This window comes from Synechococcus sp. 'PEA 65AY6A-5F PE A', assembly GCF_047462575.1.
In the GTDB taxonomy this organism is placed as follows: Bacteria; Cyanobacteriota; Cyanobacteriia; order Thermostichales; family Thermostichaceae; genus Thermostichus.
Genome location: NZ_JAOALE010000024.1, coordinates 1 through 46,134 on the forward strand (window position 1 = coordinate 1; position 46,134 = coordinate 46,134).

At 60.9% G+C, this 46,134-nt stretch carries 40 protein-coding genes, 1 other RNA gene, 1 pseudogene and 1 CRISPR repeat array; of the genes and pseudogenes, 25 read left to right on the forward strand and 17 right to left on the reverse strand.

Annotation, left to right across the window (positions count from 1 at the left end):
* Window positions 1-77 precede the first annotated feature (77 nt).
* Window positions 78-515, reverse strand: coding sequence for a response regulator (locus GG26_RS09050; RefSeq protein ID WP_414390127.1), 438 nt, complete (start codon window positions 513-515; stop codon window positions 78-80).
* A gap of 77 nt (window positions 516-592) precedes the next feature.
* Window positions 593-2,221 carry a TM0106 family RecB-like putative nuclease gene (locus tag GG26_RS09055; protein ID WP_240527826.1) on the reverse strand — a complete coding sequence of 543 codons (1,629 nt, stop codon included), beginning with the start codon at window positions 2,219-2,221 and terminating at the stop codon, window positions 593-595.
* A gap of 517 nt (window positions 2,222-2,738) precedes the next feature.
* Between GG26_RS09055 and GG26_RS09060 the strand changes: the two genes are divergently transcribed.
* Complete coding sequence (locus GG26_RS09060) at window positions 2,739-3,617, forward strand: ABC transporter ATP-binding protein (RefSeq protein WP_099812878.1); 879 nt, start codon at window positions 2,739-2,741, stop codon at window positions 3,615-3,617.
* Between the two features lie 42 nt (window positions 3,618-3,659).
* Here the strand turns inward: GG26_RS09060 and GG26_RS09065 are convergent, their stop codons facing one another.
* On the reverse strand, window positions 3,660-4,379 hold the full coding sequence (locus tag GG26_RS09065) for a response regulator transcription factor (protein ID WP_414390131.1): 720 nt from the start codon (window positions 4,377-4,379) through the stop codon (window positions 3,660-3,662).
* 387 nt (window positions 4,380-4,766) lie between these two features.
* Between GG26_RS09065 and GG26_RS09070 the strand changes: the two genes are divergently transcribed.
* From GG26_RS09070 to rpiA, 8 genes are all read left to right on the forward strand, one after another.
* The gene (locus GG26_RS09070; RefSeq protein ID WP_099812877.1) at window positions 4,767-5,135 is read left to right on the forward strand and encodes a hypothetical protein; all 369 of its coding nucleotides are present in this window, start codon (window positions 4,767-4,769) and stop codon (window positions 5,133-5,135) included.
* Window positions 5,136-5,302: 167 nt separating this feature from the next.
* Complete coding sequence (locus GG26_RS09075; RefSeq protein ID WP_011431119.1) at window positions 5,303-6,109, forward strand: SH3 domain-containing protein; 807 nt, start codon at window positions 5,303-5,305, stop codon at window positions 6,107-6,109.
* Window positions 6,110-6,237: 128 nt separating this feature from the next.
* Entirely contained in the window at window positions 6,238-7,158 is a 921-nt protein-coding gene (locus GG26_RS09080; protein WP_414390135.1) for a hypothetical protein, read from the forward strand.
* A 57-nt stretch (window positions 7,159-7,215) separates the two neighbouring features.
* Window positions 7,216-7,755, forward strand: coding sequence for a hypothetical protein (locus tag GG26_RS09085; RefSeq protein ID WP_011431121.1), 540 nt, complete (start codon window positions 7,216-7,218; stop codon window positions 7,753-7,755).
* Between the two features lie 2 nt (window positions 7,756-7,757).
* Complete coding sequence (cbiM, locus tag GG26_RS09090) at window positions 7,758-8,402, forward strand: cobalt transporter CbiM (RefSeq protein WP_099812876.1); 645 nt, start codon at window positions 7,758-7,760, stop codon at window positions 8,400-8,402.
* 49 nt (window positions 8,403-8,451) lie between these two features.
* Entirely contained in the window at window positions 8,452-9,243 is a 792-nt protein-coding gene (gene cbiQ / locus GG26_RS09095) for a cobalt ECF transporter T component CbiQ (RefSeq protein WP_099812875.1), read from the forward strand.
* A gap of 135 nt (window positions 9,244-9,378) precedes the next feature.
* Window positions 9,379-10,761, forward strand: a complete 1,383-nt coding sequence (gene rimO / locus GG26_RS09100; RefSeq protein ID WP_414390139.1) for a 30S ribosomal protein S12 methylthiotransferase RimO — start codon at window positions 9,379-9,381, stop codon at window positions 10,759-10,761.
* 30 nt (window positions 10,762-10,791) lie between these two features.
* Window positions 10,792-11,484, forward strand: a complete 693-nt coding sequence (rpiA, locus tag GG26_RS09105) for a ribose-5-phosphate isomerase RpiA (RefSeq protein WP_011431125.1) — start codon at window positions 10,792-10,794, stop codon at window positions 11,482-11,484.
* On the opposite strand, the gene pdxA is transcribed toward rpiA, so the two are convergent.
* Window positions 11,441-12,490, reverse strand: coding sequence for a 4-hydroxythreonine-4-phosphate dehydrogenase PdxA (gene pdxA, locus GG26_RS09110; RefSeq protein WP_414390143.1), 1,050 nt, complete (start codon window positions 12,488-12,490; stop codon window positions 11,441-11,443). The genes rpiA and pdxA overlap by 44 nt on opposite strands.
* Before the next feature lie 10 nt (window positions 12,491-12,500).
* Window positions 12,501-13,884: direct repeats of the CRISPR family, unit length 36 nt; unit sequence GTTTCCAATTTCTAGGGATCCCCCCGAAGGGGGAAC.
* A 342-nt stretch (window positions 13,885-14,226) separates the two neighbouring features.
* Between pdxA and GG26_RS09115 the strand changes: the two genes are divergently transcribed.
* Entirely contained in the window at window positions 14,227-15,204 is a 978-nt protein-coding gene (locus tag GG26_RS09115; RefSeq protein WP_011431127.1) for an alpha-ketoacid dehydrogenase subunit beta, read from the forward strand.
* 252 nt (window positions 15,205-15,456) lie between these two features.
* Here GG26_RS09115 and GG26_RS09120 read toward each other — a convergent pair whose 3' ends face one another.
* Entirely contained in the window at window positions 15,457-16,071 is a 615-nt protein-coding gene (locus GG26_RS09120) for a mechanosensitive ion channel domain-containing protein (RefSeq protein ID WP_049749784.1), read from the reverse strand.
* 253 nt (window positions 16,072-16,324) lie between these two features.
* Here GG26_RS09120 and GG26_RS09125 point away from each other — a divergent pair, with 253 nt between their 5' ends.
* Window positions 16,325-17,524 carry an NAD(P)/FAD-dependent oxidoreductase gene (locus tag GG26_RS09125; protein ID WP_414390147.1) on the forward strand — a complete coding sequence of 400 codons (1,200 nt, stop codon included), beginning with the start codon at window positions 16,325-16,327 and terminating at the stop codon, window positions 17,522-17,524.
* A 14-nt stretch (window positions 17,525-17,538) separates the two neighbouring features.
* Here the strand turns inward: GG26_RS09125 and dnaG are convergent, their stop codons facing one another.
* Entirely contained in the window at window positions 17,539-19,434 is a 1,896-nt protein-coding gene (dnaG, locus tag GG26_RS09130) for a DNA primase (RefSeq protein WP_414390149.1), read from the reverse strand.
* Between the two features lie 145 nt (window positions 19,435-19,579).
* Between dnaG and GG26_RS09135 the strand changes: the two genes are divergently transcribed.
* The 4 genes from GG26_RS09135 (at window position 19,580) to GG26_RS09150 (ending at window position 22,537) form a co-directional block, all read left to right on the forward strand.
* The gene (locus tag GG26_RS09135) at window positions 19,580-19,927 is read left to right on the forward strand and encodes a c-type cytochrome (protein WP_011431130.1); all 348 of its coding nucleotides are present in this window, start codon (window positions 19,580-19,582) and stop codon (window positions 19,925-19,927) included.
* Window positions 19,927-20,274 carry a hypothetical protein gene (locus tag GG26_RS09140; protein ID WP_099812870.1) on the forward strand — a complete coding sequence of 116 codons (348 nt, stop codon included), beginning with the start codon at window positions 19,927-19,929 and terminating at the stop codon, window positions 20,272-20,274. Before GG26_RS09135 ends, GG26_RS09140 begins: the two co-directional genes overlap by 1 nt.
* Window positions 20,275-20,336: 62 nt before the next feature.
* Entirely contained in the window at window positions 20,337-20,924 is a 588-nt protein-coding gene (locus GG26_RS09145; protein WP_099812869.1) for a YcnI family protein, read from the forward strand.
* A 17-nt stretch (window positions 20,925-20,941) separates the two neighbouring features.
* Complete coding sequence (locus GG26_RS09150; RefSeq protein WP_414390153.1) at window positions 20,942-22,537, forward strand: copper resistance CopC/CopD family protein; 1,596 nt, start codon at window positions 20,942-20,944, stop codon at window positions 22,535-22,537.
* Here GG26_RS09150 and GG26_RS09155 read toward each other — a convergent pair.
* Together GG26_RS09155 and GG26_RS09160 are read right to left on the reverse strand one after the other, a co-directional pair.
* Window positions 22,534-25,389, reverse strand: a complete 2,856-nt coding sequence (locus GG26_RS09155) for a tetratricopeptide repeat protein (RefSeq protein ID WP_414390156.1) — start codon at window positions 25,387-25,389, stop codon at window positions 22,534-22,536. The two genes, GG26_RS09150 and GG26_RS09155, sit on opposite strands and share 4 nt — an antisense overlap.
* 84 nt (window positions 25,390-25,473) lie before the next feature.
* On the reverse strand, window positions 25,474-25,872 hold the full coding sequence (locus tag GG26_RS09160; protein ID WP_099812866.1) for a DUF4346 domain-containing protein: 399 nt from the start codon (window positions 25,870-25,872) through the stop codon (window positions 25,474-25,476).
* 238 nt (window positions 25,873-26,110) lie between these two features.
* Here GG26_RS09160 and GG26_RS09165 point away from each other — a divergent pair, with 238 nt between their 5' ends.
* The 6 genes from GG26_RS09165 to GG26_RS09190 all read left to right on the forward strand — a co-directional run bounded on the left by GG26_RS09165 (window position 26,111) and on the right by GG26_RS09190 (window position 33,828).
* The gene (locus GG26_RS09165) at window positions 26,111-27,145 is read left to right on the forward strand and encodes an HD-GYP domain-containing protein (protein ID WP_099812865.1); all 1,035 of its coding nucleotides are present in this window, start codon (window positions 26,111-26,113) and stop codon (window positions 27,143-27,145) included.
* Between the two features lie 38 nt (window positions 27,146-27,183).
* Window positions 27,184-27,501 (forward strand): YlxR family protein, encoded by a 318-nt coding sequence (locus GG26_RS09170; RefSeq protein WP_099812864.1) that lies wholly within the window; start codon window positions 27,184-27,186, stop codon window positions 27,499-27,501.
* A gap of 388 nt (window positions 27,502-27,889) precedes the next feature.
* Window positions 27,890-30,985 (forward strand): translation initiation factor IF-2, encoded by a 3,096-nt coding sequence (infB, locus tag GG26_RS09175; RefSeq protein WP_414390161.1) that lies wholly within the window; start codon window positions 27,890-27,892, stop codon window positions 30,983-30,985.
* Between the two features lie 102 nt (window positions 30,986-31,087).
* A complete protein-coding gene (locus GG26_RS09180) occupies window positions 31,088-32,917 on the forward strand; it encodes a proline--tRNA ligase (protein WP_099812862.1) in 1,830 nt (609 codons plus the stop codon).
* Window positions 32,918-32,938: 21 nt separating this feature from the next.
* A complete protein-coding gene (locus tag GG26_RS09185) occupies window positions 32,939-33,556 on the forward strand; it encodes a hypothetical protein (protein WP_099812861.1) in 618 nt (205 codons plus the stop codon).
* On the forward strand, window positions 33,553-33,828 hold the full coding sequence (locus GG26_RS09190) for a hypothetical protein (RefSeq protein ID WP_011431141.1): 276 nt from the start codon (window positions 33,553-33,555) through the stop codon (window positions 33,826-33,828). Before GG26_RS09185 ends, GG26_RS09190 begins: the two co-directional genes overlap by 4 nt.
* Window positions 33,829-33,924: 96 nt before the next feature.
* On the opposite strand, the gene GG26_RS09195 is transcribed toward GG26_RS09190, so the two are convergent.
* From GG26_RS09195 to GG26_RS09205, 3 genes and pseudogenes are all read right to left on the reverse strand, one after another.
* Window positions 33,925-34,971, reverse strand: coding sequence for a hypothetical protein (locus GG26_RS09195; RefSeq protein ID WP_228375300.1), 1,047 nt, complete (start codon window positions 34,969-34,971; stop codon window positions 33,925-33,927).
* A gap of 217 nt (window positions 34,972-35,188) precedes the next feature.
* A pseudogene (locus GG26_RS09200) lies at window positions 35,189-35,560 on the reverse strand (zinc ribbon domain-containing protein); the annotation flags it as partial.
* 117 nt (window positions 35,561-35,677) lie between these two features.
* On the reverse strand, window positions 35,678-36,103 hold the full coding sequence (locus tag GG26_RS09205) for a hypothetical protein (protein ID WP_187147158.1): 426 nt from the start codon (window positions 36,101-36,103) through the stop codon (window positions 35,678-35,680).
* 242 nt (window positions 36,104-36,345) lie between these two features.
* Between GG26_RS09205 and GG26_RS09210 the strand changes: the two genes are divergently transcribed.
* Window positions 36,346-36,480 carry a hypothetical protein gene (locus tag GG26_RS09210; RefSeq protein ID WP_255322487.1) on the forward strand — a complete coding sequence of 45 codons (135 nt, stop codon included), beginning with the start codon at window positions 36,346-36,348 and terminating at the stop codon, window positions 36,478-36,480.
* 366 nt (window positions 36,481-36,846) lie between these two features.
* Here GG26_RS09210 and tkt read toward each other — a convergent pair whose 3' ends face one another.
* Window positions 36,847-38,847, reverse strand: coding sequence for a transketolase (gene tkt, locus GG26_RS09215; protein ID WP_011431146.1), 2,001 nt, complete (start codon window positions 38,845-38,847; stop codon window positions 36,847-36,849).
* A gap of 411 nt (window positions 38,848-39,258) precedes the next feature.
* On the opposite strand from tkt, the gene lipA reads away from it, so the two are divergent.
* Both lipA and rnpB read left to right on the forward strand, forming a co-directional pair.
* Window positions 39,259-40,149: a lipoyl synthase gene (gene lipA / locus GG26_RS09220; RefSeq protein ID WP_011431147.1), complete on the forward strand. Its 891-nt coding sequence runs from the start codon at window positions 39,259-39,261 to the stop codon at window positions 40,147-40,149.
* Between the two features lie 132 nt (window positions 40,150-40,281).
* An RNA gene (gene rnpB / locus GG26_RS09225) (RNase P RNA component class A) lies at window positions 40,282-40,733 on the forward strand.
* A gap of 49 nt (window positions 40,734-40,782) precedes the next feature.
* Here rnpB and GG26_RS09230 read toward each other — a convergent pair.
* Window positions 40,783-41,451, reverse strand: coding sequence for a TetR/AcrR family transcriptional regulator (locus GG26_RS09230; protein ID WP_099812859.1), 669 nt, complete (start codon window positions 41,449-41,451; stop codon window positions 40,783-40,785).
* Window positions 41,452-41,770: 319 nt separating this feature from the next.
* On the opposite strand from GG26_RS09230, the gene GG26_RS09235 reads away from it, so the two are divergent.
* Window positions 41,771-42,664 carry an acyl-CoA desaturase gene (locus tag GG26_RS09235; RefSeq protein ID WP_011431149.1) on the forward strand — a complete coding sequence of 298 codons (894 nt, stop codon included), beginning with the start codon at window positions 41,771-41,773 and terminating at the stop codon, window positions 42,662-42,664.
* A 331-nt stretch (window positions 42,665-42,995) separates the two neighbouring features.
* Here the strand turns inward: GG26_RS09235 and GG26_RS09240 are convergent, their stop codons facing one another.
* The 4 genes from GG26_RS09240 to GG26_RS09255 all read right to left on the reverse strand — a co-directional run bounded on the left by GG26_RS09240 (window position 42,996) and on the right by GG26_RS09255 (window position 45,942).
* The gene (locus GG26_RS09240; protein WP_071813563.1) at window positions 42,996-43,211 is read right to left on the reverse strand and encodes a hypothetical protein; all 216 of its coding nucleotides are present in this window, start codon (window positions 43,209-43,211) and stop codon (window positions 42,996-42,998) included.
* Window positions 43,212-43,423: 212 nt separating this feature from the next.
* A complete protein-coding gene (locus tag GG26_RS09245) occupies window positions 43,424-43,687 on the reverse strand; it encodes a helix-turn-helix domain-containing protein (RefSeq protein ID WP_011431151.1) in 264 nt (87 codons plus the stop codon).
* A gap of 150 nt (window positions 43,688-43,837) precedes the next feature.
* On the reverse strand, window positions 43,838-45,097 hold the full coding sequence (locus GG26_RS09250) for a sensor histidine kinase (protein ID WP_414390169.1): 1,260 nt from the start codon (window positions 45,095-45,097) through the stop codon (window positions 43,838-43,840).
* 80 nt (window positions 45,098-45,177) lie between these two features.
* Window positions 45,178-45,942, reverse strand: a complete 765-nt coding sequence (locus GG26_RS09255; RefSeq protein WP_011431153.1) for an SDR family oxidoreductase — start codon at window positions 45,940-45,942, stop codon at window positions 45,178-45,180.
* Window positions 45,943-46,134 lie beyond the last annotated feature (192 nt).

A 46,134-nucleotide genomic window follows, 5' to 3' on the forward strand; every position in this document is an offset into this window, starting at 1 on the left:
CTAGCTCGGTGCCAGGCTCATCTCTCCACACCAACCCCCCAATACAAGGGGGGTTAATTTTCATCTGGGGGTAAAACTTACGGGAAGTTTCTCCCTTGAGCTCGCCGTAAGAGTTCTGTGCGTTCCAGATGGTTGAAGATGTGCGTGATCAGCTCTGGACCGACGATGGGTTTACCAACGAAGTCATCCTCTCCCGCTTGAAAGACTTGTTCGAGTGTGTGAGGGTCTGGGTGGGCGATTAGGAAGAGTATCGGGATCTTGCTCCAATCTCGGTCGTTTAATTCCGACATTATTTGATTAAGCTGCTCCCAAAAGTCTTTTGGGATCGAGAGGGAGTACAGGTCAAGTCTCCAGGGATCCAGTGGTTCTCTCGGCGCAAGGACGAATGACTTGTTGTCATCCACAACTAAAATCCTTTTTCTCTCGAGGTTTGAGGCTTCATTTTTGGCATAATCTAGTTGCTCGTTGAGAATCTTAAAGATAGCATCTGGGTCAATAGGCTTTTGCAAGAGCATGCGCTTGAGATCAGCATCTTTCGTTAGCAAAATGAGGAGAGGCAGATTTCGATTCCACCGAGATGGTGCTGGTTCGATCAATGTCCGGCCCAAGTATCTGGGCTTGGGCCGTCGACGGGGGCAAGAACCGAACCTTGGCTTAGCCAGTTTTTAAGGCAATAGGTAGCCCGGCAGTCGTCCTCGTTGTAGATGAGCGACTGCTCCAAATAGCGGCGATCTCGTGTTTCCAGCCACTGGCTGTACCAGTAGATGGAGTGGGCTCCACTGCCCTCGGGTAGTCGCCACTTAAACCCCAGCCAGCGAGCGATGTTTTTCAGGGAGTAGCTCTCGATGGGTAGCACTACCGAGCGCTGAACCCAGCTGTGCAAATCTACAAAGCGCTTCAGCAGTTGCCGCACCTCTCGGGGATCCGTTTGGTGCTGCTCCCCCAGTCGCCGACAAGTCTGTACTTCAAAGCTGTGAAAATGATAGATGGGGGCCTCAGGGTAGCGTTGAACTAGCTGTAGGAATTGTTGCCAGGCTTGCCCTTCCTCTCGCGGCTCAGCAGCTAGGCAACTGTAGTAGTTGACAACCTTGTTCTCCTCTGCTTGTTCTACCACGAGCAAGCCCAGTAGGTAAGCGACGTTGTGGCGGGGATCCGCCTCGATATCGAAGTACAGCTCCACGGGCGCTGTCGGCAGAGCCTGAGGCGGGGATTGCAGCCAGAGGGGCTTGCGGCTGAGGGTGGCACGGGCTTGAAGCTGCAGTTGCAGGGCCACGCCGGCTCCCAGCTTGGGGATAGCCTGGAGCATCTCCAGGCGAGCGTTAGCTAAAGCCTCAATCGAATGGATCCCTGCCTCCTGCAAAAGGGGATAGCGGGATCCGGTTACGCCCGGCAGCAGGCTGAGGGGCTGGGCGACGGCATTCAACTGCCGACAGTGCTCCCGCCAGTGACAAAGATGACAGCGGCTGCGGGCCATAAACACCTGCGGCGGCTCCGCCTGCTCAAGGGAGTGCAGATAATCTTGCAGCAAGCGACGCACCTGGGTGCGGCGTCGGCTGAGGTGAACAAGGTGCCACTTCCCGTCTTTTAAGATCAAGAAGCCGCATTTGGGTACCTGACCCTGCAGGGATCCAAGCAACTCGGCCTGCAACGCCAACAACAACTCGTACTCCGGCTTGGGGCGCTTGCCAATGCGAATGTGAACCGGTAGGTAGGAGAGCTGGCCCTTGCCGATACTGGAGGGATCCCGAATCAAGAGATCCAGTGAGCTGCTTACCCAAACGGAACGAAACTCTGGAATAGCCTCAGGCGGCAGCGCAAGGCTGGAGGATGTCTTGTCGGTGGAGTTGTCTTCGGTGAGCTCCACCTCTGTCTCAAGGGAGGGGGCGAGGGCAACTTCAGAGTCGGTAGGCTCCGCCTCTGCCGCTCCCTCCGGATCCACTTCCCAAAACAGCTTTGCGACGACTTGGCCGCCGTAGATCCGCTCCGCCCCTGCTGCCATAGCTGCTAAGAGAGCTTCATTGCCCGGCGCCACCTCTTCTCCCGGAAATCGCTCCAGCACAGCAGCTTGCAGGGCTTGACGATCCCGACGCCATTGCTCCAGCAGGCTTTCCGGCGGCAGCTTGGCTTCTTGAGGCCCAAAGCGATCTAGGTAGGGCAGGCGCCGACAGCGAAAAAAGGCCAGCAACTCTTCTGCGTCAACAGAACCCTGCTGGAACTCCAACGGCGGACAACCTCAGCTCTGCTGCCATTTTGGCACGCCTTTTGGGGATCCCTTACGACCTGGGATCTTGAGCTGACAAAAGGTGAGGGATATTGACGGCTTCAGCCAAAGTCAGTACCGCCCCTACCAGGCGATCGAGGCGGAAATCAATTTGGTCAAATCGGTCTCTGTTTTGCATCTGGCTATTGCTGCGTTTTGTTGGCTGGGGAAAAGCTGGGGCTTGACCCCACCTTGCCTCTTCATTGTTGCTCAGCAGCTAGGCCAATGCCTGAGCTGTTCTGCGCAATTTGCTGGGCTAGGTGTGGTTTTGTCAATACTGGGTCTCGTTCACCATTTTCAATGCTGACGGGAAAACGATGATGAGCGAGATCACAGCCCTAGAGAAGTTGAAAAAGCAAAAGGAGACCGCCCAAGGGCTCCCCGCCAGAAACCTGTTTTGGGGGGCTGCCCTGGCGTATGCTAAAGGAGAAAGATTTCTTTACACCCGCAGATGGAGCCGACTGTAAGCGCTCTTTCGATGGCCCCGGCCCTGTCCCAGACCCAGCCGGCGGCAGTGGAAATGCAGGGGGTGTGGAAGCGTTTTGGGCAGCAGGTGGCGGTTCAGGACTTGAGCCTGCGGATCCCCCAGGGGGAGGTGTTTGCCCTGCTAGGGCCCAACGGCGCCGGCAAATCCACCACCATCCGCATGCTCACCAGCCTGACCCGCCCCAGCCAGGGATCCATCCGCGTAGGGGGGTATGATGTGGTGCGGGATCCCTTGGCGGTGCGGCGGCAGATCGGCGTGGTGTTGCAGCCCATCACCCTGGAAGCAGAGCTGACGGTTTGGGAAAACCTGGAGTTCCATGGGCGCATGCACCACATCCCCAACCCGGAGCGGCAGCAGCGCATCGACGAGTGGCTGGAGTACGTGAAGCTGGCCGACCGGCGGCACGACAAAGTGAAGACCCTCTCCGGCGGCATGAAGCGGCGCCTCCAGGTGGCCAGGGCGCTGTTGCACCGGCCTCAAATTTTGTTTTTGGACGAGCCAACCGTTGGGTTGGATCCCCAGGCGCGGCGGCTGCTGTGGGAGATCCTGCGGGATCTGAACCGGCAGGGGATGACCTTGCTGATTACCACCCACTACATGGAAGAGGCCGAGGAGCTGTGTGACCGCATCGGCATCATGGACGGCGGGAAGCTAATCGAGCTGGGCAGCACCGACCAGTTGCGGGCCAAGTACGGAGAAGCCCTGCTGGTGCGCTCCCGCCCTGGCCAGGAGGTGAGCTACACCTTTTTCCCCAGCTTGGCGGAGGCCCAGCGGCAGTTGGAAGCGGAACCCGACAAAACCGGCCTGATGGTGCGCCCTGCCAACTTAGAAGATATTTTTGTACGCTTGACGGGCCGTCGCCTGGATTAGCGCGCCCTCAGCCTCAACCTCTCTCCTTCGGAAAGAGGGAGGTTACGGTTTTTCCTCTCCCCATCCCTCCTTTGGAGTGGGGGGCTCGAACTTGTAGCCAACTCCGCGCACGGTGCGGATCAGCTCCGGTTGGCTGGTATCGGTTTCCAGCTTCTTGCGAATTTGGCCGATGTGGACATCGACCACCCGTTCATCTCCCTCGTGGTTAAAATCCCACACCTCTTGAATCAGCTCAGACCGTCGCCACACCCGTCCTGGGTGTCGAGCCATGGCGTAGAGCAAATCAAACTCTAGAGCGGTCAGGTTAATCGGGCGACGGTCACGGATAACTTCTCGGGTGGTCGGGTCGATCACCAAGGAGGGAAAAGTCAAAACCGGCGCGCTGCCTGTTTCCGTTCTCGTCCGCCCTCGGCGCAGGATAGCCTGTACCCGCGCCTGTAACTCCGGCAGGCTGAAGGGTTTGGTCAGGTAGTCATCTGCGCCTAGCTGAAATCCTTGCAGCTTGTCGGCAGGATTCACTCGGCTGGTTAACATCAACACATACACGCCGGTCTCTTTTTGCATCTGCCGGCAGAGGCTGTAGCCGCTGACATCTGGCAAGTTCAAATCCAAAATCACCAAGTCCGGCTGAAAAGTACGTAACTGCTGCAGGCCCTCGGCCCCCGTCGTCGCTACCTCGACTGAGTACCCCTGCCGCTGCAAATACCGCTTGAGCAGCGCGCAAATGCTGGGATCGTCATCGATGATGAGGATGCGTAACATGGCAGCTTGACGCTCTCACAGTCAGCACGAGGCAGAGTTGTAGAAAAGCCCTGCCCGCAGGGCAAACGCATTTTGCGCCTGGGCAGGAGAGGGCAGCCCATCCAGACTACAACAGATAGCTTCAGGTTTTTACATTACCCATTGGATTGCACCAGGAGCTTGGCCTTTCTGGAACCCTCTTTCTCTGGGTAAATCAAGGGAGGCTAACCCAAGAATCTCAGGCATTATTCATTCTACTGGGTTGTCCGGAGGAAAGGGAAAGGGTAAGGTAAAAGGGATTCGCGCAGCAGCTTCTTGCCCGCAGAGAGAAGCCCATTCAAAAACCTCGCCACTTCTGTACTTGCAGGCCAAACCTTAAAGTTGCACGCCGGTTTATCCCAGAAGCCTATGTACAATCCCAACGAAGTCTTTCGCAAAGATATCCAGTTGGCCCTCTTCACCTGGGGGATCCTGGAGCTGGCCTGTTTTGTCATCATGCCGTTTACCCGGGCCTACGAGTATGCGCAGGTAGCGGATTGGCTGTGGCCTTCGCTGGTTTTGGGACCGGTGGGGGCGGTGGTGGTGGCCTTTTGCTCAAAGCTCACAGTAGCTGCTAATTACATCCCCGACCCGAAAAAGAAAAGGGCCCAGCGACAAATTGCCCAGGTCATCAGTTTCTTCGGCTTCCTGGGCTTGGCCTTGCCCTTGCTCCTGGCCGGGTGGACATTTGGCCACGAGGTTCTCACCACCGACTGGGAGAATATGTTCACTAAGTAGAAACTAAACTTGCTACTGATTTGCTCCAGACAGCGTTGCCCCTGGGTAGGTGGCTTCCCAAGGCAGTACACAGAGGCGAAACTAGAAGTACCAGAGATGCTCTGGTACTTGCAAGCGTTGGCAAAGCCCTTTGCTTTCGTCTCCGGCTTTTGGGAGCTGAGTTTTGGATGGCTAACTACCCAATGCGAGGCCGTTCTTCTCCTGCTGCCAGCGGTTTTCCCTTCGGCACCTTAATGGCACTGAGCCTCTCGGTTGGGGTCTTGGCTGCTCTGGGTTGGCAGGCGTGGCGGTTCATTGCCCCCCTGCTGGCTCCTCCTGCGGCGCCTCAGTTTCCTCGCGCGGTGCGTGTGGATCCCTTACCCAGCCCGACAAGTTTGCCTTCCTCCCCCTCTGTTCGCGTCAGTGGGACGGAGTCCTTGCCGGCGGCGGGCACCATCGACCCTGAGGCCTTTCCCCCCGGCAGCCGCGGGCGGGTAATCGAGCCCATAGGTCTAGCCATTCGCAGCCAGCCTTCTGCTGACGGAGCCTACCAAGGGGGAATTGTGGCGGGGGAAACGGTGACGGTGCTGGAGTACAGCGCTGATGGCCGCTGGCAGCGGGTGCGGCGGGAGCTAAACGGCCAGGAAGGCTGGGTGCGGGCCGGCAATTTGGGCCCCGTGGAGGGTGGGGCAGCGGTTGCTTCAGCCACAACTGCTGCAACGCCTGCGGTCGAATCCACACCAGAGTCCACTCCTTTGCCAACTCGGCCCCCCGCAGCAACAAGCATTGCCCCAGGTGCGCAGGGGCGGGTGATCGAGCCGATTGGCCTGGCGCTACGGGCCACTCCCGACCGGGAAGGGGCTTACATTGGTGGCCTGCCCATGAATGAGGTGGTGACGGTGTTGGAGTACAGCGCCGATGGCCGCTGGCAGCGCATCCGGCGCCAGAACGGGCAGGAAGGTTGGGTGCGGGCCGGCAACCTGGCGCAAGAGTAGCAAGATGCCCCGGTGGGGGATTGTAGGTTGGCGAGAGCTTGTGGTTAGCTGGGACAGTACCGCCAGCCGCTGTCGGGAGGGGCAGGCGCGCTAGCGGGAGGGAGTTCTTACACTGGTGGCAGCACCTGGTGTCTTGGTTTCAGTGGTCATTGCTGCGACCCCTGGCCAAAGGGATGGTTCTGGTGGCCCTGGGTCTGGGAGCCGGCATGACGGCTTGTCGCCCGCCTGTCGAGCCGGGGCCAGCCAGGGATGGGCAGGCGATCTCTGCCTTGGCTACGGGCACGCTGGAGCTGTGGGCCAACGGCGAAGCGTTCCTGCGGGAGGGGCTGGTCTCCAAAGAGGGCTGGGCGTTGCAGTTTGAGCATGTGTACGTGACGCTGGCGGACATTACGGCCTACCAGACGGATCCCCCTTTTGATCCGCAAGGGGAAGGCGAGCTCCAGGCCAAGGCCTTGGTCAGCCTGACAGGGCCTCTTACGGTGGATTTGGTGCCGGAGCGAGCCCTGCTGGGATCCCTGGAAGCCCCCCCTGGGCACTACAACGCCCTGGCCTGGCGCCTAGTGCCGGCAGCGGAGGGGCCAGCAAAGGGCTACTCCCTCTGGATCGAGGGCAGAGCTCGACCGGCAGAAGGGGAGGGAGAGGCGATCCCCTTTGTGCTCAAGTTCAGCCCCGAGCTGGCTTTTGTCTGCGGCGAGTACGTGGGGGAGACGCGCAAGGGCTTTGTCCGGGCAGGCCAGGTGGCGGATCTGGAGGCGACTTTCCACTTCGACCACCTGTTTGGGAATGGCAGCCTGCCTCCCAAGGACGACCTCAACTCAGCGGCGCTGGGGTTTGCCTCCCTTGTGAAGTTGGACCCAGTCGACCCAGTCTCCCTCGAGCAAGGGCTAAAGGCGGGATCCCAGCCGCTGGAGGTGGACTGGGGCAGCCTGCAGGAGGGATCCCCTAGGGCCCAGGCCGTCTTGCAGAGCCTGCAGAGCTTGGGGCACGTGGGAGAGGGCCACTGCCGCGCCTCCTCTGGCGGCCTCGGCGGGACGGGATCCTTGCCTTAGGTTTTAGGCCTGGGTGGCTTTTGAGATCGAAGGGTGTCCTCTGTCTTTTGCTGACCGATGAACTCAGTCTGGCCAAAGCGCATCCCTTTTTCCCCTTCCTGGCAACTGAGCTGGTTGGCCTTGGGCCTGCTCCTATCTCCGCCGGCTTGGGGCCATGGGGTGGAGGCCTCTTGGCGGGCTGTTCCCACCTTTGAGATCCAGGCCCGCTACGATTCCGGCGAGCCGATGCGTTTTGCCCGAGTTACGGTGTTTGCGCCCACCAATCCCACTCTCCCCTGGCAGGAGGGAGAGACAGACGGAGAGGGCCGGTTTTGGCTGCAGCCGGATCCTGAGCTTAAGGGACTGTGGCAGGTGCGCATTCGCCAGGCCGGCCACGGCGGGGTGGTGAACGTGCCGGTGGGCGAGGAGGGTATGCAGGCAGAAGGGATCCCCAGCCCCTCCTCCCCTGGCTTTGGCCCCCTACAGCGGGGGGTTATGGCTGCCTGTGTTATCTGGGGCTGTTTGGGCACGGCCCTGTTTTTTTCCCGGCCCCGCCCCTTCCAAGGCCCAGAACTCCCCGACTCCCCAGTGGATGCTGCCGCTTTGAGCCAAGACTAGCCATGCACATCAGCGAGGGCCTTTTGCCAGCACCGCTTTGGCTGGGGGGTTATGGCATCACTGCCCTGCTTACGGGTTGGAGCCTACACCTCCTCCAGCGGTTGGAAAAGGATCCCCGCCGCCAGCTCCCCAAGGCAGCGCTGCTCACGGCGGCCTTTTTTGTCGCCTCCTCCCTTCACCTGCCTTTTCCCCCGGCCAGCCTGCACCTGCTGCTCAATGGGCTGATGGGCGTGATGCTGGGGGCCTTGGCCTACCCGGCAATTGTGGTGGGCCTGTTTTTTCAGGCGGTGGCTTTTGGGCATGGGGGGTTGACCACCCTGGGGATCAACGCCGCCATTATGGGGATCCCGGCGCTTCTGGCAGGAGGGATCTTCCGGGCAAGCCGGCGCTGGTTGGGCACGGGCTGGGCCGCTTTTTGGGCGGGAGCGGTGGGGGTGGTGCTGGCGGCGCTGCTGTTTTACGGCGTGGTGCTGGCGGCGCTGCGCAGGGAGGGGATCCCTTCCACCTCGGCAGAGCACCTGGCTCTGACCAGTTTGGTAGCTGCCCACCTGCCGCTGGCGGTGGTGGAGGGGCTGTTTACCCGTTGGGTGGTGGGGTTTTTGCAGCGGGTGCAGCCGGAGCTGCTGGGAGAAGATGCCCAAAGATAGGGCTGAGGCTGTTCATCCCTGTCGTCGGGCCATGCCGGTTAGGGAGAGGATGCTTTCTTCACAAGCTCCCCTGCCGCCGCCCCCTTCTTGGCTGCACCGCTGGCGGCCCCTGCCCAAGCTGGTTGGCCTGCTGGCACTGATGGCGGCCTTTGCCCAGGTGCAGCGCCTGGCCTTGCTACCCCTGGTCTGGGCGGTGGTGGCTTTTCTCTGGGGGCTCTCCGGATTGCCTCTGCGCCGAGGGCTCAGACGCCTGGCCGCTCCCGGCGTTCTGTTGATAGCCTTTGTCCTCTTCCTGCCCTTTGCCGTTGGGGACACCCTCCTCTGGCGCTGGGGATCCCTGGCTTTGCGCTGGGAGGGGCTGGAGAGGGCCCTCTGCCTTGGCGGGCGCAGCCTGGCGCTTTTAGCGCTGGCGACGCTGCTGTTGGAGACCACTCCCCTACCGGCCCTGTTGGCAGCTTTGCGGGCGCTGGGGATCCCCGACCTCCTCCTGGAACTGGCCTGGCTAACCCAGCGCTATTTGCAGGAAGTGGGCAGCCAGTGGCAGCGGATGCAGCGGGCCGCGCGGCTGAGGGGCTGGCGACCGCGGGGATCCCTGTGGCAGCCTGGGCCAACTTGGCGGCAAGACCTGCCCTTTCTGGCTGCTGCCGTGGGCACTTTGTTGGTTCGCAGCTACGAACGTTCGCAGCGAGTTTACCAGGCGCTGCGCCTGCGGGGCTACGGGCGGGCGCCCTTGGTGCCGCCAGCGGCTGGCGGGGATCCCTGCAGTTGGGCGGCCACCGGGCTGGCGCTGGCAGTGGCTGTTGGCTTGGTTTTGGTTAACTTTGGGGGCTATCCCGATTGAGCGGGTTGGCAGCGAGTTAGACAAGATAGACGGTTCTCTTCCCCGCCTTTAAAAGCAAAACCCAACTAGAACTAGAATAAGAAGGCTTTAATCTTCTCAGCTCTTGTCGCCATTTGCGCGTCCTCTCCTGGGGCTATGAACTGGTTAGAAACCGCTTTGTCTACCTCTTCCCTCAAGGAAGCGCCGGCTGTTGCCGTTTTGCACCTGGGCTGTGAGAAAAACCGGGTGGACACCGAGCACATGCTGGGCCTGCTGGCCCAGGCAGGCTACCGGGTGGAGGGCGACGAAGACAGCGCCGACTACGTCATCGTCAACACCTGCAGCTTCATCGAAGCGGCGCGGCGGGAGTCGGTCAGCACCCTGATGGAGCTGGCGGTGCAGGGCAAGAAGATCATCATCGCTGGTTGCCTGGCGCAGCACTTCCAAGAGGAGCTGCTGCGGGAGATCCCCGAGGCGGTGGCCATCGTCGGCACCGGCGACTACCACCAGATTGTCCAGGTTATCCAGCGGGCAGAGCGGGGAGAGCGGGTTAACGCCGTTACCTCGAGCTTAGATTACATTGCCGACGAGACCGTCCCCCGCTATCGCACCACCCATGCCCCGGTGGCCTACCTGCGGGTGGCGGAAGGGTGTGATTACCGCTGCTCCTTCTGCATCATCCCCCACCTGCGGGGAAAGCAACGCTCCCGCCCCATCGAGTCCATTCTGCGGGAAGCAGAACAACTGGCTGCAGAAGGGGTGCAGGAGCTAATCCTCATTTCCCAGATCACCACCAACTACGGGCTCGACCTCTACGGGGAGCCGCGGCTGGCCGAGCTTATCCGCGCTCTGGGCCAGATCCCCATCCCCTGGATCCGCATGCTCTATGCCTACCCCACGGGCATTACGCCGGCGGTGGTGGAGGCCATTCAGGAGACGCCCAATTTCTTGCTCTATCTGGATCTGCCGCTGCAGCACAGCCACCCAGCGATCCTCAAGGCCATGAACCGCCCCTGGCAGAGCCAGGTTAACGACCGGCTCATCGAACGGCTGCGCCAGGCCCTGCCCAAGGCTGTCCTGCGCACCAGCTTTATCGTCGGCTTTCCCGGCGAGACGGAGGAGCACTTCCAGCATCTTTTGGAGTTTGTCCAGCGCCACCAATTTGACCATGTGGGGGTGTTCACCTTTTCCCCGGAAGAGGGCACGCCCGCCTACCATCTGCCCCAGCAGGTGCCGGAGCCCCTCAAGGAAGAGCGCCGCGCCCGCCTAATGCAACTGCAGCAAGGGATCGCCTTCCGCCGCAACCGCGAGCAGGTGGGGCAGGTGGTGCCTGTGCTTTTGGAGCAGGAAAACCCCCGCACCGGCGAGTGGATTGGCCGTTCCCCCCGCTTTGCCCCTGAGGTGGACGGGGTGGTGTATGTGCGCGGGCCGGGATCCCTGGGATCCCTGGTGCCGGTGCAGATTACGCGGGCCGAGCCCTACGATCTCTTTGGCCAGGTGGTGGAGGCGCCAGCAGGCTTTAGCTGGAGCGGACGGTAGAATAATTCGGTTGAACTTCGGAAAGGCGAGATGGCCAGTGCAGATGAGCTGAAACAGGCGGCAGCCCAAGCGGCGGCCCAAAAGGTGCAGTCGGGCATGGTGGTGGGGCTGGGCACGGGATCCACAGCCGCCTTTGCTGTGGGCGCCCTAGCCCAGCGAATGCAAAAGGAGGGGCTGCAGTTCATTGGGGTGCCCACTTCCGAGCGCACGGCAGAACAGGCCCGCTCTCTAGGGATCCCGCTGGCCACGCTGGAGGAGCAGCCGCGCCTAGATCTTGCCATCGATGGAGCCGACGAAATCGAAGTGGGATCCCTCAACCTCATCAAGGGGGCAGGGGGAGCTCTGCTGCGGGAGAAACTGGTGGAGGCCAGCGCTGCTGAGCTCATCATCATCGCCGATGCCTCCAAAAAGGTGGCCCACCTGGGCACCCGCTTCCCGGTGCCGGTGGAGGTGGTGCGCTTTGGCTGGAAAACCACCTTGGCGCGGGTGGAGGCCCTGGGCTGTCAGGCGGTGCTGCGGCGCACTGCCGAGGGGGATCCCTACCTCACCGACGAGCAGCACTACATCCTCGACTGCCAGTTTGGCCCCATCGCCAATCCGGCCAAGCTGGCCGAGCAGCTCAAGGGAACGGTGGGGGTGGTGGAGCACGGCCTGTTTATCGGCATGGCCACGGAGGCCATTATCGCTGGGCCTGAAGGGATCGAGACGCTGCGGCAGAGCTGAGGGCCAGCTCGGCTGCTAGCAGGATGGCCTGCTTGAGGCTCTCGGCGCGGGCTACCCCCTGCCCGGCTAGGTCAAAGGCAGTGCCGTGGTCGGGGGAGGTGCGAATAAAGGGCAGCCCCAGGGTTAGGTTGACGGCCCGGTCAAACGCCAGCAGCTTCACGGGGATCAGGCCTTGGTCGTGGTAGAGAGCCAGGTAGGCATCGGCCACAGCAGGAGCTCCTTGACCATACCAGGCCTGGGCGGGCGCTAGCCACATGGTATCGGGGGGAAGCGGCCCCCAGATTCTGGCGTGGGGATAGGTTCTTAGCAGCTCCGCCAGCCACGTTTTCTCTTCCTGCCCAAGCTGCCCCTGCTCGCCAGCATGGGGGTTAAGGCCAGCCACAGCAATCACCGGATTGACAATCCCAAAGAGCTTACGCAGGGATCCAACCAGCAAGTCCAACTTCGCGCGCACCAGCTCCGGGGTAAGGGTGAGGGGCACCTGGCTCAGGGGGATGTGGGTGGTGGCCAGCAAAACCCGGATCTGCCAGCCGCTGTGGGGAGAACGGGCCACAAACAGCATGCCGTAGCGCTCGCTCCCGCTGAGCTGGGCCAGAACTTCTGTTTGGCCAGGGAAGGGGTAGCCCGCCTGGTGCCAGAGGTATTTGGCAATGGGAGCGGTCACGATCCCCTGGAACTGGCCCCGCAGCGCTTCTTCAATAGCTGTTTTCAGGTAGGCAAAGCTGGCCGCCCCGCTTGCGACATCCCCCCGGCCCACGCGCGACGGCTCTAGGTAGAAGCCGCTGCCGCCCTCCAGCACCGGGATCCCTGCCGGGTCGGCCAGGTCGGTTGCCCCTCGCTGGCGCAGAAGGCAGTAGGTAGCTTCCAAAACCTGCCGCTCGCCCACCACCGTTATCTGGGCGCAGGCCTGCACCTGGGGATCCGCCAGCGCCTTGAGCACAATCTCTGGCCCAATCCCCGCCGGATCTCCCAATGTCAGGGCTAGCTTCGGCAGCAGCAAGCTCATTTTCTATTTCTAGTCCAATTTCTAGGGATCCCCCCGAAGGGGGAACACTCATTATCCGTAACGTATTATCCGTAACGTAGGCGGAAGAGCCTACTACTGGAAGTTTCCAATTTCTAGGGATCCCCCCGAAGGGGGAACCTGAGAGGGTGGTTGGTTGCCGCACCAAGTTGGCTAGTTTCCAATTTCTAGGGATCCCCCCGAAGGGGGAACAGTCGTTAGATAATTTCACCAACCTGAGCTTAGAAAAGTTTTCAATTTCTAGGGATCCCCCCGAAGGGGGAACTCGAGATCCCCATTATCAACTGTCCCCATGGCCTCGAGTTTCCAATTTCTAGGGATCCCCCCGAAGGGGGAACGTGATACGGCGCAAGTCTGCCGGGTAAGCCGGCCGAAGTTTCCAATTTCTAGGGATCCCCCCGAAGGGGGAACATCATCTATTCGAGCAAGCGCAGGTATCTGCGCGAGTGTGTTTCCAATTTCTAGGGATCCCCCCGAAGGGGGAACTCGCAAGAGCAGGAATGGGGGGCTAGCTGCTCTCTGTTGTTTCCAATTTCTAGGGATCCCCCCGAAGGGGGAACAATTGTTTTTGGACCTAATACTGAGATGTACGATAGAGGTTTCCAATTTCTAGGGATCCCCCCGAAGGGGGAACCCGAACAAGTTATCAAAGATGCATGGACAAAAGTCCGTGTTTCCAATTTCTAGGGATCCCCCCGAAGGGGGAACTATTGGAATTTCCAACAACAGCGCTGGGTAAGATTCACCAAGTTTCCAATTTCTAGGGATCCCCCCGAAGGGTGAACCCAGTGGCACGCCAAAGATGAGAAAGATCCCTGGCCGTTTCCAATTTCTAGGGATCCCCCCGAAGGGGGAACTACACTACTCTAGATCGCAGGTGAGGTAGAAGGTTACAAGTTTCCAATTTCTAGGGATCCCCCCGAAGGGGGAACACAGGATTTATGAAGAATTTTTTCCTTCTTTTCGTGAAGTTTCCAATTTCTAGGGATCCCCCCGAAGGGGGAACTAGCCGAGTATCGCTACCATAACGAGAGGGATCTTCGTGTTTCCAATTTCTAGGGATCCCCCCGAAGGGGGAACATTATGGTCGCATTCATATGCGACCAACATATAATAGTTTCCAATTTCTAGGGATCCCCCCGAAGGGGGAACGTTAGCTTCCCAAATTTACCACGCAGGGTACTTTGTGCGTTTCCAATTTCTAGGGATCCCCCCGAAGGGGGAACGTGACCTGGTACACCGAGCTCGGGAGGTCCCGCATAAGCAAGTTTCCAATTTCTAGGGATCCCCCCGAAGGGGGAACCCGCAAGCTGTTCGTCACAAGACGAGTTCTGATGAATGTTTCCAATTTCTAGGGATCCCCCCGAAGGGGGAACTCTACCCTTATTAAACCCAAGCGGGGCAAGGAATGCAAGGCCTATTTGCGAGGGGGTCGGTCGAAAACGGCAAAAAAGGGCCCCGAAGAGGGGGGGTGAGAGGCCTGAAAGCCTTGTGGCGCAAGGCATCGAGCGGGTCAACGAAAGAATCGGCCTTTGCGGGTTTTGGCGAGGCGCTCGCAGAGCTGCTGATACCGTTTTGGTGTGCTTTTGGCAACATGACCGGGGTTGGGATCCCTAGGGGCGAGGTGCCCTGCCCAGCGGGTTGTCTGCCAGCGGATCCCTGCCGGCAAAATGGTTTAATGGAAACTTAGCAACATTTTTGAGCAGCGGTTGCCCTCTATGGCCGAGACCTTCCTTTACAATGCCTTGCGTGCCGCCCTCGACGAAGAGATGGCCAGGGATCCCAATGTGTTTGTTCTGGGAGAGGATGTGGGCCACTACGGCGGCTCCTACAAAGTCACCAAAGACCTATATCGCAAATACGGGGAGATGCGCCTCCTGGATACCCCCATTTGCGAAAACAGCTTCACCGGCTTGGCCATCGGGGCAGCCATGACCGGCTTGCGGCCTGTGGTGGAAGGGATGAACATGGGCTTTTTGCTCCTGGCCTTTAACCAAATTGCCAACAATGCCGGCATGCTGCGCTACACGTCCGGCGGCAACTTCAAGATCCCGCTGGTGATCCGCGGGCCAGGCGGGGTGGGACGCCAATTGGGAGCCGAGCACTCGCAGCGGCTGGAGGCTTACTTTCAGGCAGTGCCGGGTCTGAAGATCGTCGCCTGTTCCACCCCTTACAACGCCAAGGGTCTGCTCAAGTCGGCCATCCGCGACGACAACCCCGTTCTCTTTTTCGAGCATGTGCTCCTCTACAACCTCAAAGAAGACCTGCCGGAGGAGGAGTACCTCTTGCCCCTGGACAAGGCGGAAGTTGTCCGCACGGGATCTGACGTTACCATCCTCACCTACTCGCGCATGCGCCACCACGTGCTTAAGGCCGTGGACACCCTGCTGGAGCAGGAGATCGATCCGGAAGTGATCGACTTGATCTCCCTCAAGCCCCTCGATATGGAGACGATTGCTGCTTCGGTGCGCAAAACCCACCGGGTGGTCATCGTGGAAGAAGACATGAAAACGGGCGGCATTGGGGCAGAGCTGACGGCCCGCATCATGGAAGAACTCTTCGACGAGCTGGACGCGCCCGTAGTGCGCCTGGCCTCCCAAGACATTCCCACCCCCTACAACGGCACGCTAGAAGCGGCCACCATTGTGCAGCCGGCAGATATTGTGGCAGCGGTGGAGCGGCTCCTCTACGGATGAGACTCTTGCCTGCTGGCAGGCAGTAGCCGGAGGGCGGGGAGTGCCTGCGCCCTTTTGCAAGATACCTATCCCAACCCCAAGGCGGTGTTGCTGGGGGAGAGCCGGTTCCAAATGCTGCCGGCCCGCTATCCCTAGGCGGCTCTGGAAGTGGGGAGGTGATCCTGAAAATCCTGCTGGTCGAACAGGTACACCGTGCGAATCGGGTAGGGAATGACCAATCCGGCCCGGTCACAGGCCTGCTTGAGGGCGATATCACCTGAGTGCGGACGCGGCGCACCTCCGCCTTGCGAGGCCGAGTCCAGTAGCGCACCACAAAATCGATGGAGCTGTCGCCAAAGCCGACGATGTCCAGCTCAAAGGGGGCTCCGCCAGCACTCCCTCCACGCCTTGCATCGCCTCCAGCAGCACCTCCAAGGCTTTGGGCAGGGGTGTGTTGTAGTCGAGGCCAATCTCCAGATCGGTGCGGCGAAAGGGGCGATCGGTTAAGACCGTGATCGGGCTGGTGGGGATCACCACCCGTTCTCCTTGGTAGGTGCGAATCTGGGTGGAGCGAATGCTGATTTCCTCAACTGTACCTTCAAAATCCCCGACGACAATCTGGTCATTGAGTTGAAAAGGCTCGTTCAAAAGCAGCAGCACGCCCGCCAGGAAGTTCTTGAAAATATCTTGAAAAGCAAAACCGATGGCCACCGACCCTAACCCCAACAGCCCGATCAGATCTCCCAGGCGCAGATCTGGGAAAGCCACCACGCTGGCTGCCAGGATCCCTGCCACCCAAGCACCCACTTGGCTGACTTGCACCAGCAGCATTTGTAGGGAAGGGCTGGGGATCCACCGGTTGGCTGCGGATCCCGCCAGGCGCCGCACGGCCCGAACGCCATCTCTAGAAGACTGCGGTTGATGGTTTGCAGTAGTTCGTTCATATCTTCACCCTTGCTACGCTATCGATCACGATGAACGCCAGAGAACGCCATTCGACTTCGGCGGGAACACTCGATCAGGACTCAGGGAGGCTCTCTGTGGGTTCCGCCTCAGCTGGTATCCGCCACGGCTTAGGTTCTGCTGTGCTTGCTACCCTGAAAGAGCCACTCTGCCGCAAGATAGGTTTCAGGGCCGCAGCATGGCCAACTACGACTGGATCGTCGTCGGCGGCGGGATCACGGGGGCAGCCTTGAGCTACGAGCTGGCCCGCCAGGGGGGATCCGTTCTCCTCGTTGAGAAGGAAGCGCTGCCGTCCAGTGCCACTCGCTACAGCTACGGTGGCCTGGCCCATTGGGCCGGGAAAACCCCCCTGCTCAAAGCCCTGGGGGAAGAAGGGATCCAGCGCTACCGCACCCTGTCAGAGGAGCTGGAGGCGGATCTTCAATTTCGCGAGCTGGATCTGCTCATGCCCGTTGCCCCTGGCTACAGGATGGAGGCAGTGGAAGCCGATCTGGCCGACTGTCGCATCCCACCGCAGCGAATTTCTGTAGAGGCGGCCTGTGAGCTAGAGCCGCTTTTAAACCCTGCCGCCCTCGAGGGTGTACTCTGGGCGCGGCATGGCCACATCCACCCCTGGTTGACGACGCTGGCTTTTCAGAAGGCTTTCCAACGCCTAGGGGGATCCCTGCTCTTGCAAACCGTAAGGGCCTTGCGGCGCCAGGGCCGGCGCATTACGGGCGTGGAGACGGATACCGACTTCTGCGGAGCGGCTCAGGTGGTGGTGTGCGCCGGCGGCTGGACACGGGCTTTGTTGCGCCAGGCCGGGATCTGGGCTCCTATCTACTTCACCCACGCCGAATCCCTGGAGCTGGATCCTGCGGAGGTGCGGTTGAGAGCCATCGTCATGGGCGCGCCCGTGCAGCGTTTGGAGCTGGAGCGGCAAGCTGGCCGCCCCGACCGGGATCCCCTCTGGGACCAGCCGGGACAGGAGCTCTGCCCGCCCATCCTGGATGTCGGGATCGTGCAGTTTCTCGACGGCAGCCTTCGCCTGGGGCAGATTAGTCGGGTGCTGACGGATCCCATGGCCGAGGTAGATGCCGCTGCCAGCGAAGCCCAGATCCGGGAACAGGCCGGTCGCTACCTGCCTCAGGTGGCCCGCCTGCCTGGGCGGTGGTATCACTGCTTGGTGGCCTTCAGCGCCGATCACCAGCCTTTGGTGGGATCCCTGCCCGGCTGGGAAGGGCTGCAGCTCTTCTCCGGCTTCAGCAGCCCTTTGGCCATCCTGCCGGCCTTAGCCCGCCGCTTTGCCCAGCAGGCGTATGGCCAGGCGGATGAGTGGCTCCCCAGCCTCTCGCCAGCGCGCTTTGCTGGGCCCTCACCCCCTGCCCCGCTCCCTTAGGGAGAAGAGCCCCCCTAGTCTTCAGCCAGCGGTGCCTCCAGCAGGTCTTCCAGGTTGAGTTGCACCTGGCGCTGCAAGGCCTGAATAGCCTGATATTCCTGTTGAATGCTGGCCTGGTACTGGGCAGCCAGAGCGGTGTTGCCCTCGGAAAAGGCCTGATCCCAGAGCTGCGTCCAGTAGCGGTAGCGCTTCTGGCGAATTTCCAACTCCATGTTGGCCAAGGCAGCCCGCACCACCAGGCGCGGACGCATCAGGGCCACGCGGGTATTTTCGTCCAGCCAGAGCAGGTGGCTGAGGCGCTCGTTGAGGTCCTCGTCTTGGGCGCAGAGGGTGCGCAGGGCGGTCAGGAGACCCTCTCCCTGGTCTTCCAGCTCCGGCTGGGCCGAGAGCAGCTCCAAGATCCGCTGCCACAGCTCCCGGTGGGGACGGAAGCTAAACTGCAGCTCCCGCTCCATCAAGGTTTGGCGGATCTCGCGGCGGTACTCGGCAAAGTGCAAAAAGATCTGCAGAAGGTGGGACTCCGATTGCAAAAGTTTGCATCCCTTGGGGGCAGCAAGTTGCCGGGGTTTGGACCAGCGGTACTGGCGCACGGCCCGGCGCAGGTCCTCTTCCAGATTGCGGCTGAGGCGAGCGTTGCCCCGGCTGAGCAATTCCGCCACTTTGTGGATGTACAGAGAGCGCCATTGCCCGCCCAAACCAGCCAGCAGTTGTACCAGCGCCTGATAGGCCTGTTGGAAATCGGCACCTTGAGCGAGATCCCGACCGGCCAGCACCTGGTCAATTTGCCAATCTAGCCACAGGGGAGCCTGAGCCAGCAGGGCCTCAAATGCGGAGACCGAGTGCTGCCGCAGGAACTCGTCGGCATCTTTCCCGGCAGGAAGGGTGAGGATGCGCAGCTCGATTTCCCCCCGCCGCGCCTGCTCTTCAATGGCCTCGATGGCCCGCTTGGCGGCATTCAACCCAGCGCGGTCGGCATCGAAGTTGAGAATCAGCCGCTTGGACTGGGTATAGCGCAGCAGAGTCTTGACCTGGTGCGGCGTCAAGGCTGTGCCCATCGCGGCTACGGCATAGGCGATGCCGGCTTGGTGCAGGGCGATGACATCGAAATAGCCTTCCACCACCAAGACTTGGTCGGCTTTGGCAATGGCCTCGCGGGCAAAGTTGAGACCATAGACCACCTGGCCCTTGTTGAAAAGTTCCGTTTCCGGGGAGTTGAGGTACTTGGGCTGCTCCTCTCCCAGGGCTCTGCCGGCAAAGCCAATAACCCGCCCCTGCAAATCGAAAATGGGCAGCATGATGCGGTTGCGGAAGCGGTCGTAATGGCCGGATCCCTGCTGGCGCGGCACCAGCAAGCCGGCTTCTTCTAGAAGTTTGACCGGCTGGCGCTTTTGGTTGACCAGGTACTCGTAGAGCGAGTGCCAGCCGGGGGGAGCAAAGCCGATTTGAAATTTTTGCAAGGTCTCTTCGCTCAGGCGGCGGCTGTGCAGGTACTGGCGGGCGGCGGATCCTATCTGGGAGCGGAGAGCATGCCGATAGAAATCGGCAGCCAGGGCCAAAATCTCCAGCAGCTTTTCCCGGTGGGAGAGTTGGCGCTCGTAGTCCTGGGAGAGGGATCCCTTGGGCTCCGGCACATGGTAGCGGCGGGCCAGGTGGCGCACCGCCTCGGCAAAGGAAAGGCCCTCTATCTGGCTGACAAAGCGGATGACATCTCCCCCCGCCCCGCAGGCAAAGCACTTGTAGATCTGCTTGCTGGGGCTGACCTGAAAGCTGGGCTTGTGGTCGTTGTGGAAAGGGCAGAGGCCGACGAAATTCTTGCCCTGCTTGCGCAACACCACCTTTTCGGCCACCACCTCGACGATGTCGGCCTTCTGGCGCACCAACTGGATGAACTCCGGCGGCAGACTGCTCATGGCCCTGGGGATCCTGCACCCTATGGTACCTGCAGGGGAGTTGACAGGCTGTCTTTTGACCTAACCTGACCTAGTGGAGATAATGGTCTAGCTTCAAAAGCTGGATTTTTCCATGAGCGGTTTTTTGCAGATTGTTGAGAGGAAAATGCGGATCATCAAGTTTTTCTTGCTCCTTTTGCTGGTCGGCGCCGCCGTCTTCTGGGGCCCGCAGGTGGCTTCTGCGGAACCGGATTTGGCTTTGGGTGCCAAGGTCTTTCAGGCCAAGTGTGTGGGCTGTCACTTGAACGGTCGCAACACTCTGGTGGCGGCGAAAAACCTTTCCCTGGCTGCCCTGCACGAGTACCACGTGGATACCCCTGAGCTGATCCAAGCCCAGGTGCGCAACGGCAAAGGGGCCATGCCCGCTTTTGGCAAGCTCCTCAAACCAGAAGAAATCGAAGCCGTGGCCGCCTATGTTCTCGACCGGGCTGAGCACAACTGGAGCAAAGGCTGATGGCTCAGGAGAGGACTCAAGATCTGACCTTGGCTCCGAAAAATTCTGTCGCCCCGGTGCCGCAGGAGCAGGGCTGTGGAGCACAGGGATCCCGCCGCAAAATCTTGTCGGTTGGTGTGGGGGCGCATGGTTTGGTGGCCGTCGGCATCTCCGCCCACGGGGTGGTGGCCATAGGCGTGGTGACCCACGGCATTCTCTCCATTGGCCTGGTGGCGATGGGCGCCCTCTCTTTTGGGCTGGTGTCCATGGGCTTGGCCAGCGCCGGCCTGGTGTCCATGGGCCTCTCCAGTTGGGGTCAGCACAGCATGAGCGTAACCGAATCCCACGGATCCCATCACCATCCATAGGTTTTGCCAGCCAGACCCTGCCTGGTTCTCTTTCCACCTAGCGTTGTTAAGGAGCGTTTGCAATGTTCAGTTTGCAAAGTTACTTGGCCTTGGCCAAGAAATCTCTGCTTGCGCTGGGGATGAGCGTTTTGCCCCTTGCTTCTGCTTGGGCCCATGTAACCGTCCATCCCAAAGAGGCCCCGGCGGGCAGCGTTGCCAAGCTCACCTTCCGCGTGCCCCATGGCTGCGATGGATCCCCCACCATTCGCCTGCGGGTGCAGATCCCGGAAGGGGCGACCTCGGTGAAGCCGATGGTGCATCCCCTGTGGAAAATTGAGACGGTGAAAAAGCCGCTGGACAAACCTTACGAGTCCCACGGGAAGATGATCACCGAAACGGTGGCCGAGGTGATCTGGAGCGGCGGCTCGCTGCCGGATGAGTTTATGGATGAGTTCAGTATCCTTCTCAGGTTGCCGGATCGCCCCGGCGAGACCCTCCCCATCCCGGTTATCCAGGAATGTGAGCAAGGCATGTACCGCTGGATCCAGGTGGCGCAGCCGGGGGAGGATCCCCATAGCTTGCCGGAGCCAGCACCCCTGCTGAAGCTGACGGGCAAAGGAGAGACCCACGGCCACGGGCATGGACACAGCCACGGGCATGGCGCTCGCTAGCCGGGTTTGCCGTTGGGATGATGTCTATCCTCTTCTGGATTCGGATGGGTCTCTTGTGCGCCCTGCTGTGGGTGGGCGGGATCCGACCCGTTTTTGCCCACGCCAGCTTGCTCTCCACCTTTCCCGAAGATGGGGCGATGCTGCAGGAAGCCCCGGCGCAGGTGCGGCTGGTCTTCAATGAACCCGTGCAGCTCACGCAGCTCCAGGTGCTGGACAGCAACGGCCAGGTGCTGCCCCTGGAAAACTTGGTTAGCAGCGGCAACGCGCCCCAGGGAGATTTGCCTGCGGAGATGCCGGAGGGGGTTTACATCGTCAGTTGGCGGGCCATCTCTGCCGACTCTCATCCGGTAGGGGGCTCGTTTGTCTTCCTGGTGGGGGCGGCGGATCCGGAGCTGTTGCGAGCGGCGAGGGCAGCCCAAGCGGGGGATCCCTTCTATTGGCCGCTGGTGGGGGTGCGCTGGGGGATCTACCTGGGCAGCCTGTTTGTTGTCGGCGTGCTGGGCTGGTGGCGGCTGGTGCGGGGGCGGTCGGGCACTGCCGATGAAATAGAGCTCTCTGCTGAGGCCTGGGCTTTTGCTGCCGCCTGGCTCACCCTCAGCCTGACGCTGGTGGCTTTGGGTTTGCATTTGGCCCAGCTCTACCCCCACTTTGCCGGGCCAGAGCTGCTGAGCGTGCTCATCTCTCCCTACGGATGGGGCACAGGGCTGCGGCTGGTGGGGCTGGGGATCCTGATCTGGGCCTGCGAGGGCGGGCCCCGCTGGGCCAACGGCCTGGGGTCGGTGGCGGTGATAGGGTCGTTTTTGCCCATCGGCCATGCCCTCACCAGCGAGTATCCAGCAGGGACGATGGCCCTCTTGGGGCTGCACCTGGCCGGCTCGGCTTTTTGGTTGGGGGGGCTGTGGGGGGTGGAGCGCCTGTTGAGCCGATTGCGCCAGCGGGACGGAGTCCTTGAATGGACTTCCCAATCGGCAGGTGTCATCCAACGATTTTCCGATGTGGCCACCTGGGCTGTGCCGGGGCTGGTGCTGGCGGGAGTGGGGATGGGCGGGATCCACCGCGGCTGGGACTGGGAGCACCCCTACGGGCAGTACCTCTGGGCGAAGCTGTTGCTGGTGCTGATGATCGTGGGTTTGGGCGCCCACAACAAGTTGCGGCTGCTGCCGGCGTTGCGAGAGGGGGTTTGGTCGGCGGGCCGATCCCTGCGCCAAATTGTCCGCCTGGAGTTGGTGGGGCTAGTTCTGGTGCTGGCCTTGACCAGCTTTCTGGTGGCCCAAGCCCCTCCTGGCCAAGGAGCGGGACCGGCTTGCCAAGAGACATTGAGCTGGCCAGAAGGCAGCCTCCGCCTGCAGATCCTGCCCTGCCGCCCTGGCAACAACCGCATCCAAGTGGAAGTTAAGGGGATCCCCGCCCAGGAGCTGAGCCTGGAGTTTGACCTCCCCGCACGTGGGATCCCGCCTCTGCGCCGCCAGGCGCTGCCAAGAGAACCTGGCCAGTTTGAGGTGGAAGATGTCCTCTTGCCCTTAGCGGGAGAATGGCAGCTCAAGGTAAGGCTGCTGGTGAGCGACTTCGAGGAGCGACGGGAGCAAGTTAGGCTCAGGGTAGAGGATCGCTAAGAGCTGCCTAGGGAGTGAGTCTCTTCTTCCCAAAGGCGACCCTCGTATCCTTGCAACTGGAGAGCAGTTTGGAAGTCCTGACAGGCTCCTTGCCAGTCACCAACGGCAGCGCGGGCTAGGGCACGGTTGCAGTGGGCTTTGATGTGGCTGGGATCCCGTTCGAGAACCTGCGTGTAGTCGCGGATAGCTGCCGCAAAATCTCCCTGTTGGGCGTAGGCCCAGCCGCGGTTGTTCAAGGCCCAGAGGCGCGTCTGCGGATCTGGCTCCAGTTGCAGGAGCTGGGTGTAATCGGCCAGGGCCCTCTCTATTTCCCCCGCCTGATCCCAAAGGAGAGCCCGCCAGAGGAGGGCGTGGCGCTCCTGCGGGTTCAAGGCCAGGACCTGGGTGTAGTCGGCAATGGCCTGCTGCAGCCGGTTGGCCTGGCGGTGGAGATCCCCCCGCTGCCGGTAGGCCAGCGCCGCATCCGCCAGCCCCCAGTCGCGGTTGCAGCCTATGGCCCGGTCGAGATCAGCCAACGCTGCCTCCTCGTCTCCCAAGACTAGGTGTACCGCTGCCCGCAGGGCAAATCCCTGGGAAGCCTGCGGCTGCTCTTGGATCAAGGCCGTGAAATCGGCCAGCGCTCCCTGCCAGTCTTCCAGCCGCTGCCGCGCCATGCCCCGGTACAAGTGGATACGAGCCATCAGATCCAGCCCATGGGGGCCCCCCGGCTGGCCTGCCCACTGCAGCGCCTGGGAGAAATCCTCACAGGCTGCTGCCCAATCTTCTTGCTCAAAGTAGATCTGGCCGCGGTCGAAGTAGAGCTGCGGGTTGCGGGGATCCCGCTCCAGGGCAGCCGTGTAGTCCTGCAGGGCCGCCAAGGGATCCCCCAAAAGCCGGTGAACCTGCCCGCGGCTGCTGCGGGCGCCGACATCGCTGGCATCTAAAGCAATGGCCTGATTCAAGTCTGCCAGAGCCGCTTCCAGGTGACCCAGCTCCAGATGGGCAATCCCACGCTTGAGGTAGGCCTTGGCCAGCCGGGGATCCAACTCCAGGGCGCGGTTGAAGTCGGCCAAAGCGCCTGCCGGATCCCCCAACCCCTGGCGGGCCAGCCCCCGGTAGAAATGGGCTAGCGCCAGGGCAGGATTAAGGCGGAGCGCCTGTTCGCAGTCAGCCAGCGCTGCCTCCAGGGCGTTGTTGCTCAGGTAGGCCACAGCCCGCTGCAGATAGAGCTCCGCTTGAGCTGCCGCCACGGCTCCCGAAGGCTCCTCCCCCTGCGTAGCCCTCAGCGCAATGGCCTGGGAAAAATCAGTAATGGCCCCTTGCAGATCCCCCAACGCCTGCCGGGCTAGACCGCGGCGGTAACAGGCCTTGGGGTGGCCGGGATCCAACTGCAGCGCCTGGGTATAGTCCTCAATGGCTCCCTGAAAGTCCAGCAACTGCGCCCGTGCTACGCCCCGGTTGAAATAAGCTTCCGTATCTTGGGGATCCCGTCGGAGGACCTCGGAAAAATCGGCTACAGCCCCTTGCGCATCTCCCAACTGGCCGCGCACTACGCCGCGGTTAAAGTAGGCCCGTACTTCCTCGGGGTTGAGCTCAAGGGCGCGGGAATAGTCCTCGATGGCTTGCTGCGGCTGATCGAGCTGCCGGTAGGCATTGCCGCGGCTGTAGTAGGCCAGGGCCCAGTGAGGGTCGAGACGGAGGGCGTGCGTGTAATCAGCAACTGCTCCCTCATAGTTCCCCAGCCGATAGCGAGCGATGCCGCGGTTGACATAGGCACGGGCATCCCCTGTCAGTTGAATGGCCTGGGTGAAATCCTCCACAGCCCCTGCCCAGTCGCCACTTTTGTAGCGAGCGCTGCCCCGCTGGCTATAGGCGCGGCCATTCTGGGGATCCAGTTGGATGGCCAACGTGTAGTCGGCAATCGCCCCCTGCAGATCCCCTTGGCGAGCTTTTTCCTGGCCGCGGGTTACCAAGCGCATCGCCAAGAGTTGATCCACCGAAAGCTGGGAAAGAGCAGGCGCTACACCTTCGGGGGGGGTAGGCAGGAGAGGCCGCAGCGCCTCCATCACCTCAGCCGCCGACTGGAAGCGCTCCTGCCAGCGGGGACAGATCATGCGATCTACAATCTCGGCCAGCTCCTTGCTAACTGGCACCAGATCCCGCCAAAGCAGCTGGCCGGTGCGGGGATCGTCCCGGATCTTGGTGGGGGGACGGCCAGTCAACGCTTGGATGGCCAGCACCCCCACCGAGTAGATATCGCTGCAGGGTTGGGGCTTGCCGCCAAGCTGTTCTGGGGCTATGTAGCCCACCGAGCCGATTACCGTCGCCACCTGGGTTTGACCGGGGGCGTGGCTAACCAATCTCCCCACCTCCTTCACCGCCCCAAAGTCAATCAACACCAACTTGCCGTCGAAGTCGCGGCGCATCAGGTTGGCCGGCTTGATGTCCCGGTGCAGGATCTGGTGGGCGTGGACATGGCGCAGGATCTCGAGAACTTCCCACAGGAGTTGCACGACCTCTGGCTCGCTGAGCGGCTTGCCGTCTACCAGCTCGTGGGTGAGGTCGTGCCCGGCAATGAACTCCTCGACTAAATAGAACTCCTGATCCTGCTCGAAGTGGGCCAAGAGGCGAGGTACCCGGTCGTAGTTGTTGAGCCGGTTGAGAACCTTGGCCTCCCGTTCCAACAGCTTGCGCGCCGTGGCCAGGGTGTAGGGATCCGTCGAGAGCGGGCGCAGGCGCTTGACCACGCAGGGAGTGTTGAAAGTGTCGCGATCCACCGCCTTGTAGGTAACCCCAAACCCTCCTTGCCCCAGAAGGCCGAGGATTTCGTAGCGTCCCCGCAGAATGGCTCCCGGCTTAACCTTGTCGTCCATGGCCGAGCTTGCCCTGCAGTGATCTTGGTCACGGCAAGCTGGCTCGATTCTGCCATAGGCTGGCCTCCTGCAGCGAGCTTGATCTTAGTCCTGCACGTACTCTTCGCCAGAGAGCAGGGCCGCCTCTGCCTTCTGAAACTCCCGCCCCAGGTAGGCGGCGTGGCTGAGCTGAGAGACGACCTTTTCGCTTTCTTTTTCAAAAATCTGGACGCACAACTCTTTGGCCGTCCGGCCAACGTACACCCGCTGCGGGGAGCGATTGACCGGCCCCCGCGCGGGGATCACCGCTCCAGTCTCCGGGTCGGTGGCCAGCCCCCGCTCGTTGATCACAGTGCTGTAGTACTTAGCGCAAATGAGCTGCTGCTGCCGATCCACATAGATGACAAAGTAGCCTGCCGGGTCTAGCTCCAGGGATCGGCGGGAAAGCTGGTCATCGATGCGGCGCACCTGCTCCTGCAGAGACTCAGAGGAAAAAGACGGCATGGTAAAGTCAAAACGGGTGCCAAAAACGTAGCCAAGACTACCTCCATTATCCCCATTGTGGCCGAGGAATGGGATCCCTAGCGAGGGAATTGCGACAGAAAAAATCCCCTTATTTACCCGTGTTTTAAGGGATTGGCGGCGGCTTGAGGCCCTGGCAAGTTCAGTGGAAAGGCGGATGCTTGCAATTGGGAGCTGAAATTACGGTGGAAGCGGTGAGCTAGGAGTAGTCTCTACCAAGATGCAATCCGCCCAAGCTGAGAGGCCCGTGAGGGTTGGGATCCCTGAGATAGCACCTTTTGGAGAGCAGGAGCCGGCGGGCCATCTCCTCATCGTGGACGATCAGCCCCACAGTCGCCTGTTGCTGGGGGATCTGTTGGAGAGCATTGGTTATCGCGTCAGCGAGGCGGAAAACGGCCAGCAAGCCCTGCAGATGCTGCCAAGCTTGCAGCCGGATCTGGTCCTGTTGGATGTGATGATGCCGGGGTTGGACGGATTCGAGGTCTGTCGGCGCATCAAGGCTGATGAAGAGACACGCCTGATCCCGGTGGTGTTGATTGCAGCGGCCAGCGACCGCAAAAATCGCCTGCGCGGGATTGAGGCGGGGGCAGACGACTTCTTGAGCAAGCCCTTTGACGAGTCCGAGTTGCTGGCGCGGGTGCGCTCCCTCGTTCGCCAGAAGCATCTCAATGAAGACTTGGATCATGCCGCCCAGGTTTTATTTGCCATTGCCCGCAGTGTAGAAAGCCGGGATCCGACCACCGGGGATCACTGCGAGCGGCTGGCAGCCCTGGCCAAGAGCTTTGGCGAGTTTCTCCAGCTACCCCGTCCCCTGATCAAGGTGCTGACCTGGGGAGGTTACCTGCACGACATCGGCAAAGTGGGCATACCCGACGCCATCTTGGGCAAAACGGGCAAGCACACGCCGGAAGAGTGGGAGGTGATGAAATCCCACGTCCTAATTGGAGAGGAAATCTGCCGCCCCTTGCGCACCATGAGGGATGTGCTGCCCCTTATCCGCCACCACCACGAGCGCTGGGACGGCAGCGGCTATCCCGACGGCCTCAAGGGAGAAGCAATCCCCCTGGTGGCCCGCGTCTTTCAGATTGTCGACATCTACGACGCCCTTACCTCGGAGCGGCCCTACAAGCGAGCCTTCACTGTCCAGGAGGCCATGGACATCCTGCGGCAAGAAACGACCAAGGGCTGGCGGGATCCCTACTTGGTGGAGCGTTTCTTTGAGTTTCTCAGGTCGCGGCTGCCCCATTTGGAGTAGACTGGACTAGTTCCCGTGCTTCAGCGAGATGGCGTCTTTTGGCAGGGGCAGATCCGCTACGTCGCTGTGTCGGCTGTCGCCAACTGTTTCCCCGCTCCCAGTTGTGGCGGCTGGTTAGGCAATACGACACTCACCAGGTGCTTTTGGATCAGGGCATGGGGCGTTCTGCCTACCTCTGTCGCCGCCTCGAATGTCTGCGGGCGGCCCGGCGTAAGCACCAGATGAGCAGAGCCCTCAAGGCAGCAGTGCCCGACTCGCTGTGGCAACTGCTGGAGCAGCAACTGCTGCGCGATTCTGAGGCCCAGAGCCCCCCGGAAACATCAGCCCCGGGGGCAAGCGCTTTAGACAAAACCTAGGCAGCTCCAGAATTGGCCAAGTTAAGATATTGAAACACCTTTTCAGGTTCATCCAGTCGCGAACTACACGGCAGCCCCTCTCAACTGTCAGAATGAGGACTGGCTGCGGCCAACCTGTATGAGCCGCAGAAAGGTTATTCTAAAAAGCACTGTTGATGTTGGTTTCTTCCCCGGTTGTCCTAGCTTTATGTCCCCTGCGGATGTTTCCAAAGTAGCTTCGGACTTGGATTCCCTCCAGTCCGCGCTCTTGGAGGATCGCCGAGATGCTCTCGCTGTGCCGAAGGAAGTGGCCACACACCCAACAGGTTCAGTCCCATCTGGCGATTTGGATCGTATTAACTTGGGTTGTAAAACTGACAAGGAGCAAGGAGCAGAGGCTAGCAGACGAATGACCGATAAAGTCCGACTTTACGAGATTGCCCGCGAAATGGGATGTGACAATCGCGAGGTGCTGGAGGTTTGTGAGCAGTTGGGGATCCCTTTCAAAAGCCATAGCAGCACCATTTCTCCAGAGCAAGCCGAGTTGGTGCGCAGCAAACTGAGTGAACCTCGCGTTGTGAAACCGACTCGTCCCCGGCTCCGGCCCAAGCTGCAACCTGAGAGCTCTCAACCGCAGCCTCCCGTCGAAGCCAAAGCAAGTGAGCGCCCTCAGCACATTGTCGGCATTCGCCGGCCCGCTCCTGCTCAGCAGCAAGCTGCTGCTGGTGAGGCCAGTTCTTCCAAGCCTTCGCCGCAGCGACCCGACCAGCTCTCCTCTGAAAAAGGGGCTGCCGGTGGCAGCCTCGAATTGATAGGCCCGCCGCGGCGGCAAGTCGATCCGCCTGCGCGCCCGGCTGCCCAGGAGCCGCAGCCGGCAGCTGCTTCTACTCGCCCTGAGGCTGCCGCCAAAGCCGGCAGCCCCGAACCTAGCCCTGCTCCGGCGGCCAAGCGACCGACAGTGCTCCCCCCCCCTCGACGAGCCGCCTCTGGGCCCGAGCCGCCGCAACGGGCCCCTGAATCCCGTCGCCCTGGCCTTGCGGAGGCGCCCTCCCCCAGCGGCGCTCGTACCTCTCCTCCTGTCGAGGAAAAGGTTTCTCTCCCTCAAGCTGAACAGCGCCCGCGTCCGCAATTGGTGGGCGCGCCTGTCCGCCCTGGCACTCGTCCCGAGCCGCGCTCGCCGGTGGCCAAGAAGGAAGAGAGCTCCGACAGCGGCAAAGCTGACGAGGCTCCTCGTCCGCAGCGGCGGCTGGAATTGGTAGGGCCTCCTACCCGTCCTGTGGCTAAGCCTCTTCCCCCTGAGCCGGATGCTTCCCCTCGCTTGCCAGAAGGGATCCCTGAGGAACGCCCCACGCCGGTGTTGGCCGAAGCTCCCGTGCGGCCTGCTGCGCCCAAACTCAAGCGCAAGACGGTGGAAGAAGAGGACGAGGAACTACAAGCCCTCGAACGACGGGCCGGCCGCACCCAGGCCAAGCGCAAACGCAGCCGCAGAAGAGAGGAAGGAGACGGAGACGTTCTGGATTTGGATCCCTTGACCGTCCTCTCCAGCGTCAAGCAGGCGGAGCTGAACGCGCTCAAACCCTTGGCGCGCCCCACCGCCAAGCCCCCCTCCTATCGTCCGCCCGCGGCAGCAGCTCGCCCTCGCCCGGCTGCTGAGCGCCCCCAGCGGCCCTCGGCCTCCGCCGAAGCTACTGCTCCTGAGGCCGCAGCAGAATCCTTGCCAGAAGAGAAGGTATTGCTCCTGGAGGGCAGCCTCACCGTGCAAGAATTGGCCCGCCGCCTGCGGGTAGCCGAAACCGAGATCATCAAAACCCTCTTCTTTAAAGGAGTGAGGGTGACCATCAACCAGGTTTTGGACGAGTCGCTGGCCGAGTCGGTGGCCAAAGAGTTGGGCTACGAAGTACGTCGGCCCGAGGCAGAGCCCAAAGCCAAGAAAACCGAGATCCTCGATCTGGAGGACATCGACCATCTGGTGCCACGTCCGCCGGTGGTGACCATCATGGGCCACGTGGATCACGGCAAAACCACTCTGCTCGATGCCATCCGCCACACCAATGTGGCCCAGCGAGAAGCCGGCGGGATCACCCAGCGCATCGGCGCTTACCACGTGGACGTGGACTTCGAAGGCCAGAAGCGGCGCATTGTTTTCCTGGATACTCCCGGCCACCAGGCCTTTACCGCCATGCGCGCCCGCGGTGCCAGCGTTACGGACATCGCTGTCCTGGTGGTGGCTGCCGACGATGGGGTGCAGCCGCAGACGCTGGAGGCCATCAGCCATGCGCGGGCAGCCCAGGTGCCGATCATCGTGGCCATCAACAAGATCGACAAGCCCGGCAGCCAGCCGGAGCGCGTCAAGCAGCAGTTGGCAGAGCACGGCCTGTTGCCGGAGGAGTGGGGCGGCGACACGCCCATGGTGGAGGTGAGCGCCCTCACTCGCCGCAACCTGGACGCGCTGCTGGAGATGATCCTGTTGGTGGCCGATGTGGCGGAGCTGCAGGCCAACCCCAACCGGCCTGCCCGCGGCACCGTGATCGAAGCCCACCTGGACAAGGCTCGCGGCCCGGTGGCTACTCTGTTGGTGCAAAACGGTACCCTGCGGGTGGGCGATACCCTGGTGGCCGGCGCCGTCTTGGGCCGGGTCAAGGCGATGATGGACGACCGCGGCCAACGGCTGCAGGAAGCGGGGCCCTCTTCGGCGGTGCAACTGTTGGGCCTGGAGGAGGTGCCCGCAGCGGGGGATGAGTTCCAGGTGTACGCCGACGAGAAAGAAGCCCGGCGGATTGCCGAGGAGCGAGCGGAAGCCCTGCGGCAAGCCCGTCTGCAACAGGCGCTGCTGTCGCGGCGGGTGAGTTTGGGCAGCATCTCTGCCAAGGCCCAGGAAGGCCAGCTCAAGGAGTTGAACTTGATCATCAAGACGGACGTGCAGGGATCCGCCGAGGCCATCCAGACGGCGCTGCAGGATCTGCCGCAAGAAGAAGTGCGCTTGCGAGTGCTTCTAGCAGCTCCTGGGGAGATCACCGAGACTGACGTGGATCTGGCAGCAGCCAGCGACGCCATTATTCTGGGTTTCAACACCAGCTTCGCCCCCGGCGCGCGGCAGGCTGCCGACGACAAGGGGGTGGATGTGCGCGAATACGACATCATCTACAACTTGCTGGACGATCTGCGGGCAGCGATGGAGGGCCTGCTGGAGCCGGAGGAGGTGGAGGAGCCGCTGGGCCAGGCGGAAGTGCGCAAAGTCATCCCCATCAGCCGCGGTGCGGTTGCCGGCAGCTACGTGCTCTCCGGCAAGGTGCAGCGCAACGCTCTGGTGCGGGTTCGCCGCAAAGGGGAGGTGGTCTACCAGGGCCGTCTCGATTCTCTGAAGCGCTTCAAGGACGACGTGCGGGAGGTGGCCGCCGGTTTCGAGTGCGGGATCGGCATCGAGAAGTTCGATGCCTGGCAAGAAGGGGACCTTATCGAGGTCTACCAGATGGTTACCAAGCGGCGGACGCTGGCTCCTGCCTAGTTAATTTGGGTGGCCTAGCGTCGCAGGGATCCCAGTCCAGGGGATCTAGGAGGGAGGATTTGCTCCAGAACAACGGAAGCAGTTGCTAAGTGGAGGGGAGGGATGCAACGGAGCCAGAGATTGAGTCAGATGTTGTTTGTAACCCTGCGGGAGGATCCTGCCGAAGCAGAACTGATCAGCCACAAGCTGCTGCTGCGGGGCGGCTTTATCCGGCGGCTCTCCCCGGGGATCTACACCTATTTGCCGCTCCTCTGGCGGGTTTTGCAAAAGATCTCGGACATCGTCCGGGAGGAGATGAACGCCATCGGCGCTCAGGAGTGTCTGCTGCCCCAGTTGCAGCCAGCCGAGATCTGGCGGGAGTCGGGCCGCTGGGACGTGTACACCCAAGCGGAAGGGATCATGTTCGCCCTCAAAGACCGACAGGGGCGCGAGCAGGCCCTGGGCCCTACCCACGAAGAGGTGATTACCCTGCTGGCTCGGGATCTCATTCGCTCCTATCGCCAGTTGCCGCAAATTCTCTATCAAATCCAGACCAAGTTCCGCGACGAGATTCGACCCCGCTTTGGCCTGCTGCGCGGGCGGGAATTCCTCATGAAAGACGCCTACTCCTTCCACGCCAACGAAGAGAGCCTGCGCCAGACCTACCAGGACATGTACCGGGCCTACGGCCGCATCCTGCGCCGCTGCGGGCTGGAGTTCCGCGTGGTGGAGGCCGACGCCGGCGCCATCGGGGGGCCATCGGCAGCCTCGCAGGAGTTTATGGTGTTGGCCTCTGCCGGAGAAGACGAGATCCTCTACACTCCTGATGGCTCCTATGCCGCCAATGTGGAGAAGGCCGTCTCCCTTCCGCCGCCAGCAGCAGACTCCCCCTACACCACCTTCCAGGTTCTGGACACGCCGGGAACGGAAACCATCGAGAAGCTGGCCAATTTCTTGAAGATCTCCCCCACTCTGATTGTCAAAAACGTCCTCTACCAAGCCCTTTACGACAACGGCCTACGGGTGGTGGTGCTGCTGAGCATCCGCGGCGATCAAGAAGTCAATGAGGTGAAGCTGGCCAACCACCTCAACCGTCTGGCGGAGCGCTACCAAGCCAACAAGTTGCTCAAGCTCACCTTGGCGGATGCGGAGATCCAAAAAAGCTGGCAAGGGGATCCGATCCCCGTGGGCTACATCGCGCCCGACCTGCCGGATAGCTGCCTGGGCCGGCAGAAAAACCTGGCCCCTCAGATCCTGCGCCTGGCCGACCAGACGGCAGCCCTGCTGAAAAACTTTGTAACCGGCAGCAACCAGGTGGGGCGGCACGTAGTGGGGGCCAACTGGGGCGAGCAGTACCCCCTGCCGGAGGTGGTGGACGTGCGCAAAGCGCAAGCCGGGGATCGCTGTCTGCTCAACCCCGACCAGATTCTGGAAACCGCCCGCGGCATTGAGATCGGCCATATTTTCCAGTTGGGCCTCAAGTTTTCGCTGCCGATGCGGGCCAGCTTTACCGACGAGCAGGGATCCGAGCAGCCCCTGTGGATGGGCTGCTACGGCATTGGGGTATCGCGCCTGGCCCAGGCGGCGGTGGAACAGTCCCACGATGCCAATGGGATCATCTGGCCGGTGGCGATCGCCCCTTATCACGTGGTGGTGGTGGTGCCCAACGTCTCCGACCCAGAGCAGACGAAGGTGGCGGAAAAATTGGTGCAGGAACTGGCTGCTGCCGGCATCGAGACCCTCTGGGACGACCGGGACGAGCGGGCCGGCGTCAAGTTCAAAGATGCGGATCTCATCGGGATCCCTTACCGCCTTACCACCGGGCGCAGCCTTAAGCAAGGCAAGGTGGAATTGGCCGAGCGGGCCACCGGCCAAGCGGTAGAAATTCCCATTGAGGAAGTGGTGGCTACCCTCAAAGAGCGGATTGCTGCCGCTCTGGCTGTGCCAGATTGAGCAGGGCTTTTGTCGTAACCAATGCTGAACCTCTCTCTTCTCAAGGAAGACGAATCCTATACTTTTCGCTCTTATTTTGAGATGCCCTACGAGCCAGAGGAAATCCTGGCTCAGTTTAGCTACCGTCTGGAGATAGGAGAGTGGACATGGCCCGTTGCCCCTGCCCCACCCCAAACCCCAGCTCTGAAAAACCGGATCCGACAATTGTTGCCTTTGGTCAGCCTCACCAGCGAGACAGCCCGCCGAGAGCTGCTGGTGGCCCCTGTGCTGACGGAAGTGGCTCTTCACTGTCGAGTTCCTTTGCGGCTGGAATATCCCCTGATGGTCAACAATTGGCTCAAGGGCAGCCTTGATTATCTCTTGCGGGGCAAGAACATCCTGCTGGTGGTTGAAGCCAAAAAGGACGATCTGACGCGGGCTTTTGTCCAAATGGCGGTGGAGATGATCGCCCTGGCCCAGGTGGAGCCGCAAGCGCAGATCTACGGCGCTGTTACCATTGGATCTATCTGGCAGTTCGGGCAGATCCTTGGGGATCCGCGGACAATCCGACAAGACTTGACTTTGTACCGAGTACCGGAAGATCTGGAGAGCGTTGCCGGCATCCTCACGGCCATGGTAGGGGATCCCAGCCAACCATGAAACCCAAAACCCTCTGGTTTGCCCTGCAATTGATGGTGGCCGCTGCCGGGATCAGCGCGGCCATCAAATATGGCGGCCCCTACTTGGCCTTGCCGGAGACCCTGCCGGTGATCCTGGCCATGATCGTCTCGCCCGCCCTGGTCATGGCCGGGATCCTGTGGCGCTGGCAACAGCGGTCTTCTCTCTCCCCAACCCGCGCTCAAGACCGCCAGGGATCCCCGCCAACTGCAAACTCTGAGAATCCAAAAATCTCTCAGCCGCCTTTCCATTGACCCTCACCCCCAGCCCCTCTCCCTCTGGGAGAGGGGAGCTTGGGCGCCACTGCCAGGCCGGCAGGGCGATACTCTCAGTCCAGCCAAGGGGACAGGCTACTGCTGGGTGAGGCGCAAGGTTACCGTCGGGCTGGTTTGGTTGCCGGAAGTGGCCGTGAGATTGATCTGATACACCGTGCCGGAGGCCGGAATGGGCGGCCGCACCGTAACGGTGAAGCGGCCCTGGGCATCGGCTTGCACAGTTTGGTTGGTCACCGTCTGTTGGGCGCTGATGATGCCCCCCAGCGAGGTCGAAGCCGTTACATTCACCCGCACCGAAGCGTTGGGAGCCGTCGTGCCCTGCAGCGTAAAGGAAGAGCCGGAAACCCGATCCCCATCGCGCAGGTTGGTGATCTGGGGCAGCAGGCTGGAGAGGCTGATCGTCGCGGCAACCTCTTGGGTGGCGAGCCGCTGGATACCACCGGCGGCCCCCTCGATCAGGCGGGCGGGCTGTTCTGCGGTCATAAAGCGCACCTGGCCGCCGTTTTCCAGGCGAGCGATGACGATCCCTTCGCGGGTGGCATCTTTTGGCTCGATCAGGGCGTTGACCACATAGGTGCCGCTGGAAACTTCCTGAGCCGGCAGGGTTTGCACCTGCCGCCCGTCCTGGACAAGGTAAACGGTTACCCGGCTGGAAGGAGTGCCTTTGACGGTTACCAGCAGGATCTCGCCCGCCGCCAAGGGGCGATTGCCGGCGTTGTGATCCACCAGGTCGATAGAGGCGCGGACGGGGTTACCCACGGTGAAGCTCCAGGTCACGCGGCGGGTCACCCCCTGGGTATTGGTGAACTCCAGCAGGACTTCCCGCCGTCCCGGCGGTAGCGGCTGCGAGGGACGGTAGGTGAAGAAATCCCGGGTAATCACCGACTCGGCAGTAACATCTTTGCCATCCACAAAAACCCGCACCGTCTCCGGACGCACGCTGACCCCATCTTGGCTGCGAAAAGAAGCCGAGATTGGCGAGGTGGGCTCCACATTGGTGGCCGCTTGAGCCGGGCTGGGATCCGTAATTTGTTGAGCCCTTGCCGGCAGGCCCGACAACCCCACCACCGCAGCGCCCATCACCAAGGCACGGGGAAACCAAGAATACAAGTTATCGCTCATGAGACCATCCAAAAAAAGTAAAAGTAAAGGACACTTCAGTTAGGTTACAGGCGAGTAGCTCAAAGGCAGAGCAAAGTCTACAAGAACATCGACCTGGACATCCTGTTTGCATCCTGTCATAAGGGTCGATTGCTGTCGATACGCCTAAACCTCGGGTTGGCTCTCCAACAGACCCAGCTCCAACGTCAGATTCGAGTAAGGTTGACTGCCATGTAAACTACCCGGCTCCGACCGCCCCCCTTCCAGCCCCCAACCCCCGTATACGGGGGCAGGGGGGCGGGGGGATGTAGGGGGGCTGGTTTACAGCAACCCCCAAAAGTGCAATCCCGTTGGCACCGTTAAAATCTGCATCCCCTTCCCAACCACAGAGCGGGTTCACACAACGAAAATGCTTCCCTTCCCGTTGCTCAATCCAAAAACACTGGTGGCAGGTCTGCGAGCTGTAGGCAGGTGGCACCACCACAACCTGGATCCCTGCTCTCGCTGCCTTGTAGTGCACAAACTGCCTCAGTTGATAGAACGCCCAACTATTGGACCGCCGACGCTCGGTTTTGCTGCGCGGCGGTCGGTGGCTACGTTCCCGGATCCCCCCGCCCCCCAGTCCCCCCGTGTACGGGGGGATATAGGGGGATGCGGCGTTCATCTTCGCAAAGTTTAGAACCCGGTCGGGATCCCAAAGGCTATCTTTTGCCCGTTCAAGCTGGCATCAATTCACGAAAATAGCGCCTGTCTCTTGTAAATCGAGACAATGGTCGCCGGAGACATCGTTGACCAGGCGCACCTCTACGGTGATTACATTCAAGGGATCCACGCTCACCCGGTAGCCCACTGGGGACAACATCGGCGTGTTGATGGCCATGCAGTTGGGGATCGGCAGGTTGCTCAGACGCAGCGTTTCTCCCGGCGGAAGTTCCGACACCTTCTGGCGCGGATCGGTAAAGCCGTATTCCAGAGGCAGGCCGGTGCGATTGTGGATCACCAGCTCAGCAGGCAGGTTGGGGTTGAAGCGGGCCACCGGGCGATCGAAGACCAATTGATCCACACCCACCGGCAGGCGAGGCAGCGGCACTGTCCGAAAGGCAGGCTGAGCGACAGCACGGTGTCCACCCACCCAGGCTGACAAAGCGACCATGATCAAGCCGAGTCTTTTGCTTCCTTTCGCGTACCTCATGCCTCTGCCTCAGAATGCGCCTTGAAATTGGGATCCCCTTCCTTGCCTGCTTGTATTGTTCCCAAAAAGGGCTGGCCGGGCCAGGTGGTCGCTGTTTTTTCAAGGGTACGCCTCAGCAAGCTCCCCTTCCAGCTACCGCAGCACCGCACGGCAGAAATTCCGGGGGAGAAGGTTAAATTAGAGTTAACGGGGCATAAAGAGGCATGGCTATGCCAGAAAAACTGGAAAAACCGGAGAAAAACTACTCCTGGAAGGGCAGTGCCAACGCAGGCCGGGTACTGACGATTTTGGCCGTCGTGGGGGGAGCGGTGATTTTGCTGGCGGGCTTCCTGCAGTAGGCCGAGCTGTCAGATCCTCAGTTGCTCCAGGAACATCAGCATGTCGCCAGAAGCCAACGTTTTCCCTTCAAGGCGGGGGTGGAAAGGGTTAGCTTTCCAGAGGAAAGCGGATCTGGGGTCGTTTTAAACAAAGTTATGAAACTATGAAACAACTTTCTCGCTCCCCTCTCCCACAAGGGGAAAGGAGGTGGGGGGGAGGGGGCAAGGGTCTTAACCTTGTTTGAAACAACTGCAATGTTTTGCAAGTCCTGCTGAACAAGTTGTCAGCCTTCGCTAAGTCTTGTCAAGTTGTGCCACCATTGGGCAGCAAAAAAGACCCAGCAGAGAAGGGATCCCTGCTGGGTTTAGGCCGGAGGAGCAGAAACCTTAGCTTAGGAGACGGCGCGCGGTATTGAGCACATTCTCCACCGTGAAGCCGAACTTCTCCATGCACACGGGGCCGGGGGCAGAAGCGCCGAAGCGGTCGATGCCGATGGCCACCCCCTCAAAGCCCAGGTACTTGTGCCAGCCAAAGGTGGATCCCGCCTCGACGGAGACGCGCTTGGTGACCTTGGGGGGCAAGACCTCGTCGCGGTAGCTCTGGGGCTGGGCCTCAAATAGCTCCATGCAGGGCATGGAGACCACCCGTACCGCCCGGCCTTCCTGCTGCAGTTGGGCAGCGGCCTTCACCGCCAGCTCCAGCTCTGAGCCGGTGGCGATTAGGATCAGTTCTGGGTTGGGAGTATCCACCACTACATAGGCCCCCTTGGCCACCCCCTCAATGGAGGTGCCTTCCACGGGGTTAACCGCCTGCCGGGTAAACACCAGCACCGAAGGGGTGGAGGTGGACTCAAGGGCTACTTGGTAGGCTCCCACCGTCTCGCGGGCATCAGCGGGGCGGATGACGTAGAGGTTGGGGATGGCCCGCAGGGAAGCCAGCGTCTCAATGGGCTGGTGGGTGGGGCCGTCTTCTCCCAGGGCAATGGAGTCGTGGGTCATAATATGGAGCACCCGCGCCCGCGAGAGGGCCGACAGGCGAATGGCCGGCCGCATGTAGTCGCTGAAGACCAAGAAGGTGGCGTCGTAGGGAATGAGGCCGCCGTGCAGGGCTATGCCGTTGGCAATCGCCCCCATACCGTGTTCCCGTACGCCAAAGCGGAAGTTGCGCCCATGATAGGAGCCGGCCTGGAACTCCGGGATCCCCTTTAAATAGGTCATGTTGGAGTGGGCCAGATCGGCGGATCCGCCCAGCAGCTCTGGCACCGCCTTGGCCAAAGCATTGAGACAAAACTTGGAGAGGTTGCGGGTGGATTCTTTGCCGGTTTCGGCAATGGGAGCCAACGCTTCTTTCCAGCCTGCGGGCAGCTCCCCGGCCATGATGCGCTTGAATTCGGCGGCCTCTTCCGGGTAGGCCTTCTCGTAGGCGGCAAAGCGCTCGTTCCACTCCGCCTCGGCCTTGGCCCCCTTATCGATGGCCTGGCGGAAGTGGGCCAGCACCTCGTCGGGAATGTAGAACTCCGGCTCCAGCGGCCAGCCCAGATTTTGTTTGGTGAGTTTCACCTCCTCTGGCCCCAGCGGCGCCCCGTGGACGCTCTCCGTGCCGGCTTTGTTGGGGGATCCGTAGCCGATGGTGGTCTCGACAATGATCAAGGAAGGCTTGTCGGTAACTTCTTTAGCTTTCTGGATAGCGGCGGCAATTCCCTTCAGGTCGTGGTTGCCATCTTCCACTTTTTGCACATGCCACCCGTAGGCCTCGTAGCGCTTGCCCACATCTTCGGTAAAGGCAATTTCCGTGCTGCCGTCGATGGAGATGTGGTTGCTGTCGTAGAGCATGATCAGCTTGCCCAGCTTGAGGTGGCCGGCCAGCGAGGCCGCTTCCGAGGCCACCCCCTCCATGTTGCAGCCGTCGCCCAAGATCACATAAGTGTAGTGATCCACAATGGTGTGACCGGGCTTGTTGAAACGGGCGGCCAAGTGGGCCTCGGCAATGGCCAGCCCAACGGCGTTGCCCACCCCCTGCCCCAGCGGTCCGGTGGTTACCTCCACACCGGGGGTTTCAAAGTTTTCCGGGTGGCCGGGGGTTTTGGATCCCCACTGGCGAAACTGCTTGATGTCCTCTAGGCTCACATCAAAGCCGGTCAGGTGCAGCAGAGCATACTGCAGCATGCAGCCGTGGCCTGCCGAGAGGACAAAGCGATCCCGATCCACCCATTTGGGGTTGCGGGGATTGAACTTCAGGAACTGCTGCCAAAGCACATAGGCCATGGGTGCTGCCCCCATTGGCAGGCCGGGGTGACCCGAGTTGGCTTTCTGAACAGCATCCACCGCCAAAAAACGAATCGTGTTGATGGCAAGTTGTTCCAGAGAGGGAGGAGCAGCAACAACCATGTGGGGATCCCTATCGCTCGACATTCGCTTTCCAGTATGCCTTGACACGCCCACCGCCTAAAGGCGGGGGATTCTCGTCAAGGCGCTGTCAAGATGCCTCTAGACAGTTCCTTGAGGCAAGGCCCCAAGGTTCTGCTGGCTTGTCTGGGCAGGTTGGCTGAGACGTTGGCATTTCCCGGACGCTTGCCACCGGTTGGGTTTTTCACCGTGACTAGGGGCTCGCCTGAGAACGGTACGCCTCGGTGACAACTATACCATTGGCGAGCAGCTAAAGTTTGCTTCGCCTTTAAGGGCGGGGCTACTGAGCTATCCTTTTTCGGGCTTTGGCCACCGAGCCCGGTCTCGGCTGGGCAATAATGACAGGCTAAGCTGAGAGATACGCTTGCCGCCATTTCTGGTTGGAGGGTTTCATTGAGCGCTGTTTCTTCGCCTAGCGGCAAACCTCCCTGGCTGCGGGCCAAAGCCCCCCAGCGGGCCGGATCCGTCCAGCAACTGCTGCGGGACTTGGGCCTGAATACCGTTTGCGAGGAGGCTTCCTGTCCCAACCTAGGGGAGTGCTTTGCCAACGGCACCGCCACCTTTTTAATCATGGGCCCGGCCTGTACCCGCGCCTGCCCCTACTGCGATATCGACTTCACCAAACGGCCTCCGCCTTTGGATCCCACTGAGCCGCTGCGGGTGGCCACAGCGGTGCAACGGCTAGGGCTACGCCATGCGGTGATTACCTCGGTGAATCGGGACGACCTCCCCGATGGGGGAGCCAGCCAGTTTGTTGCTTGCATTACCGAAATCCGCTGCCGCATGCCCCAGACAACCATCGAGGTCTTGATCCCAGATCTGTGCGGCAACTGGCAGGCCTTGGAGCAAATTCTCGCCGCCCGCCCGACGGTGCTCAACCACAACACGGAAACCGTGCCCCGCCTCTACCGGCGAGTGCGCCCCCAGGGGAACTACGAGCGTTCCCTGCGGCTTTTGGAACTGGCGCGGCAATGGGATCCCGGCCTCTACACCAAGTCGGGGGTGATGCTGGGCTTGGGAGAGACCGCCGAGGAGATTTTGCAGATAATGCAAGATCTACGCCGGGTAGGCTGCGACATCCTCACTCTTGGCCAATACCTTCCTCCCAGCCCCAAACACCTGCCGGTGGAGCGCTACGTGCCCCCAGAGGAGTTTGACCACTGGCGACAGGTGGGGGAAGAGTTGGGCTTTTTGCAGGTGGTGTCCTCCCCGCTTACCCGCAGCTCCTACCATGCCGAGGCTGTCCAAGAGCTGATGCAGCGCTTTCCTCGACCAGGAACGTAGACCTAGGGGGATGGAGTCCCTGCGGAGCAGGAACAGCGGGGTCAGCTTTGCAGGCCGGCTGGCCAGCAACGCGGAGCCTAGGCGCAGAGAGATTTTCTGCGCTGGGGGGATGCGCTAGGATTGAAATGAAGAGATAGGAGGGGCAGGCGGTCGCGTCCTCGCTGCCGCCACCAGGCAGCAGGATGAGGAAAGTCCGGGCTTTCAGAAGAACACACCGCTGGGGAAAGCCCAGTGCGGGAAACCGCGAGGATAGTGCCACAGAAACATACCGCCGATGGCTGGGATCCCAGCCCAGGTAAGGGTGCAAAGGTGGGGTAAGAGCCCACCAGCAGCGTCGTGAGGCGCTGGCTCGGTAAACCCCGGTGGAAAGCAAGGCCGCAGCCGCAGGACTATGGCTGTTCTTCGCCCCTGTCGGCTGCACCGAGGTCACGGTACTCAGCCAAGCGGTTGGGGGAGGGTGGTCTCGGTGGTGGTGAGCCGCTAGAGGGTGATGGCAACATCACTCCCAGAGAGATGACCGCCAGTGCGGGCTGCTCCTTGGAGCACCCCACTACAGAACCCGGCTTACAACCTCCTCATCTCTTCTTCTTTTTTTGGGATTGCCTCCTTCCAACCCCGAGAGAGTCTTTTGCACTAGGTTTCCTTCATGCCCCTCAAGGCTGCCATCCACAGCTTTACGCAGGCGTAGAGGAGAGGGGGAGTGCTGCTGTTGTTGTCATAAGTGCCCTTGTCCGCTGGGTCGGAGGAGGGCTGGTCGCCGTCGCCAGCAGGCAAGCCAGCGGTAACGGCTAATACAGCCGTCCCCAAAATCATCAGATGGAGAACTCCAGCAGCTGCGTGAAGGCACCCAGAGTCGACGGCTTGTAGCTCCGGGCTAGGGAGCTGCTGGAGGTAGTGGGCTAGCTGCTCTTGGGCCTGCAGGAAGCCTGCTCTCAAGGCGCGGCGATGCTCCTCGGAGTAGAAGCCTGCTTCTCCCACCAACGAGCGCACCAGCTCAGGGTTATTAGCTAGAGCTTGGAAGCAGGTTTGGACATAGCGGAGGAGAATGGCTTGTAGCTCAGAGCCCCGGAAGGTAGTGGGGTCTGCTGGGAGGGGTAAGTCGGCAATGCCGGAGAAAACTCCCAGCTCAGCAAATACAGCCAGGAGCAGCCCCTGCTTGCTGCCAAAGTGACGAAACAGGGTTACTTCATGAACGCCGGCCAAGTCTGCAATTTGACGGGTGGTGGTCTGAGTGATGCCCTGGCGGACGAAGAGGTCTCGAGCCGCGTTCAGCAGCCTTTGCCGGGAAGAAGGACGTGCCATGGTAGGTGATGGGGTAAGGAGTCAAGAGAAGGCGCTCAAGGTAGTGGCAATCTGCAAGCAGCACTTGCATTTGAGGTGAAATATCGTTAAGCTTAGCCTCAGGCGAGATCAAACCTGCTGCCTTTCTGCTCTCTCATAGCGGCTCTCACTGCTGAAGCTTGCTTGGCCAGGCCCTTGGGGATCCCGGCTTGCCTTTCAGGGACATGAGCTCGTTGTAAGCTAAGCCAGGGATGCGGTGGCCTATGCATGAGAAGCAACTTTGCGAGGAGGTATTTGATCCTGCGCTGCCCTTACTCCTTTTCTGAGGTTTTGCTGGTTCATGGCCGTTTCCCTTCCCACCCAATCGCTGGACAATCCCAACCGTTTTGCTTCGCTAGCTCAGCCTGAGCCCCAAAAGTCTTTTCGGTTTGCCTGGGAATTTGTTCTTTTTTTCGTTGTTTTTCACGCCCTCGCTTTAGTGGGCGGCATCGTTTGCTTTTCCTGGCCAGCCTTGGGGGTGGCCCTATTGCTTCACTGGTGCTTCGGCAGCTTGGGCATCTGCCTGGGGTATCATCGTCTGCTTAGCCATCGCAGCTTCCAAGTGCCCAAGTGGCTGGAATATGTCTTTGCTACCTTCGGTGCTCTCGCCATCCAGGGGGGGCCGATCTTTTGGGTGGCCGGCCATCGTCAGCATCACGCTTTTACTGAAGACGAAGAGCGGGATCCCTACTCTGCTCGCAAGGGCTTTTGGTGGAGCCACATGCTCTGGCTCATTTACCAACGGGAAGAGTTTTTTAACCGTGAGAAGTATTCTGCCTTTGCGCCGGATTTGGCTCGGGATCCTTTTTATCGCTGGCTAGACAAGTATGGGCTGCTGCTGCAACTGCCGCTGGCTGGAGTGCTTTACCTGCTCGGCGGTTGGCCGTTCGTTATCTACGGCATCTTCGTGCGGACAGTGCTGCTGCTGCACTGCACCTGGTTGATCAACTCTGCCAGCCACTTCTGGGGCTACCGGACTTTCGAGAGCGACGACAATGCCCGTAACCTTTGGTGGGCGGCTCTCCTCACCTACGGTGAAGGCTGGCACAACAACCATCACGCCGACCCGAAGTGCGTGAAAGCAGGTTTGCGCTGGTGGGAAATTGACATGACCTACTGGGTCATTTGGGTGTTGGCAAGACTGGGTTTGGCTCGTAAGTTGCACTTGCCTGCTCAAAGTCAGCCAACTCGCTAAACAGTCTCTGCCTCAGAGCTTCTAGAACCATCGACAGAGTTACCCCCGTCGTACGGGCAATTCCTGCTAAGACAGTTCGTTGTGCTGCTCGGCGGATCCCTCTCCCTTTTTTGGGAGAGGGGTTAAGGGTGAGGGGCCTGTATGCGCTAGCGCGAGCTCGTTAGCGGCGCAGAGCGCTCAAGGTCTGTCTCGACTTGGTTTGGAGCGGCTGCCCAGTTATCGGTTCCAGTTGGGAGGTGGGTCGGTATCGCCCTGCGGGGAGGTGGTAGTGCTCACCAAACAACCCAAAGGTCTGGCGTTCCGGTAATCCCTCTTCGGCAATGCAGGAGGGCTAGTCCTGTAACGGGCTGTACTGCCATGTCCCGTAGTGGTCAAGAACGCGCTGAACTTGCTCTGGGTCAGCGTCGGCCTCTTGGCGAATTTGCAGCGCCTCGATTTGGCTATCGGAGTAGCGAAAGATGGAGTCTTTTCTGCATTCCAGCTCTGCTTCCACCCCTGGAATGCAGGCCAGATGGGCAGCCACCTCTCGATAAACCATCAGGGGCATGGAATCATAACGAACAGCGTAGCGTTTCAACTCAGCAAGGCTCACGATAGGCAAGGAAAGGAGAAACTAGGGATCCAGGTAACAAACAGCTTCACCACAACGGCCAATGACATCTTGCGAATGTCTCGCTACTTTTGAGGTAAAAAAGCCCTGCTCTGCATTTAATTGCCTGCCAAAACAAAGAGGGGGCAGAGAGAGTCTCCGAGATGTGGCTAAGCAATTTTGTCGTTGGCCAACGTACAGCAATTGACCTGATCTAGGCAAACTTTTCCCCATTGCAAGGCCCAGCGCACCAAAGCGACGCGATTTGACGTTCGCGTCTTGCTCAGAATATTGCTGATGTGATTGTCAACAGTGCGCTTGCTAATCTCTAAGCGCTCTGCAATGTCCTGATTGGTCAGGCCCGCTGCGATTAACTCGAGAACCTGCAGCTCGCGCTCCGACAACAAATCAGCGGAATGATAGTCTGCGCCCATTCCGAATGCCCAGTGTACAAACTGTAAGGATTACCTAGACCAATTCTAGGGGATCCCCTCCAACATGGATAGCCCCGCCGGAGGAAAATCTGGGGCAGTTCTCAGGTCGAAGGGCTTGGTGATGTTGATGGGAGCGCTTCTGGGCAGCTTTCACAGGGCATCGGCGTGTTTCCGGGGCAGCTCCACCTGCACCCACAGCCCACCTGCTTGCGGGTGATTGCGCAGACGGATTGTACCCCCGTGTAGTTCCACGATTTGCCGCACGATCGCCAGCCCCAGGCCGGTGCCGCCTTTGCTGCGGGCCCGCGCCGCGTCGGTGCGGTAAAAGGGTTGAAAGACCAGCTCAAATTGATCCTCCGGCAGGCCAGGGCCATGGTCGTACACCTCCAGCCGCACTTGCGATTCCTGTTCCGACAGGGCCACGTGAATGGGGGAGTCGGTTCCGCCATATTTGATGGCGTTGTCCAAGAGGTTAAGGACGAGGCGGTAGAGGCGCTGTTCATCTCCCCAGAGATAGAGCTGGGAGGGGCCGCTTAGATCCAGTTCCTGCTGGCGGGGCTTGGCCAGCGGTTCCAGGCTCTGCCAGGCTTCGCGCACCAAGCTTGCCAGATCCACCCAGCGCCATTGGGATCGCGATGCGGCCCCCAGGTTGAGGGCGCTCAGTTCCAGCAAGTCTTGCACCAACTGGCTGAGGCGCAGCGTCTCGTTCAGCAATCGTTCCACCCAAACTGCTTGCGCGGCATCGACGCGGCTGTGCAGGGTTTCCGCTAGCAGGCGAATCGAGGTGAGGGGGGTCTTCAGCTCGTGGGCCACATCCGAGGCCCAGCGATCCCGTTGTTGGGCCAGCAGAGTTGCCTCTAGGCGGTCTTCCAAGAAGATGGCCACGTGGGCCTGGGGCAGGGGCAGCCCCCAAGCCCGCAGCGGCACCGGTTTGTCCTCGCCCCCGGAAGGGTAGAAGATCCACTCGCGGCTCTGGATGGGAGCGGTAGCTTCCTGGCGGCGGGTGGCTTCGATAAGCTGATCCAACTCGTAGGAGCGCACCCACTCCAGCAGGAGCTTGATGCCCGGCTGCCACTGGCTGATGCGCAGCAGACGCTGGGCGGCAGGGTTACACTCCCAGACCACGTTGTTCTCGTCTACCCGCAGATATCCCCAGGGCAGGTGGTGGCTGAGATACCGCCAGTCCTGTAGGTATCGTTTTTGGCGGGCCCACTCCAGTTCTTGTTGGCGAAGGTGGTGGCTGAGCCGGCTGAGCATCTGTTCAGGCGAGCTGAGAGGCAGGGCCAGGTGCATCAGGGATCCCAACTGTTGCAATTGGCGGCCGAAGCGGCACCGGCTCTGCCAGAGCAAAATCAGCGTGCCGAGTAGGCCGATGCCCAACCCAATGAGGATCCCGCTTTCCAGTCCCATGGGCCCACCCCCTTTGCCGCCATTGTCGCCCAGGCATGGGGGAGTGAATACCCAACAACGACGGATACGGCATCACATCCCTAGCGACGATGCACCATCGTCGTGCTGGCCTGGTCGGTGGGCAGCAGCAAGACTTCGCTCAGGTTGACGTGGGGGGGGCGGGTAACGGCAAACAGCACCACCTCGGCCACATCCATCGCCGTCAGGGGGGTGAGGCCCCGGTAGACGGCTGCCGCCCGCTCGCGATCGCCGCGGAAGCGCACTTGGCTGAACTCGGTTTCCACCAAGCCGGGCTGGATCTCGGTGACGCGAATGGAGGTGCCCAGCAGATCCAGCTTCAGTCCCTCGGAGATGGCCCGCACGGCGGCCTTGGAAGCGCAATAGACGGCGCCGCCGGGGTAGGTCTGGCGACCGGCAATGGAGCCGATGTTGACCACATGGCCCCGGCCCCGCTCCACCATGCCGGGCAAGACGGCGCGGGTAACATACAGCAAGCCCTTGAGGTTGGTATCGATCATCTCCTCCCAATCTTGCACAGCCCCGCTGTGGAGCTTGTCCAAGCCGCGACTGAGGCCGGCGTTGTTGATCAAAATGTCGATTTCAGCCCAGGCCGGCGGCAAAGACTGGAACGCCTGCTGCACGGCTGCCCTATCTCGCACATCCAAAGTCAGCAAGTATGAGGAAGCACCGTAAGCCTGCTGCAACTCCGCGGCCAGCTCCTGTAGCCGCTCCTGACGGCGGGCCACCAGGATCAGCTTGGCTCCAGAACGGGCAAAAAGCGTGGCACAGGCTGCCCCGATGCCGCTGCTGGCGCCGGTGATGAGCACAATGGCGTTTTCAAGCATAGTCCGCAAGAGTTAAGGGGCTACCAAGGGGATCCGCAACTCGAACGGGCCCCCGGCTGAAGAGAGTATTCCAGCAGCTTAACGCAGGCATAGAGCGTATCCAAGTGACATCCTCTCCCGCTAAGCCCTGACGGGCCGTAGACGGGAGCTTCCGAGAATCACTTCTCGGAGTTGCTGCTTCAACGGACTGGT

What these genes read in the sequence shown, in the direction of transcription:
- GG26_RS09050 (WP_414390127.1), bottom strand. Translation starts at nt 515, where the DNA reads ATGCTCTTGCAAAAGCCTATTGACCCAGATGCTATCTTTAAGATTCTC.
- GG26_RS09060 (WP_099812878.1), top strand. Translation starts at nt 2,739, where the DNA reads ATGGCCCCGGCCCTGTCCCAGACCCAGCCGGCGGCAGTGGAAATGCAG.
- GG26_RS09065 (WP_414390131.1), bottom strand. Translation starts at nt 4,379, where the DNA reads ATGTTACGCATCCTCATCATCGATGACGATCCCAGCATTTGCGCGCTG.
- GG26_RS09070 (WP_099812877.1), top strand. Translation starts at nt 4,767, where the DNA reads ATGTACAATCCCAACGAAGTCTTTCGCAAAGATATCCAGTTGGCCCTC.
- GG26_RS09075 (WP_011431119.1), top strand. Translation starts at nt 5,303, where the DNA reads ATGGCTAACTACCCAATGCGAGGCCGTTCTTCTCCTGCTGCCAGCGGT.
- GG26_RS09085 (WP_011431121.1), top strand. Translation starts at nt 7,216, where the DNA reads ATGAACTCAGTCTGGCCAAAGCGCATCCCTTTTTCCCCTTCCTGGCAA.
- cbiM (WP_099812876.1), top strand. Translation starts at nt 7,758, where the DNA reads ATGCACATCAGCGAGGGCCTTTTGCCAGCACCGCTTTGGCTGGGGGGT.
- cbiQ (WP_099812875.1), top strand. Translation starts at nt 8,452, where the DNA reads ATGCTTTCTTCACAAGCTCCCCTGCCGCCGCCCCCTTCTTGGCTGCAC.
- rimO (WP_414390139.1), top strand. Translation starts at nt 9,379, where the DNA reads ATGAACTGGTTAGAAACCGCTTTGTCTACCTCTTCCCTCAAGGAAGCG.
- rpiA (WP_011431125.1), top strand. Translation starts at nt 10,792, where the DNA reads ATGGCCAGTGCAGATGAGCTGAAACAGGCGGCAGCCCAAGCGGCGGCC.
- pdxA (WP_414390143.1), bottom strand. Translation starts at nt 12,490, where the DNA reads ATGAGCTTGCTGCTGCCGAAGCTAGCCCTGACATTGGGAGATCCGGCG.
- GG26_RS09115 (WP_011431127.1), top strand. Translation starts at nt 14,227, where the DNA reads ATGGCCGAGACCTTCCTTTACAATGCCTTGCGTGCCGCCCTCGACGAA.
- GG26_RS09125 (WP_414390147.1), top strand. Translation starts at nt 16,325, where the DNA reads ATGGCCAACTACGACTGGATCGTCGTCGGCGGCGGGATCACGGGGGCA.
- dnaG (WP_414390149.1), bottom strand. Translation starts at nt 19,434, where the DNA reads ATGAGCAGTCTGCCGCCGGAGTTCATCCAGTTGGTGCGCCAGAAGGCC.
- GG26_RS09135 (WP_011431130.1), top strand. Translation starts at nt 19,580, where the DNA reads ATGCGGATCATCAAGTTTTTCTTGCTCCTTTTGCTGGTCGGCGCCGCC.
- GG26_RS09140 (WP_099812870.1), top strand. Translation starts at nt 19,927, where the DNA reads ATGGCTCAGGAGAGGACTCAAGATCTGACCTTGGCTCCGAAAAATTCT.
- GG26_RS09145 (WP_099812869.1), top strand. Translation starts at nt 20,337, where the DNA reads ATGTTCAGTTTGCAAAGTTACTTGGCCTTGGCCAAGAAATCTCTGCTT.
- GG26_RS09150 (WP_414390153.1), top strand. Translation starts at nt 20,942, where the DNA reads ATGATGTCTATCCTCTTCTGGATTCGGATGGGTCTCTTGTGCGCCCTG.
- GG26_RS09155 (WP_414390156.1), bottom strand. Translation starts at nt 25,389, where the DNA reads ATGGACGACAAGGTTAAGCCGGGAGCCATTCTGCGGGGACGCTACGAA.
- GG26_RS09160 (WP_099812866.1), bottom strand. Translation starts at nt 25,872, where the DNA reads ATGCCGTCTTTTTCCTCTGAGTCTCTGCAGGAGCAGGTGCGCCGCATC.
- GG26_RS09165 (WP_099812865.1), top strand. Translation starts at nt 26,111, where the DNA reads ATGCAATCCGCCCAAGCTGAGAGGCCCGTGAGGGTTGGGATCCCTGAG.
- infB (WP_414390161.1), top strand. Translation starts at nt 27,890, where the DNA reads ATGACCGATAAAGTCCGACTTTACGAGATTGCCCGCGAAATGGGATGT.
- GG26_RS09180 (WP_099812862.1), top strand. Translation starts at nt 31,088, where the DNA reads ATGCAACGGAGCCAGAGATTGAGTCAGATGTTGTTTGTAACCCTGCGG.
- GG26_RS09185 (WP_099812861.1), top strand. Translation starts at nt 32,939, where the DNA reads ATGCTGAACCTCTCTCTTCTCAAGGAAGACGAATCCTATACTTTTCGC.
- GG26_RS09190 (WP_011431141.1), top strand. Translation starts at nt 33,553, where the DNA reads ATGAAACCCAAAACCCTCTGGTTTGCCCTGCAATTGATGGTGGCCGCT.
- GG26_RS09195 (WP_228375300.1), bottom strand. Translation starts at nt 34,971, where the DNA reads ATGAGCGATAACTTGTATTCTTGGTTTCCCCGTGCCTTGGTGATGGGC.
- GG26_RS09205 (WP_187147158.1), bottom strand. Translation starts at nt 36,103, where the DNA reads ATGGTCGCTTTGTCAGCCTGGGTGGGTGGACACCGTGCTGTCGCTCAG.
- GG26_RS09210 (WP_255322487.1), top strand. Translation starts at nt 36,346, where the DNA reads ATGGCTATGCCAGAAAAACTGGAAAAACCGGAGAAAAACTACTCCTGG.
- tkt (WP_011431146.1), bottom strand. Translation starts at nt 38,847, where the DNA reads ATGGTTGTTGCTGCTCCTCCCTCTCTGGAACAACTTGCCATCAACACG.
- GG26_RS09230 (WP_099812859.1), bottom strand. Translation starts at nt 41,451, where the DNA reads ATGGCACGTCCTTCTTCCCGGCAAAGGCTGCTGAACGCGGCTCGAGAC.
- GG26_RS09235 (WP_011431149.1), top strand. Translation starts at nt 41,771, where the DNA reads ATGGCCGTTTCCCTTCCCACCCAATCGCTGGACAATCCCAACCGTTTT.
- GG26_RS09240 (WP_071813563.1), bottom strand. Translation starts at nt 43,211, where the DNA reads ATGCCCCTGATGGTTTATCGAGAGGTGGCTGCCCATCTGGCCTGCATT.
- GG26_RS09245 (WP_011431151.1), bottom strand. Translation starts at nt 43,687, where the DNA reads ATGGGCGCAGACTATCATTCCGCTGATTTGTTGTCGGAGCGCGAGCTG.
- GG26_RS09250 (WP_414390169.1), bottom strand. Translation starts at nt 45,097, where the DNA reads ATGGGACTGGAAAGCGGGATCCTCATTGGGTTGGGCATCGGCCTACTC.
- GG26_RS09255 (WP_011431153.1), bottom strand. Translation starts at nt 45,942, where the DNA reads ATGCTTGAAAACGCCATTGTGCTCATCACCGGCGCCAGCAGCGGCATC.